The sequence below is a fragment of the Nocardioides sp. LHG3406-4 genome (genome assembly GCF_049897745.1).
Lineage (GTDB): Bacteria > Actinomycetota > Actinomycetes > Propionibacteriales > Nocardioidaceae > Nocardioides.
In genome coordinates this window covers 1-57671 of the sequence record NZ_JAFCWV010000007.1, presented here as the reverse complement: position 1 = coordinate 57671, position 57671 = coordinate 1, and the positions used below count along the sequence as shown (strand labels likewise).

At 70.6% G+C, this 57671-nt stretch carries 47 protein-coding genes and 3 tRNA genes (1 of these 50 running past the window's edge); 28 read left to right on the top strand and 22 right to left on the bottom strand.

All coding sequences use genetic code 11. The features are described from left to right. The 3 genes from ACP7BP_RS20065 to trxA form a co-directional block, all read left to right on the top strand. Window positions 1-34 carry the end of a hypothetical protein gene (locus tag ACP7BP_RS20065; RefSeq protein ID WP_426247269.1) on the top strand. It extends 647 nt beyond the left edge of the window, so only the last 34 of its 681 coding nucleotides appear in the window; the start codon falls outside the window, past its left edge; the stop codon is at window positions 32-34. A gap of 113 nt (window positions 35-147) precedes the next feature. Next, a complete protein-coding gene (gene trxB / locus ACP7BP_RS20060) occupies window positions 148-1161 on the top strand; it encodes a thioredoxin-disulfide reductase (protein WP_426247267.1) in 1014 nt (337 codons plus the stop codon). A gap of 102 nt (window positions 1162-1263) precedes the next feature. Then, a complete protein-coding gene (trxA, locus tag ACP7BP_RS20055) occupies window positions 1264-1578 on the top strand; it encodes a thioredoxin (protein WP_426247265.1) in 315 nt (104 codons plus the stop codon). A 13-nt stretch (window positions 1579-1591) separates the two neighbouring features. Here trxA and ACP7BP_RS20050 read toward each other — a convergent pair whose 3' ends face one another. Further along, entirely contained in the window at window positions 1592-2236 is a 645-nt protein-coding gene (locus tag ACP7BP_RS20050; RefSeq protein WP_426247263.1) for a GNAT family N-acetyltransferase, read from the bottom strand. A 55-nt stretch (window positions 2237-2291) separates the two neighbouring features. On the opposite strand from ACP7BP_RS20050, the gene ACP7BP_RS20045 reads away from it, so the two are divergent. Beyond that, a complete protein-coding gene (locus ACP7BP_RS20045; RefSeq protein ID WP_426247261.1) occupies window positions 2292-3506 on the top strand; it encodes a pyridoxal phosphate-dependent aminotransferase in 1215 nt (404 codons plus the stop codon). Window positions 3507-3529: 23 nt separating this feature from the next. Continuing rightward, window positions 3530-4306 carry a lysophospholipid acyltransferase family protein gene (locus tag ACP7BP_RS20040; RefSeq protein WP_426247259.1) on the top strand — a complete coding sequence of 259 codons (777 nt, stop codon included), beginning with the start codon at window positions 3530-3532 and terminating at the stop codon, window positions 4304-4306. Window positions 4307-4377: 71 nt separating this feature from the next. Here ACP7BP_RS20040 and ACP7BP_RS20035 read toward each other — a convergent pair whose 3' ends face one another. From ACP7BP_RS20035 to rpmH, 8 genes are all read right to left on the bottom strand, one after another. Further along, a complete protein-coding gene (locus ACP7BP_RS20035) occupies window positions 4378-5421 on the bottom strand; it encodes a ParB/RepB/Spo0J family partition protein (RefSeq protein ID WP_426247257.1) in 1044 nt (347 codons plus the stop codon). A 34-nt stretch (window positions 5422-5455) separates the two neighbouring features. After that, entirely contained in the window at window positions 5456-6397 is a 942-nt protein-coding gene (locus ACP7BP_RS20030) for a ParA family protein (RefSeq protein ID WP_426247255.1), read from the bottom strand. Between the two features lie 194 nt (window positions 6398-6591). Continuing rightward, window positions 6592-7299, bottom strand: a complete 708-nt coding sequence (gene rsmG / locus ACP7BP_RS20025) for a 16S rRNA (guanine(527)-N(7))-methyltransferase RsmG (RefSeq protein WP_426247253.1) — start codon at window positions 7297-7299, stop codon at window positions 6592-6594. A gap of 76 nt (window positions 7300-7375) precedes the next feature. Next, window positions 7376-7957, bottom strand: a complete 582-nt coding sequence (locus ACP7BP_RS20020; RefSeq protein WP_426247528.1) for a protein jag — start codon at window positions 7955-7957, stop codon at window positions 7376-7378. Between the two features lie 67 nt (window positions 7958-8024). Next, the gene (gene yidC, locus ACP7BP_RS20015; RefSeq protein WP_426247526.1) at window positions 8025-8960 is read right to left on the bottom strand and encodes a membrane protein insertase YidC; all 936 of its coding nucleotides are present in this window, start codon (window positions 8958-8960) and stop codon (window positions 8025-8027) included. A gap of 56 nt (window positions 8961-9016) precedes the next feature. Further along, on the bottom strand, window positions 9017-9256 hold the full coding sequence (yidD, locus tag ACP7BP_RS20010; protein WP_426247251.1) for a membrane protein insertion efficiency factor YidD: 240 nt from the start codon (window positions 9254-9256) through the stop codon (window positions 9017-9019). Next, window positions 9253-9621, bottom strand: coding sequence for a ribonuclease P protein component (gene rnpA / locus ACP7BP_RS20005; protein WP_426247249.1), 369 nt, complete (start codon window positions 9619-9621; stop codon window positions 9253-9255). Before rnpA ends, yidD begins: the two co-directional genes overlap by 4 nt. 32 nt (window positions 9622-9653) lie before the next feature. Further along, window positions 9654-9791 (bottom strand): 50S ribosomal protein L34, encoded by a 138-nt coding sequence (gene rpmH, locus ACP7BP_RS20000; RefSeq protein WP_426247247.1) that lies wholly within the window; start codon window positions 9789-9791, stop codon window positions 9654-9656. A 614-nt stretch (window positions 9792-10405) separates the two neighbouring features. On the opposite strand from rpmH, the gene dnaA reads away from it, so the two are divergent. The 12 genes from dnaA to ACP7BP_RS19940 all read left to right on the top strand — a co-directional run bounded on the left by dnaA (window position 10406) and on the right by ACP7BP_RS19940 (window position 22733). Beyond that, entirely contained in the window at window positions 10406-11824 is a 1419-nt protein-coding gene (gene dnaA / locus ACP7BP_RS19995; protein ID WP_426247524.1) for a chromosomal replication initiator protein DnaA, read from the top strand. A 393-nt stretch (window positions 11825-12217) separates the two neighbouring features. Continuing rightward, entirely contained in the window at window positions 12218-13366 is a 1149-nt protein-coding gene (gene dnaN, locus ACP7BP_RS19990; protein ID WP_426247246.1) for a DNA polymerase III subunit beta, read from the top strand. Window positions 13367-13426: 60 nt separating this feature from the next. After that, window positions 13427-14404, top strand: a complete 978-nt coding sequence (gene gnd / locus ACP7BP_RS19985; protein WP_426247244.1) for a phosphogluconate dehydrogenase (NAD(+)-dependent, decarboxylating) — start codon at window positions 13427-13429, stop codon at window positions 14402-14404. Between the two features lie 6 nt (window positions 14405-14410). Beyond that, a complete protein-coding gene (recF, locus tag ACP7BP_RS19980) occupies window positions 14411-15571 on the top strand; it encodes a DNA replication/repair protein RecF (RefSeq protein WP_426247242.1) in 1161 nt (386 codons plus the stop codon). Next, on the top strand, window positions 15564-16145 hold the full coding sequence (locus ACP7BP_RS19975; protein ID WP_426247240.1) for a DUF721 domain-containing protein: 582 nt from the start codon (window positions 15564-15566) through the stop codon (window positions 16143-16145). The genes recF and ACP7BP_RS19975 overlap by 8 nt, the downstream gene beginning before the upstream one ends. A gap of 281 nt (window positions 16146-16426) precedes the next feature. After that, complete coding sequence (gene gyrB / locus ACP7BP_RS19970) at window positions 16427-18532, top strand: DNA topoisomerase (ATP-hydrolyzing) subunit B (RefSeq protein WP_426247238.1); 2106 nt, start codon at window positions 16427-16429, stop codon at window positions 18530-18532. Window positions 18533-18608: 76 nt separating this feature from the next. Beyond that, window positions 18609-21335: a DNA gyrase subunit A gene (gyrA, locus tag ACP7BP_RS19965; protein WP_426247236.1), complete on the top strand. Its 2727-nt coding sequence runs from the start codon at window positions 18609-18611 to the stop codon at window positions 21333-21335. Further along, a complete protein-coding gene (locus ACP7BP_RS19960; RefSeq protein WP_426247234.1) occupies window positions 21335-21883 on the top strand; it encodes a DUF3566 domain-containing protein in 549 nt (182 codons plus the stop codon). Before gyrA ends, ACP7BP_RS19960 begins: the two co-directional genes overlap by 1 nt. A 109-nt stretch (window positions 21884-21992) precedes the next feature. Continuing rightward, window positions 21993-22066 (top strand) — tRNA-Ile (locus tag ACP7BP_RS19955). A gap of 34 nt (window positions 22067-22100) precedes the next feature. Continuing rightward, the gene (locus tag ACP7BP_RS19950; RefSeq protein WP_426247232.1) at window positions 22101-22226 is read left to right on the top strand and encodes a DLW-39 family protein; all 126 of its coding nucleotides are present in this window, start codon (window positions 22101-22103) and stop codon (window positions 22224-22226) included. 27 nt (window positions 22227-22253) lie between these two features. Then, window positions 22254-22329 (top strand) — tRNA-Ala (locus tag ACP7BP_RS19945). A 143-nt stretch (window positions 22330-22472) separates the two neighbouring features. After that, window positions 22473-22733 (top strand): Imm70 family immunity protein, encoded by a 261-nt coding sequence (locus ACP7BP_RS19940; protein WP_426247231.1) that lies wholly within the window; start codon window positions 22473-22475, stop codon window positions 22731-22733. A 39-nt stretch (window positions 22734-22772) separates the two neighbouring features. Here ACP7BP_RS19940 and ACP7BP_RS19935 read toward each other — a convergent pair whose 3' ends face one another. Beyond that, window positions 22773-25409: a LuxR C-terminal-related transcriptional regulator gene (locus ACP7BP_RS19935; RefSeq protein WP_426247229.1), complete on the bottom strand. Its 2637-nt coding sequence runs from the start codon at window positions 25407-25409 to the stop codon at window positions 22773-22775. 629 nt (window positions 25410-26038) lie between these two features. Between ACP7BP_RS19935 and ACP7BP_RS19930 the strand changes: the two genes are divergently transcribed. From ACP7BP_RS19930 to ACP7BP_RS19905, 6 genes are all read left to right on the top strand, one after another. Then, window positions 26039-37138, top strand: coding sequence for a GEVED domain-containing protein (locus tag ACP7BP_RS19930; protein WP_426247228.1), 11100 nt, complete (start codon window positions 26039-26041; stop codon window positions 37136-37138). 401 nt (window positions 37139-37539) lie between these two features. Continuing rightward, window positions 37540-37863 carry a hypothetical protein gene (locus ACP7BP_RS19925; protein ID WP_426247226.1) on the top strand — a complete coding sequence of 108 codons (324 nt, stop codon included), beginning with the start codon at window positions 37540-37542 and terminating at the stop codon, window positions 37861-37863. 23 nt (window positions 37864-37886) lie between these two features. Further along, entirely contained in the window at window positions 37887-38663 is a 777-nt protein-coding gene (locus tag ACP7BP_RS19920) for an SURF1 family protein (protein WP_426247225.1), read from the top strand. Between the two features lie 4 nt (window positions 38664-38667). Continuing rightward, window positions 38668-39021 (top strand): DUF3817 domain-containing protein, encoded by a 354-nt coding sequence (locus ACP7BP_RS19915; protein WP_426247223.1) that lies wholly within the window; start codon window positions 38668-38670, stop codon window positions 39019-39021. Continuing rightward, the gene (locus tag ACP7BP_RS19910) at window positions 39018-39851 is read left to right on the top strand and encodes a patatin-like phospholipase family protein (protein WP_426247222.1); all 834 of its coding nucleotides are present in this window, start codon (window positions 39018-39020) and stop codon (window positions 39849-39851) included. Before ACP7BP_RS19915 ends, ACP7BP_RS19910 begins: the two co-directional genes overlap by 4 nt. Beyond that, window positions 39848-40879: a 1-acyl-sn-glycerol-3-phosphate acyltransferase gene (locus ACP7BP_RS19905; protein ID WP_426247221.1), complete on the top strand. Its 1032-nt coding sequence runs from the start codon at window positions 39848-39850 to the stop codon at window positions 40877-40879. The genes ACP7BP_RS19910 and ACP7BP_RS19905 overlap by 4 nt, the downstream gene beginning before the upstream one ends. Window positions 40880-40891: 12 nt before the next feature. Here ACP7BP_RS19905 and ACP7BP_RS19900 read toward each other — a convergent pair whose 3' ends face one another. Further along, window positions 40892-41512 carry a hypothetical protein gene (locus tag ACP7BP_RS19900; RefSeq protein WP_426247219.1) on the bottom strand — a complete coding sequence of 207 codons (621 nt, stop codon included), beginning with the start codon at window positions 41510-41512 and terminating at the stop codon, window positions 40892-40894. Between the two features lie 174 nt (window positions 41513-41686). Between ACP7BP_RS19900 and ACP7BP_RS19895 the strand changes: the two genes are divergently transcribed. Next, window positions 41687-42202, top strand: coding sequence for a peptidylprolyl isomerase (locus tag ACP7BP_RS19895; RefSeq protein WP_426247218.1), 516 nt, complete (start codon window positions 41687-41689; stop codon window positions 42200-42202). A 13-nt stretch (window positions 42203-42215) separates the two neighbouring features. Continuing rightward, complete coding sequence (locus tag ACP7BP_RS19890; protein ID WP_426247216.1) at window positions 42216-43151, top strand: rhomboid family intramembrane serine protease; 936 nt, start codon at window positions 42216-42218, stop codon at window positions 43149-43151. 252 nt (window positions 43152-43403) lie between these two features. Here the strand turns inward: ACP7BP_RS19890 and ACP7BP_RS19885 are convergent, their stop codons facing one another. Beyond that, entirely contained in the window at window positions 43404-43901 is a 498-nt protein-coding gene (locus ACP7BP_RS19885) for a cell division protein CrgA (RefSeq protein ID WP_426247522.1), read from the bottom strand. Between the two features lie 149 nt (window positions 43902-44050). On the opposite strand from ACP7BP_RS19885, the gene ACP7BP_RS19880 reads away from it, so the two are divergent. Continuing rightward, window positions 44051-44755, top strand: a complete 705-nt coding sequence (locus tag ACP7BP_RS19880) for a DUF881 domain-containing protein (RefSeq protein WP_426247214.1) — start codon at window positions 44051-44053, stop codon at window positions 44753-44755. Here the strand turns inward: ACP7BP_RS19880 and pknB are convergent. Genes pknB through ACP7BP_RS19845 form a run of 7 tightly spaced genes read right to left on the bottom strand, consistent with a single transcriptional unit; the run spans window position 44709 to window position 53624 of the window. Then, window positions 44709-46562: a Stk1 family PASTA domain-containing Ser/Thr kinase gene (gene pknB, locus ACP7BP_RS19875; protein ID WP_426247212.1), complete on the bottom strand. Its 1854-nt coding sequence runs from the start codon at window positions 46560-46562 to the stop codon at window positions 44709-44711. The two genes, ACP7BP_RS19880 and pknB, sit on opposite strands and share 47 nt — an antisense overlap. Then, window positions 46559-48106: a serine/threonine-protein kinase gene (locus ACP7BP_RS19870; protein ID WP_426247210.1), complete on the bottom strand. Its 1548-nt coding sequence runs from the start codon at window positions 48104-48106 to the stop codon at window positions 46559-46561. The genes pknB and ACP7BP_RS19870 overlap by 4 nt, the downstream gene beginning before the upstream one ends. Next, window positions 48103-49572, bottom strand: a complete 1470-nt coding sequence (locus ACP7BP_RS19865; protein ID WP_426247209.1) for a peptidoglycan D,D-transpeptidase FtsI family protein — start codon at window positions 49570-49572, stop codon at window positions 48103-48105. The genes ACP7BP_RS19870 and ACP7BP_RS19865 overlap by 4 nt, the downstream gene beginning before the upstream one ends. Next, window positions 49569-50975, bottom strand: coding sequence for an FtsW/RodA/SpoVE family cell cycle protein (locus tag ACP7BP_RS19860; protein WP_426247207.1), 1407 nt, complete (start codon window positions 50973-50975; stop codon window positions 49569-49571). The genes ACP7BP_RS19865 and ACP7BP_RS19860 overlap by 4 nt, the downstream gene beginning before the upstream one ends. Window positions 50976-50980: 5 nt before the next feature. Next, window positions 50981-52417, bottom strand: a complete 1437-nt coding sequence (locus tag ACP7BP_RS19855) for a PP2C family protein-serine/threonine phosphatase (protein ID WP_426247205.1) — start codon at window positions 52415-52417, stop codon at window positions 50981-50983. Window positions 52418-52423: 6 nt separating this feature from the next. Then, window positions 52424-52897: an FHA domain-containing protein FhaB/FipA gene (locus ACP7BP_RS19850; protein WP_426247203.1), complete on the bottom strand. Its 474-nt coding sequence runs from the start codon at window positions 52895-52897 to the stop codon at window positions 52424-52426. Next, window positions 52890-53624: an FhaA domain-containing protein gene (locus ACP7BP_RS19845; protein WP_426247201.1), complete on the bottom strand. Its 735-nt coding sequence runs from the start codon at window positions 53622-53624 to the stop codon at window positions 52890-52892. The genes ACP7BP_RS19850 and ACP7BP_RS19845 overlap by 8 nt, the downstream gene beginning before the upstream one ends. Window positions 53625-53809: 185 nt before the next feature. Here ACP7BP_RS19845 and ACP7BP_RS19840 point away from each other — a divergent pair. After that, window positions 53810-53893: transfer RNA gene (locus ACP7BP_RS19840), tRNA-Leu, on the top strand. A 106-nt stretch (window positions 53894-53999) separates the two neighbouring features. Here ACP7BP_RS19840 and ACP7BP_RS19835 read toward each other — a convergent pair. Continuing rightward, on the bottom strand, window positions 54000-54767 hold the full coding sequence (locus tag ACP7BP_RS19835; RefSeq protein WP_426247200.1) for an SDR family NAD(P)-dependent oxidoreductase: 768 nt from the start codon (window positions 54765-54767) through the stop codon (window positions 54000-54002). 123 nt (window positions 54768-54890) lie between these two features. Here ACP7BP_RS19835 and ACP7BP_RS19830 point away from each other — a divergent pair, with 123 nt between their 5' ends. Next, window positions 54891-55325, top strand: a complete 435-nt coding sequence (locus tag ACP7BP_RS19830; protein ID WP_426247198.1) for an Rrf2 family transcriptional regulator — start codon at window positions 54891-54893, stop codon at window positions 55323-55325. A gap of 153 nt (window positions 55326-55478) precedes the next feature. On the opposite strand, the gene ACP7BP_RS19825 is transcribed toward ACP7BP_RS19830, so the two are convergent. Together ACP7BP_RS19825 and ACP7BP_RS19820 are read right to left on the bottom strand one after the other, a co-directional pair. Beyond that, the gene (locus ACP7BP_RS19825) at window positions 55479-55937 is read right to left on the bottom strand and encodes a RidA family protein (RefSeq protein WP_426247196.1); all 459 of its coding nucleotides are present in this window, start codon (window positions 55935-55937) and stop codon (window positions 55479-55481) included. Between the two features lie 52 nt (window positions 55938-55989). Next, window positions 55990-57671, bottom strand: a 1682-nt coding sequence (locus ACP7BP_RS19820; protein ID WP_426247194.1) for an acetyl/propionyl/methylcrotonyl-CoA carboxylase subunit alpha, incomplete at its 5' end; no start/stop codon positions are given.

Below are 57671 nucleotides of genomic sequence, written 5' to 3'. Positions count from 1 at the left end.
CGTCCTCCGCAGCGGGAGCGTTCCCGCTTCCTGAGGCTGGCCGACCCGAGCCGAGCCGGGCCGAGCCGGGCCGAGCCGGGCCCGCGCGGGAACAACCCACGTCTACGATCGGTTCAACCGACGTACCCACCACCACGAGTGAGAGCCATGTCTGAGCAGACCAAGCACCGCAACGTCATCATCATCGGTTCCGGTCCGTCGGGTTACACCGCCGCCGTGTACGCCGCCCGCGCGAGCCTCGAGCCCCTCGTCTTCGAGGGCTCCGTCACCGCCGGCGGCGCACTGATGAACACCACTGAGGTCGAGAACTTCCCCGGCTTCCGCGACGGCATCATGGGCCCGGCCCTGATGGACGAGATGCGCGCCCAGGCCGAGCGCTTCGGCGCCCAGCTCGTCTCCGACGACGTCGTCGAGGTCGACCTGACCGGCGACCTCAAGATCGTCAAGACGGCCACCCACACCTACACCACGCGCTCCGTCGTACTCGCGATGGGCTCGGGCTACCGCAAGCTCGGCCTGCCTCGCGAGGACGAGCTGTCCGGCCGCGGCGTCTCGTGGTGTGCGACGTGTGACGGGTTCTTCTTCCGCGAGCAGGAGATCGCGGTCATCGGCGGCGGCGACTCGGCGGTCGAGGAGGCCACCTTCCTCACCCGCTTCGCCAAGAAGGTCTACCTCGTGCACCGTCGCGGGGAGCTGCGCGCCTCCAAGATCATGCAGGAGCGGGCCTTCGCCGACCCGAAGCTCGAGATGGTGTGGAACTCCGAGGTCGCCTCGATCGAGGGCGGCGACCGACTGGAGAGCATCACCCTCCGCGACACCGTCACCGGCGCGGAGCGCCCGCTGGCGGTCACCGGCCTCTTCATCGCGATCGGCCACGACCCGCGCTCGGAGCTCCTGACCGGACAGGTCGACCTCGACGACGACGGCTACGTGCTGGTCAAGCACCCCTCGACGGCCACCAACCTCACGGGCGTCTTCGCGGCCGGCGACCTGGTCGACCACCGCTATCGGCAGGCCATCACCGCTGCCGGCACGGGCTGTGCCGCGGCGCTCGACGCCGAGCGGTACGTCGCCATGCTCGACCACGTGGCCTCCACGGCCGGATCGGTCGAGTCCACCGAGGCCGAGGTGGCCGCGGAAGCAGCCGCCGCCGCGTTCTGACCGACGGCCGCCCACCGGCGACTACTAGGGAACAAGTGTCAGTGGGCGGGTGTTGACTCATCACCAGCAGCAACCTCTTCGAAAGGGCATCCCGTGGCGAACATGGCAGCAGTGACCGACGCCGACTTCGAGGCCGAGGTCCTCAAGTCCGACAAGCCCGTCCTGGTGGACTTCTGGGCCGAGTGGTGTGGCCCGTGTCGCCAGGTGGCCCCCATCCTCGACGAGATCGCCAACGCTCACGGCGACAAGATCACCTTCGTGAAGATGAACGTCGACGAGAACCCGGTCACCCCGGCTTCCTACCGGGTCACCGGCATCCCGACGATCAACGTCTACCAGGGCGGCGAGGTCGTGAAGTCCATCGTGGGCGCGCGCCCCAAGGCCGCGATCCTCAAGGAGCTCGAAGACCTCCTCTGAGGTCTCGATCCGATCAGCCGACCCGGCCGGGCTCACGCCCGAGCCGGGTCGCCTTCTTCGGGGCCGGGCGCACCGCGCCGAGCAGCTGCGCGAGGGCCTGCTCCACCTCGGTCATCCAGGTCCGGGTGGTGCGCAGGTCCATCCGCATCCGGGGCGAGGTCGGGTGCGCGCGCTGGGTCTTGAAGCCCACCGCGTCGAGGAACGCCACCGGCAGCACGCACTCGCGTCCGCCGCTGCTGCGCGCCTCCCCGAACGCCTCGATCGCGGTGACTCGTCGTTCGACCAGGTCGCGAGCGGTGGCCTGCACGAGCATCCGGCCGAGTCCGCCACCGCGGGCCCCCTCGACGACGTAGACCGTCGCCAGGAGTACGGCGTCGGGCGAGATCGGCGCGGTCGGCAGCGTCACCGCTCCCCCGAAGAACCGCACCGGGGCGTAGAGCGCCAGTCCGACCGGGCGGTCGTCGACCAGCAGCACCTGCCCGCAGGTCCCCCACTCGCGCAGCACCTCCGAGATCCACGCCTGCACCTCGGCGGTGCGCTGGTCGTCGTCGACACGTGAGCGGGACACCGGGTCGTGCAGCCAGAAGAGGCAGGAGTGCACGTGCTCGTCGAGCTCCGCCAGATGGTCCGGCGTGAGGCGCGCGATCGTGCGGGCCATGGTCACCTCCCGATACGCCCATGCTAAGCGCGTGCCGGCCTGACAGGATGCGGGTGTGCGCCAGATCCGCCAGAGCAAGAAGCTGCAGGGTGTCCGCTACGACGTGCGCGGCCCGATCCTGGCCGAGGCGCATCGCCTGGAGGCCGAGGGACACCGCATCCTCAAGCTCAACATCGGCAACACCGCGCCCTTCGGCTTCGAGGCGCCCGAGGCGATCCTGGCCGACATGATCCACCACCTGCCGACGTCGCAGGGCTACAGCGACTCCCGGGGCATCTACTCCGCGCGCACCGCCGTCGTGCACTACTACCAGGCCCGCGGCCTGCGCGAGGTCACCGTCGAGGACGTCTTCATCGGCAACGGCGTCTCCGAGCTGATCTCGATGGTGCTCCAGGCGTTCGTCGACGACGGCAACGAGATCCTGGTGCCCGCGCCCGACTACCCGCTCTGGACCGGCGCGATCACCCTCTCCGGGGGTACGGCGGTGCACTACCGCTGCGACGAGTCCGACGCCTGGAACCCCGACCTGGCCGACATCGAGGCCAAGATCACCGAGAACACCTACGGGCTGGTGATCATCAACCCGAACAACCCGACCGGTGCCGTCTACAGCGAGGCGACGGTCAAGGGCCTGGTCGACATCGCCCGCCGCCACGACCTGGTGATCTTCGCCGACGAGATCTACGAGAAGATCATCTTCGAGGACGCGGAGCACCACCACGCGGCGACGTACGCCGGCAGCGACGTCCTGTGCCTGACCTTCTCCGGCCTCTCCAAGGCCTACCGGGTCTGCGGCTACCGGGCCGGCTGGGTGATGATCTCCGGTCCCAAGGAGCTCGCCGAGGACTTCCTCGAGGGACTGACCCTGATCGCCAACATGCGGATGTGCGCCAACGTGCCGGCCCAGCACGCCATCCAGACGGCGCTCGGCGGCTACCAGTCGGTCGACGAGCTGGTCCGTCCCGGCGGCCGCTACTACGAGCAGGCGATGCTGGCCGACCGGCTGCTCAACGAGATCCCCGGCGTCTCCAACGTGACCCCGAGAGGGGCGCTCTACTGCTTCCCGCGCCTGGACCCCGAGGTCTACGCGATCGACGACGACCAGCAGTTCGTCATCGACCTGCTGCGGGCCAAGAAGCTGCTCGTCACGCACGGCACCGGCTTCAACTGGCCCGACCCCGACCACTTCCGGCTGGTCACCTTGCCGGAGGCCGCCGTGCTCGAGGAGGCCATCGGCCGGATCGCGGACTTCCTGGCGACTCGCCGCTGAGCGGCACGCCCTAGGGTGTCGCCATGCGTGACCTCACCTACCCGGCGATCATCGCGACCGCCAAGACCGCCTTCCGCGCGCTGGGCAACAGCTTCCAGCTGACCGGCACGGAGAACGTGCCCCGCGAGGGCGGTGCCCTCCTGGTCTACAACCACATCAGCTACGTGGACTTCGTGTACGGCGGCTTCGCCGCCAACCCGTCGGGCCGGCTCGTGCGGTTCATGGCCAAGCGGGAGCTGTTCGACCACAAGATCAGCGGCCCGCTCATGCGGTCCATGCACCACATCGAGGTCGACCGGGGCGAGGGGCTGGAGTCCTACGACCGGGCCCTGGAGTATCTCCGGGCCGGCGAGCTCGTCGGCATCTTCCCTGAGGCCACCATCTCCCGGGCGCTGGAGCTCAAGGAGTTCAAGAGCGGCGCGGTGCGGATCGCCGCCGCCGTCGGGGTGCCGCTGATCCCGGTGGTCCTGTGGGGCACCCAGCGGATGCTGACGAAGGACCACCCCCGCGACCTCTCGCGCGGCCACACGATCGCCATCACCGTCGGAGAGCCCATCCAGGTCGACTCCAGCGACCCGGTGGGCGAGACGAGGCGGCTGCGCGCCACGATGACCCGGATGCTCGACGACACGATCGCCGCCTACCCCGCCGAGGAGCAGCCTCCCGGGGCCTGGTGGCTGCCTGCGCGGCACGGGGGCTCGGCGCCGACGCTCGACGAGGCCGTGCAGCTCGACGCCGAGGAGAAGCGTGCCCGGGCCCGGAAGCGGGCCGAGCGCCGGGCCGGCAAGAAGAAGACCTAGCGCCATCTCGCCTTGTCTGGAAAGCGCTCTATCTCTTTATCGCTTTGTCGACATAGCGCCTGGCGTGAGCCTCAGATCGGCCGGTCATCCCGGTTCCGCGGGTCCATCACGTCGACGATCCGCCGCAGGTCATCGAGCGAGGCGAACTCCACGGTGATCTTGCCCTTGCTGCGGCCCAGGTCCACCTTGACCCGCGTCTCGAACCGGTCCGACAGTCGCTCGGCCAGGTCGGCGAGCCCGGGGGCCACCGGCTTGCGACGGCGGGCGGCAGCGGCCTGACCGCCGTGCTCGCCCACGGAGACGATCTCCTCCAGGCCGCGCACGCTGATCCCCTCGGAGACGACCCGCTGGGCGAGGCGGTCCTGCAGGTCCCCGTCCTCGACCGACAGCAGCGCGCGCGCGTGACCGGCCGACAGCACGCCGGCCGCCACCCGGCGCTGCACCGCCGGGCTGAGCTTCAGCAACCGCAGGGTATTGCTGATCTGGGGCCGGGACCGTCCGATCCGCTGGGCCAGGTCGTCGTGGGTGCAGCCGAAGTCCTCGAGCAGCTGCCCGTACGCCGCGGCCTCCTCGAGCGGGTTGAGCTGGGCGCGGTGGAGGTTCTCCAGCAGTGCGTCGCGCAGCATGTCGGAGTCCTCGGTCTCCCGCACGATCGCGGGGATCGCGGGGAGCCCGGCCTGCTGCGAGGCACGCCAGCGGCGCTCGCCCATGACGAGCTCGTAGGACTCCGGCCCGGTCCTGCGCACCACGACCGGCTGGAGCAGCCCGACCTCGGAGATCGAGTGCACGAGCTCGGCGAGCGCCTCCTCCTCGAACACCTGGCGCGGCTGCCGATGGTTGGGCGTGACCTGGCTGATCGGCAGCTCGGCGAAGTAGGCGCCCGCCACCGTCGAGACTCGGTCATCGGGGTTCTCGCCCGCATCGGGGCCAGGAGCGGAACGGCCGTCGCTCGCCGAGGGGTCGCCAGCAGCCCCGTTGGCCGACGTCGGCCCAGATGGCGAGCCGGCCGATGACCCAGCGGCGGCGGCTCCCTCATCGGCCGCCGGGGCGGTCGGGATCAGCGAGCCCAGGCCACGGCCCAGGCCACGCCGCGCGGGCTTGGCAGGGTTGCTCATGCGCAGTTCCTCGAGGACATCTTCAGGCCGTTCGTCAGGGTGTCGGGATCGGGGCCGGGCGACTCGCGATCTCGCGGGCCGCCTCCAGGTAGGACAGCGCTCCGGGGGAGCCGGGGTCGTAGGTCATCACGGTCTGGCCGTACGACGGCGCCTCCGACACCCGCACCGACCGGGGTACGGCCGTCCTGAGCACGGTCTCACCGAAGTGGTCGCGCACCTCCTGGGCCACACCTGCGGCGAGCCGGGTGCGGGCGTCGTACATGGTGACCAGGATGGTGGAGACGACCAGGCGCGGGTTGAGGTGCTTCTTGACCATCTCGACGGTCTCCAGCAGCTGGCCGAGGCCCTCGAGGGCGTAGTACTCCGCCTGGATCGGGATCAGCATCTCGGCCCCCGCGACGAGTGCGTTCAGCGTGAGCAGGCCCAGCGACGGCGGGCAGTCGACGAGGACGTAGTCGAACCGCTCGTCGCCGGCCTCGTCCGCCGAGCCGACCAGCGGGTGGGCGGCGACGGCCCGGTGCAGCCGGTTCTCGCGGGCCACGACGCTCACCAGCTCGATCTCCGCGCCCGCGAGGTCGATGGTGGCCGGCACCACGAACAGGCCGGGCACGTCGGGGCACTCGCTGATCACATCCGCCAGGGCGGCGCCGTCGACGAGCATGTCGTACGTCGACGGCACGCCGCGCCGGTGCTCGACGCTCAGCGCCGTGGAGGCGTTGCCCTGCGGGTCGAGATCGATCACGAGCACCCGCTGACCCAGCTGGGCCAGCCCGGCCGCGACGTTCACCGTCGAGGTGGTCTTGCCGACGCCGCCCTTCTGGTTGGCCACCACAAAGACCCGCGTCGACGGGGGACGAGGCGCGGACTCGCGCCCACCACTACGCACGAGGACCGAGTGCTCGGCGGCCCGCGCCAAGGGGGTGGTGTCGTCGAAGGCGCTCGCTGGGCTGTCGGCGAGATCGCCGGCCGTACGCACCGAATACGGTCGTACTGTGCCGGTTTCACGTGAAACATCGGCGCTGGTTTCACGTGAAACCTGAGCAGCCTCGTCGACAGCCACCTGTGCATAACCCGCCTTCGTCTGTGGATACGCACGCTCAGCAGGGGGTGGGGCATCGGTGGAAAACTCTGCGGGTTCGGACTCCCCCGACCCCGAGACTGACCCGTCGGTCACCGTGGACCCTTTCGACTCGATCTGCGCGGGCGGCTCTCACGGGTCGCGCCGTGAGAGGTCGGCGACGCCGAGGCGCCCGGAGAGGCAAGGGGCAAACCTACCCGCGACGGGTCCGCCCAGGAAACCCGTACGGCGCAGGTCGTTTCCTCCAGGACATCGCCACCCAACTCAAGCACCTCGGCCTCGCCTGCGCCCCAGCGCTCCAGCTCAGCCGACGCGGCGGCTACCTCGTCACGCACGGAGGAGCCCTTCATCGCGATCAGCGCACCGGACGAGGCCACCAGCGGCATCGACCAGTCGAGCAGTCGGCCCAGGGGAGCGACCGCGCGGGAGGTCACGACGTCGAAGCGCTCGGTGCCGTGCAACGAGTCGGCCCGGCCCCGGTGCACGCGGACCCGGTCGAGACCCAGGGCCTCGACGGCCTCGGCCAAGAAGGTCGTGCGGCGCAGCAACGGCTCGACCAGGGTGACGTCCAGGTCAGGCCGAGCGATAGCCAGGACCAGGCCGGGCAGGCCGGCACCGGAGCCGACGTCGCAGACCGATGCGGCGGCCGGAATGGTGCGAGCAAGCACCCCGCAGTTGAGCAGGTGTCGATCCCACAGGCGGGGCACCTCGCGCGGCCCGATCAAGCCCCGAACCACTCCCTCGGAGGCCAGCAGCGCGCCGTACGCCTCGATCAGTGCCAGCCGCTGGGAAGGGAACACCCTCCGGGCGACCGAGGGTGTCGGCGGCAGGGAGGGTGGCACCTGTGTTTCACGTGAAACGTCGTCGGTCACGCCATCACTCGGGCAACACCACAACGTAGCGGCGCGGCTCCACGCCCTCGGACTCCGAGGTGAGTCCCGCAGCGGCCACGGCGTCGTGCACCACCTTGCGCTCGAAGGACGTCATCGGCTCCAGCTCGGCGCGCTCGCCGGACGCCTTGACCTCGGCGATCACCTTCTCCGCCTGGATCACCAGGGCCTCGCGACGCGCGGCGCGATGGCCGGAGACGTCGAGCATCAGCCGGGACCGCTCACCGGTCTCCCGGTAGACCGCCAGGCGCGTCAGCTCCTGGAGCGCGTCCAGGACCTCGCCGTTGCGACCGATCAGCTGGTTGAGGTCGGCGCCCACGATGGACACCGACGCACGGTCACCTTCGACGTCCATGTCCAGGTCACCGTCCAGATCGGCGATGTCGAGGAACTCCTCGAGGTAGTCGGCCGCGATGTCACCCTCCTGCTCGAGGCGCTCCACCTTGGAGAGCCGCGAGGACGGCTCCCCACCGGCGGGCGTCTCACTCGCGGTGTCGACAGTCTCGGTGCTCGCCGCGTCCGTCACGGTGTCGGCGTCAGTCTCTGGGTCGCTCACGGTCTCGCTCATGGGGTCGCTCATCGGGGCTCCTGCGGTTGTGCGGATTCCGTACGGCGTGCGTACGGGGTGGACAAGTTCAGGTCTTCTTGCGCTGGGAGCGCGTCTGACGCTTCGGCTGCTGTCGCTGCGCGGCCCGGCGCTCCTGCTCGGCCCGCTCGGCTTCCTCGGCGGCGGTGTCTGCCGCGGGCGCAGCGGGGTCGGGCTTGACGCCCTTGCGGGCTGCCTTGGCCTTGTCGCGCTCCTGCTTTGCCGTGAAGGCGGGCGTGCCCGGGGCGGGGTTGTTGCGGATGACGTAGAACTGCTGGCCCATCGTCCACAGGTTGGAGGTGGTCCAGTAGAAGAGCACACCGACCGGGAACGCGATGCCACCGACGGCGAAGACGACCGGGAGGACGTACAGCAGCAGCTTCTGCTGCTGGGCGTACGGGCCACTGAGGGCATCGGGGGGCATGTTCTTGCTCATCAGCTGGCGCTGGGTGAGGAAGGTGGTGGCCGTCATGGCCAGCACGAGGAACGCCGCCAGGATCCTGACACCCGTCTGGTCCGTCTTCAGGAACGTGTCAGAGATCTTCGCGCCCAGGAAGGTCGCGTCGCGGAACTGCTGGTTCAGCGTGACCGTCATCAAGCCCTTGGGATCCGCGGGGTTCTTCACGGCCTGGTCGATCAGCCGGAACAGCGCCAGGAAGATCGGCATCTGCAAGATGATCGGCAGGCACGAGGCGAACGGGTTGGTGCCCGTCTCCTTGTAGAGCGCCATCGTCTCCTGCGCGAGCTTCTCGCGGTCGTGGCCGTACTTCTTCTGCAGCTCCTTGACCTTGGGCTGGATCAGCTGCATGTTCCGGCTGGACTTGATCTGCTTGACGAACAGCGGGATCAGCAGGATCCGGATCACCAGGGTCAGGCAGATGATCGACAGCACCCAGGCCGCGCCGGCGTCGGGACCGAAGACGCCGCCCCACACCTTGTGCCAGCCGACCAGGATCGCCGAGATCGCGTAGTACAGCGGCGTCATGATGAAGCCGCCGATTTCTTGGAAGAAGTCCAACAACTTGCTCAGGCTCCTAGATGTCAGCCGGTCTTGCCCGGGCGGGCCGTGACGGGTGGAACGGGGTCGTAACCGCCGGCGGCCCACGGGTGGCAGCGCACCAGGCGGCGCACCGCCAGCCACGAGCCCTTGATGCTGCCATGGGTGGTCACGGCGTCCAGCGCGTACGCCGAGCAGGACGGGTGATATCGACAGACCTGACCGTAGAGCGGGCTGATCAGCGCGCGATAGGCGCGCAGCAGGCCGATCAGGAGGTACTTCATGCCCGGCCCGCCACTGGGTCCGTCTCTCTCGTCACCCGTTGGAGGCAACGAACGAGATCGGCACGCAGTTCCGCAGCCGACGCCGTCGCCGCCCGTGGCAGGGCCCGGACCACGAGCGTGGCCGAACCGGGAAGCTCGCTGACGTGCTCGCGGCACAGGTGCCGCAGTCGCCGCTTCACGCGGTTGCGGACGACGGCATTGCCGACGCCCTTGCTCACCACGAACCCGATCAGCGCCGGCGCAGCCTGCCCACCCTCGGGGGCGGACAGGTGCACGACCAGGGTCCCGGACCCGGCACGGCGCCCGGCCCGGACGGTGCGACGGAAGGACTCACCGTCGGTGAGCCGATGCCGGGCGGGCAGCACGACGCGGAAACCGGAGGTCGCCGTGACGACCGTCAGACCGCCAGGCTCTTGCGACCCTTGCGGCGACGGCCGGCCAGGATGGCGCGGCCGGCGCGGGTGCGCATGCGCAGGCGGAAGCCGTGGACCTTGTGACGGCGACGGTTGTTCGGCTGGTACGTACGCTTGCTCACGAGTAACTCTCCGTTGAATCGGCTCTGCTGGGACATCCACCCGGGCGGGACGCGGCTACCAGTTCGGCTGGCACCGCCCACCCACGCGCCAGTTGAGAGCGTCGTGGACATGCGGCACCGGTCGACACCGGGCGGATCCTCGAGGACGAGACCTGAGGTGACCGGCCAACGGTACGCGAGCGCGGAGATCAGGGTCAAACTGCCGGCTCGGCGACCTGTGGATGACGGGTTGCCGCGGGCCGACGCCGCTTGTTACGTTGCCCGCCACCGAGGTTTCTTCCGATGCCCGATCAGGGTGGTCACCGGGCCGCTGTGACCCCGGTCACAATAACTCGGAAACCGCCTCTGACCTGCATGAATGCAGTTGTACCCGGGTCCATCACCGCCTCGGCAGACCAAGTTCGACCAAGCACGAGCCACATGCACAACCTGTGCATAAAGTTGTGGACTCCAGACCGGTCCCCGGCCCGCCCGGACCCGGCCGCGACGTGACGAAGAGGGCAGTACCTGTGGCGAACGACTCCGGCACCCACAACGGGCCAGACAGCACCACCGGGAGCGACCACCGCAACGGGGACCGCCCCGAGCCGGCAGACGACACCCGGGGCAAGGCCCTGGATCTCGACAGCGTCTGGCGAGCCGTCGTCGACGACCTCCAGCCGCACCAGCGGGCCTGGCTGCGCGCCAGCGAGCCGGTCACGCTGCACGAGAACACCGCCATCGTCGCCGTACCCAACGACTTCACCCGCACCCAGCTCGAGGGCCGGCTGCGCGGCCAGGTCGAGGACGCGCTGAGCGAGCGCTTCGGTCGCGAGATCCGACTCGCCGTCACCGTCAACGCGGCACTCGACGACGGCACCATGGCGCCTCCGGTGAACCCGCCCATCGACGAGTCGACAGATCGAGAGATCAATATGTCGACAAACAGCTGGAACGCCCCGGTTGTCGACCTCCCCCTCCCGGGCGACGAGCCCGAGCGCGCCCGGCCGAGCGTGGCCGAGTCCCGGCTGAACCCGAAGTACACCTTCGAGACCTTCGTCATCGGCTCGTCCAACCGGTTCCCGCACGCCGCCGCCGTGGCCGTGGCCGAGGCGCCGGGGAAGGCGTACAACCCGCTCCTCGTCTACGGCGACTCGGGGCTGGGCAAGACCCACCTCCTGCACGCCATCGGCCACTACGTGCGCAGCCTCTACAGCGGTGCCAAGGTCCGGTACGTCTCCAGCGAGGAGTTCACCAACGAGTTCATCAACGCGATCCGCGACGACCGTCAGGACCGGTTCAAGCGGCGCTACCGCGACGTCGACGTGCTCCTCATCGACGACATCCAGTTCCTGGAGGGCAAGACCCAGACGCAGGAGGAGTTCTTCCACACGTTCAATACCCTCCACAACGCCAACAAGCAGATCGTGCTCACCTCCGACCGGCCGCCCAAGTCGCTCGAGGCGCTCGAGGACCGGCTCCGCAACCGCTTCGAGTGGGGCCTGATCACCGACGTCCAGGCACCCGACCTCGAGACCCGCATCGCGATCTTGCGCAAGAAGGCCGCGATGGACCGCCTCACCGCGCCCCCCGACGTGCTGGAGTTCATCGCCTCCAAGATCCAGACCAACATCCGCGAGCTCGAGGGGGCGCTCATCCGCGTCACGGCGTTCGCCAACCTCAACCGCCAGGAGGTCGACATGACCCTGGCCGAGATCGTGCTGAAGGATCTGATCCCCGACGGCGGCGAGCCCGAGATCACCGCTGCCCTCATCGTCGCCCAGACCGCCGCCTACTTCGGGGTCTCGCTCGAGGACCTCACCGGACCGAGTCGGGGCCGGCACCTGGTGCTGGCCCGGCAGATCTCCATGTACCTGTGCCGTGAGCTGACGAGCATGTCGCTGCCGCAGATCGGCAAGGAGTTCGGCCGCGACCACACGACGGTGATGTACGCCAACGGCAAGATCAAGGAGCTGCTCGCCGAGCGCCGTGCGGTCTTCAACCAGGTCAGCGAGCTCACCAACCGCATCAAGATGCAGGCCCGGCAGGCCTGACCAGCCGGGTGCTCAGCCTGTGCACGACGTGTGGTTCGTCGTGGCGCGTCGTACACATGGGCTGTGGACAAGCAGGGCCGCGCTGCCCGCCCCGGCGGCCGGCTGCACAACCCCGCGCAGGGCTGCACAACCGCTGCACAGGCTGGTGCGCAGCTCAGGTGCCCGCTGACCTGCACGGACATGAGTTATCCACAGATTCCACAGACGCTATGACTCCTACGGACCTCCACATGTCCAGATGACCAGAGAACGTCCAAACCCGGCCCGGCCTGTGAACAACCCGCTCTCGGGGCCGGTGTCGGGCAGGCTTGCAACAACCGGGACGACGGGGCCCGATGCGCTATCCGGGCCCGCATGGCAGGATTCACTCCCCATACCCAGGAGGACCACACCGTGAAGTTCCGCGTCGAACGCGACGTCTTCGCCGATGCCGTGGCATGGGCGGCGCGCAGCCTGCCTGTGCGACCCAGCGCCCCCGTCCTCGCCGGCCTGCTCATCGAGGCCTCCGACGGCGGCCTCGTGCTGTCGTCCTTCGACTACGAGACCTCAGCCCGCGCCACGGTCAAGGCCGAGGTCAGCGACGAAGGCACCTGCCTGGTGAGCGGCCGGCTCCTCGCAGACATCTGCCGCAGCCTGCCCGCGAAGCCGATCGACGTGTCGCTGACCGGCACCAAGGTCGAGCTGACCTGCGGCGCAGGGCGCTTCAGCCTGCAGACGATGCCGGTTGAGGACTACCCGACCCTGCCCGCCATGCCGTCGGCCACCGGCACCGTCAACAGCACCGACTTCGCGCACGCCGTCGCTCAGGCGGTCACCGCCGCGGGTCGCGACGACATGCTGCCGGTGCTGACCGGCGTACGCCTCGAGATCGAGGGCGAAACCATGTCGCTGCTCGCCACCGACCGCTTCCGCCTCTCCCACCGCGAGCTCGGCTGGCGGCCGAACGAGACCGACGCCTCGATGGCCGCCCTGGTGCCGGCCAAGGTGCTCGGCGACACCGCGAAGTCGCTCACCGGGGGCGAGGTCACGATCTCGCTCGCGGCCGGCGGCACCGGCGAGGGCATCATCGGCTTCGAGTACGGCGACGACAACGGCACCCGGCGCACCACGACCCGGCTGCTCGACGGCGAGTTCCCCAAGGTGCGCTCGCTGTTCCCGAGCGAGCACCTCACGGTGGCCAAGGTCAACAAGCAGGAGCTCATCGACACCGTCAAGCGCGTCGCGCTGGTGGCCGAGCGCAACTCCGCGGTGCAGCTGAAGTTCGGCGACGGCGAGGTCGTCCTCGACTCCAGCTCCGGCGACGAGGCGCAGGCCACCGAGGCCATCTCCGCCGAGATCAGCGGGGAGGACATCATGACCGGCTTCAACCCGCAGTACCTGCTCGACGGGCTGACCGCGCTCGACGGCGAGATGGTCGACCTGGCCTTCACCCAGGCCAACAAGCCGGTGGTCATCTCCGCGACCGACTCGGGCGACGCCGACTCGTTGGGGCGCGGCGCCGGGTTCCGCTACCTGCTGATGCCGCGTCGCCTGCTGTCCTGACGCCTCCCGGCGTAGCGTGACGACGGCACACCGGACGTAGTGATCACGGGAGGACACCGCATGGACATCGGTCTCGTAGGCCTGGGCAAGATGGGCGGCAACATGCGCACCCGGCTGCGCAACGCCGGCCACACGGTGGTGGGTTTCGACCGCAACGCCGACCTCGCCGACGTGGCGTCGCTGGCCGAGATGGTCGAGGCCCTCCCCACCCCCAAGGTCGTCTGGGTGATGGTGCCGGCCGGCGACCCCACGCGCGAGACCGTCGCGGCGCTCGGCGACCTGCTCAGCGAGGGCGACCTGGTGGTCGACGGCGGCAACTCCCGCTGGACCGACGACCAGGCCAACGCCGAGCGGCTCGCCGCCAAGGGCATCGGCTTCGTCGACTGCGGTGTCTCCGGCGGGGTCTGGGGCCTCGAGAACGGCTACGCCTTGATGTACGGCGGCTCCGACGAGGACGTCGCCAAGGTGCTGCCGGTCTTCGACGCGCTCAAGCCCGAGGGCGAGTTCGGCGCCGTACACGCGGGCCAGGCCCCCGGTGCCGGGCACTTCTCGAAGATGGTCCACAACGGCATCGAGTACGCCATCATGCAGAGCTACGCCGAGGGCTGGGAGCTGCTCGAGAAGGTCGACCTCGTCGACAACGTGACCGAGGTCTTCCGCTCCTGGCGTGAGGGCACGGTCATCCGTTCCTGGCTGCTCGACCTCCTGGTCGCCGCGCTCGACGACGACCCGAACCTCGCCTCGATCTCGGGCTACGCCGAGGACTCCGGCGAGGGCCGGTGGACCGTCGAGGCGGCCATCGACAACGCCGTGGCCGTGCCCGCCATCACCGCGGCGCTCTTCGCCCGCTTCGTGTCGCGGCAGGACGACAGCCCCGCGATGAAGGCGATCGCCGCGATGCGCAACCAGTTCGGCGGACACGCCGTTCGCACCGAGGCCCCCAAGGGCGGCGACGTCGAGGGCCGGACCGGCGCCGCGCAGTCGGACACGGCCCAGCAGGCCGGCGCGGGCTCGGGACACGAGCAGGGCGAGAGCTAGCCACAGGTGCACGTCGCCCGGCTGTCCCTGCACGACTTCCGCTCCTACCGGCAGCTGGACATCGCGCTGGACCCCGGAGCGACGGCGTTCATCGGCCGCAACGGGCAGGGCAAGACCAACCTGGTCGAGGCGATCGACTACCTGTCGCGGCTCGGGTCCCACCGGGTGGCCACCGACGCGCCCCTGGTGCGTGCGGGCGCTGAGCAGGGACTGGTGCGGGCCGCGGTCGTGCGCGACGGCCGCGAGGCGATCATCGAGGTCGAGCTCAACCCCGGCCGCGCCAACCGGGCCCGGATCAACCGTTCGCAGGTGCCGCGACCGCGCGAGATCCTCGGCCTGGTGCGCACGGTGGTGTTCTCCCCTGAGGACCTCACCCTGGTCAAGGGCGACCCGTCGGACCGCCGGCGCTTCCTCGACGACCTGCTCGTCCTGCGCACGCCGCGGCTGGCCGGCGTCCGCGCCGACTACGACCGGGTGCTGCGCCAGCGCAACTCGCTGCTCAAGACCGCCCGCAACGCCCGGCGCGGGTCGTCGTCGCAGGACTCGGCGCTCTCGACCCTGGGCACCTGGGACGCTCACCTGGCCGGCACGGGCGCGGAGCTGCTGGAGGAGCGGCTCGCGCTGGTCGACGCGCTGCGTCCCTACGTGGGCAAGGCCTACGAGGCGGTCGCCCGCGGCGCCTCCCGCGACGACGCGCACATCGCCTACAAGCCGTCCTTCGACCTCGAGGGGGCCACCCGGCGGGACGACCTGGCGACCCGACTGCTGGTCGAGGTCGAGCGGCGCCGCGGCGACGAGCTCGACCGTGGCATCTCGCTCGTGGGCCCGCACCGCGACGAGCTGGTGCTGACCCTCGGCCACTCCAACGCCGAGGGCCAGACGTCGCTGCCGGTGAAGGGCTACGCCTCGCACGGCGAGTCGTGGTCGTTCGCGCTGGCGCTGCGGCTGGCGTCGTACGACCTGTTGCGTGCCGACGGCGATGACCCCATCCTGATCCTGGACGACGTGTTCGCGGAGCTCGACACCGAGCGCCGGCAGCAGCTGGCCGAGCTGGTGGCTGGTGCGGAGCAGGTGCTGGTGACTGCCGCGGTGGCCGCCGACGTGCCGGAGGCGCTGGCCGGGACCCGGTTCCTGGTCGGGGGAGGGGAGGTACGCCGCGATGGGTGATGACCCGGACGAGACGACAGCGCCCCGGCCGACCCCCGACGTCCCACCGGCAGAGCACGACGACGGCGGCCTCGACTACGCGCGGGCTGCCGCGAGAGCCGCGTCCAAGGCCCCGGGGGGCACGCCGGCGAAGCGTCGCGGCGGGCCGCCGAGCGACGCCGACCGGCGCCGGCACCGACGTGCGGGCGGCCGCGGTTCCGGTGCCCACCCCGACGACCGCGACCCCCAGCTGCTGGAGGGCCTGGTGGCGCGGATGGTGGCCTCCCACGGCTGGGAGCTGGACCTGAGGGTGCAGCAGGTGTTCGGTCGCTGGGCCGAGATCGTCGGCACGGAGGTGGCCGACCACTGCCGTCCCGAGACGCTGGTCGACGGCAAGCTCGTGGTGCGCACCGACGCCACGGCCTGGGCGACACAGCTCAAGCTGATGGCCCCGACCCTCGTCCGCCGCCTCAACGAGGAGCTCGGCCACGGCACCGTCACGGTGATCGACGTGCTGGGCCCGCACCTGCCGAGCTGGAAGCGCGGGCTTCGGTCGGTGCGCGACGGCCGCGGGCCGCGGGACACCTACGGCTGAGACCGAAGGCCCGGGCCGGCCGTGAGGCGCTGGCTGCCGATCTGCGCGCCCCGTCGGCGTATGGGGAGTCACCAGACCCCCTGATCGGGCCGAGAAACAGCCTTCATGGGCCGCTGAGGGGCCGATTCGTGCACAGATCCCCCCAAACTCGGGATGGGGACGTGGATTCTGGGGGTCTGGCCGCTAATATGAGCGACAGGTCGTCGCCCGCCGGATGCCACGGAAGAGCAGCGGCCTTTGTCATGTCGAGAGGCCCTCAGGGCCCCGGAAGAAGGCCAGCCGTGACCGCTGAACACCCCGCACAGAAGTCGACGCTCAGGTCGAACGCACCAGACGAGGGGGTGGCCTACGACGCTTCGGCGATCACGGTGCTGGAAGGCCTCGAGGCGGTCCGCAAGCGTCCCGGGATGTACATCGGCTCCACCGGCGAGCGCGGTCTCCACCACCTGATCTGGGAGATCGTCGACAACGCGGTGGACGAGGCGCTGGCCGGCTTCTGCGACCGCATCGTCGTCACCCTCACCGCCGACGGCGCCGTCCGGGTCGTCGACAACGGCCGAGGCATCCCCACCGACACCGCCCCGGGCCAGGACATGCCGGCGGTCACGATGGCGCTCACGATGCTCCACGCCGGCGGCAAGTTCGGCGGCGGCGGCTACAAGGTGTCCGGTGGCCTGCACGGCGTCGGCGTCTCGGTCGTGAACGCGCTGAGCACCCGGCTGATCGTCGAGGTCAAGAACCGTGGCCACCTGTGGCGCCAGAGCTTCCAGCTCGGCGTGCCCGAGACCGAGCTCGAGCAGGTCCGGCCGCTCGAGGAGGGGGAGGAGACCGGCACCACGGTCACCTACTGGGCCTCCGAGGACATCTTCGAGACGACGACCTACTCGCTCGAGACGATCACCACGCGCATCCGGGAGATGGCGTTCCTCAACAAGGGCCTCGAGATCGTCGTACGCGACGAGCGTCCCGAGGCCGACGAGATCGCCGAGGCGGTCCAGGACGGCACCGTCGACAACACCGTCGACACCGCGGGCCGGGACGCGATCCAGAAGGCCGAGACGGGCGGGATCGAGCAGGTCTTCAAGTACGACCGTGGCCTGGTCGACTACGTCGAGCACCTCAACCGCCGCAAGACCGTGGCCAACCCGACCATCATCAACTTCGAGGCCGAGACCGCCGCCGACCCCGCCACCGGCAACCAGCACATGAGCCTCGAGCTCGCCATGCAGTGGAACACCACGTTCAGTGAGTCGGTGCACACCTTCGCCAACACCATCAACACCCACGAGGGCGGCACCCACGAGGAGGGCTTCCGGGCGGCGCTCACCTCCCTGGTCAACCACTGGGGCGAGGAGTGGGGTCTGATCAAGAAGCGCGACGACCGCGTCTCGGGTGACGACATCCGCGAGGGCCTCACCGCGATCATCTCGATCAAGCTCGGCGAGCCGCAGTTCGAGGGCCAGACCAAGACCAAGCTGGGCAACACCGAGGCCAAGGGCTTCACCCAGAAGATCGTCAACGACCAGCTCGGTGCCTGGCTCGAGCAGAACCCCGCCGAGGGTCGCGACATCGTGCGCAAGTCGCAGGCCGCGGCTCAGGCCCGCATCGCCGCCCGCAAGGCGCGCGACCTGGCCCGCTCCCGCAAGGGGCTCCTCGGCGGCGGTGGCCTGCCGGGCAAGCTCAGCGACTGCCAGTCGACCAACCCGGCCGAGTGCGAGGTCTTCATCGTCGAGGGCGACTCGGCCGGCGGCTCGGCCCGCCAGGGCCGCGACCCGCGCATCCAGGCGATCCTGCCGATCCGCGGCAAGATCCTCAACGTCGAGAAGGCGCGCCTCGACAAGGTGCTGGCCAACACCGAGGTCCAGGCGATCATCTCCGCGCTCGGCACCGGCATCCACGAGGAGTTCAACCTCGACAAGCTGCGCTACCACAAGGTCGTGCTGATGGCCGACGCCGACGTCGACGGCCACCACATCAACACGCTCCTGCTGACGCTGCTGTTCCGCTTCATGAAGCCGCTGATCGAGCACGGCTACGTCTACATGGCCCAGCCCCCGCTCTACCGGCTGCGCTGGAACAAGCCGCACGAGCACGAGTTCGTCTACTCCGACGCCGAGCGCAACGCCCTGCAGGCCGACGGTCTCGCCAGCGGCAAGAAGCTGCCCAAGGAGAACCCGGTCCAGCGCTACAAGGGCCTCGGCGAGATGAATGCCAAGGAGCTGTGGGAGACCACGATGAACCCCGACCAGCGGCTCCTGCTGCAGGTCACCCTCGAGGACGCCGCGCAGGCCGACGAGATCTTCTCGATCCTGATGGGCGAGGACGTCGAGCAGCGACGGTCCTTCATCCAGCGCAACGCCAAGGACGTCCGGTTCCTCGACATCTGAGGCGGCAAGACTGAAGAGATATCTAGGCATCTAGCGCTGAGCCTAGATTCGATGAGATCCCAGCAGAGAGACACACATGACTGAGCAGACCGGCAACGTTATCGGGGGCGGCGACGGCACCGGCCGCATCCAGGAGATCGACCTCCAGGAGTCGATGAAGCGCTCCTACATCGACTACGCGATGGCGGTCATCGTCGGCCGGGCGCTGCCCGACGTGCGCGACGGGCTCAAGCCGGTGCACCGTCGGGTGCTCTACGCCATGTGGGACGGCGGCTACCGGCCCGACCGCGGCTTCTCGAAGTGCTCCCGGGTGGTCGGCGACGTGATGGGTCAGTACCACCCGCACGGCGACACCGCGATCTACGACACCCTGGTGCGGCTCGCGCAGCCGTGGGTCATGCGCGCGCCGCTGATCAACGGGCAGGGCAACTTCGGCTCGCCGGGCAACGACGCCGCGGCGGCCATGCGGTACACCGAGTGCCGGATGGCCCCGCTGGCCATGGAGATGGTCCGGGACATCGACGAGGACACCGTCGACTTCCAGCCCAACTACGACGGCCGCTCGCAGGAGCCGATCGTCCTCCCGGCGCGCTACCCCAACCTGCTCGTCAACGGCTCGGCCGGCATCGCGGTCGGCATGGCCACCAGCATCCCGCCGCACAACCTGGTCGAGGTCGCCGCGGGCGCCACCTGGGCGCTCGAGCACCCCGACGCCACCCGCGAGGAGCTGCAGGACGCGCTGATCGAGCGGATCAAGGGTCCCGACTTCCCCAACGGCGCGCTGATCGTCGGGCACGAGGGCATCGAGCAGACCTACCGCACCGGCCGCGGGTCGGTCACCCAGCGCGCGGTGATCGAGGTCGACGAGGACAACAAGGGCCGGACCTGCCTGGTCGTCACCGAGCTGCCCTACATGGTCAACCCCGACAACCTCGCCCTGAAGATCGCCGAGCTCGCCGACTCGGGCCGGGTGCAGGGCATCGCCGACGTGCGCGACGACACCTCCGACCGCACCGGTCAGCGGCTGGTCGTGGTGCTCAAGCGCGACGCCGTCGCCCGCGTCGTACTCAACAACCTGCTCAAGCACACCGAGCTGCAGACGAACTTCAGCGCCAACATGCTGGCACTGGTCGACGGCGTGCCGCGCACGCTGACGATCGACCAGTTCATCAGCAACTGGGTGACCCACCAGGTCGACGTCATCCGACGGCGTACGGCGCACCGCCTGCGCAAGGCGGAGGAGCGCGCCCACGTGCTGCGCGGGCTGGTCAAGGCCCTCGACATGCTCGACGAGGTCATCGCGCTGATCCGACGCTCACCCGACGTCAACGAGGCCCGCACCGGCCTGATGGCGCTCCTCGACATCGACGAGCTGCAGGCCACGGCCATCCTCGACATGCAGCTGCGGCAGCTGGCCGCGCTCCAACGCCAGAAGATCATCGACGACCTGGCCGAGATCGAGCTGCGCATCGCCGACCTGCGCGACATCCTCGAGAACGTCGTCCGCCAGCGCCAGATCGTCTCCGAGGAGCTCGCCGAGATCGTCGACAAGTACGGCAACGAGCGCCGCACCCAGATCATCGCGGCCGACGGCGACCTCTCCATGGAGGACCTGATCCCCGACGAGGAGCTGGTCGTCTCCATCACCCGTGGCGGCTACGCCAAGCGCACCCGTGCCGACCAGTACCGCACCCAGAAGCGGGGCGGCAAGGGCGTGCGCGGCGCGACGCTGCGCGGCGACGACGTGGTGGAGCACTTCATCGCGACGTCCAACCACCACTGGCTGCTGTTCTTCACCACCCAGGGGCGGGTCTACCGCACCAAGGCCTACAACCTGCCCGAGGCGTCGCGCGACGCGAAGGGCGGCCACGTGGCCGGACTGCTGAGCTTCCAGCCCGACGAGAACATCGCCCAGGTGCTGGCGATCCGCGACTACGAGCAGGCGCCGTACCTCGTCCTCGCCACCCGCAACGGCCTGGTGAAGAAGACCAGGCTGGGCGACTACAACAGCCCGCGGCAGGCCGGCGTCATCGCGATCAACTTCCGCGAGGACGACGACGAGCTGATCGGCGCCGAGCTGGTCAACGCCGACGACGACATCCTGCTCGTCTCCCGCAAGGGCCAGGCGATCCGGTTCCGCGCCGACGACAGCCAGCTCCGGCCGATGGGCCGCGCGACGTCCGGCGTCGCGGGCATGAAGTTCCGCGCCGGCGACTCGCTGCTGTCGATGTCGGTCATCCGCGCCGAGCAGGTCGCGGCCGAGGAGGCTGCGGAGTCCGCGGGCGAGTCCGTCGAGGAGAGCGAGGTGAAGGAGCAGTACGTCTTCACCATGACCGACGGCGGTTTCGCCAAGCGCTCGCGCATCTCCGACTACCGCCTCCAGTCGCGCGGCGGCATCGGCATCAAGGCGATGTCGCTGGCCAACGAGGACCGAGGCGGCCTCGTCGGCGCCTTCATCGTGGTGGAGGGTGACGAGATCCTGTCGATCACCAACGCCGGACAGGTCGTGCGCAGCCCGATCAACGAGAACTTCCGGCCCACCGGGCGCTCGACGATGGGCGTGAAGTTCGTGTCGCCCAAGAACGGTGACGCCGTCGCCGTGGTCGCCCGATCGGTCGAGGCCCGCGACGAGGAGGAGCTGGACGCCGTCCTCGAAGCCGCGGCAGGCGAGGCGGCAGGCGACTCGGCGGGCGCGGACGCATCGGCTACCGTCGACGGTGCGACAATCGAGAACGACGTGCCCGAGGCGGACACCGACGACCCGGGCGAGGCTCCCGGCGACCCGGGTGAGAGTGAGTCCTGATGAGCGAGCGCACCGCCGGAGCGGCGAGCGGCCCGCGTAGCGCCGCCCCCGCGGACGCCACGGCGGTGCGGCCTGCCCTCAAGGCCCGCATCTCCAGCGTCCTCTCCGGTGCGGCGTCCGAGCACCGCAACAACGCCAACCCGGAGGGCACGCCACGCCCCACCGGACGCACCCAGCCCCGTCGGGCGCGGCTGCGGCTCAGCCGGATCGACCCCTGGTCGGTCATGAAGGCGTCGTTCCTGCTCTCGATCGCCTTCGGCGTGGTGACGTTCGTGGCCGTCTTCATGGTCTGGTCGGTGCTCGGCGCGGCCGGCGTGTGGGACTCCATCAACGCCACCGTGGCCAGCGTCATCGAGGGCGACCAGCCCAGCGACTTCGACGTCACCAACTACGTCGGCATGTCCCGCGTGCTCGGGTTCACCCTGCTGATCAGCGTCGTGGACGTCATCCTGCTCACCGCCATCGCCACCTTGGCTGCGTTCCTCTACAACATGGCCGCCGCCCTGCTCGGTGGCATCGAGGTGACCCTCTCGGAGGAGGACCGCTGAGGGTGGTCGCTCCTTCGACGGGACGCATGCACCTCGTTTTGTTCGCGCATTCCGCGGTGGGGTAACCTTCCCCAGCACTCGCCGCCAGGTCACTCGACGGTCGTGCGGCGGGCCTATAGCTCAGACGGTTAGAGCGCTTCCCTGATAAGGAAGAGGTCACAGGTTCAAGTCCTGTTAGGCCCACTCCCATCCTCGCCGGGACACACGGAGGCACACCATGAAGAAGGTCCTGCTCGTCCTGCTGGCCGCCGTCGGCGCCGCGCTCGCGAAGAAGAAGATGGAAGAGAGCCGCAACGAGCAGGCGCTGTGGGCCGAGGCCACCGACAACGTCGACAAGGCCTGACCCGCTCTCCACTCTCGGGTCGACCCCGGGGCCTTGGCGCAATTGGTAGCGCACCTGCTTTGCAAGCAGGGGGTTAGGGGTTCGAGTCCCCTAGGCTCCACCAGCTTGGAGACATGCCCGAGTTGCGGGCACGCGGATCTACCTCTGTCACAGGCATGCCGGTACCCCTGATCGCTCCTCCGGTGCCCCTCGAGGGCGGCAAGCGCGGGAGCCGCTTCGCCACGCTCTCGGCGCTCTACGAACAAGGTGAGCTCCCTCCGGAGCGCTCCGAGTCAGCGAGGAACGAGCTCGCAACCGTGCGTCAAGGGCTTCAGGCCTTCGCGCCGGATCGTTGGTGTGGGACTTGGACGACCCCGCGGTGGGGCCCCCTGGGGAGACGAGATCGCAGTGACGATCACGGATCTGGCGAACTACTTCGTCACCCCTGACGGACGCCAGCTTGTCGATGTGCTCGACACCGCACTGGACACGAGCGGCAGGATCAACCAACCGCTGCGAATACTCTGACCTCAAGCCCTTCGCCAGTGAGGCGACGAGTCTGCCGTGTCACCTGAGCAGGCCCCACTGGCGGGCCCGGGCGATGGCCTCGGCTCGGTCGCTCGTGCCGAGCTTCTTGTAGAGGTTGCGTTGCTGGAAGCGCACGGTGTTGTAGGACAGCACCGAGGCCTGGGCGATCTGCGGGATCGTCAGCGGCGTCGCCAACTGCTCCAGCACCTGCTGCTCGCGCTTGGTGAGCTCGATCAGCTGGATCGCGGACGGGAAGAGGTCCGGCTGGGTCTCGAGCGGGTCCTTGTGCAGCAGGTCGCGGGCCGCGGGCACACGCTCCGCGATCGCGGCCAGCTCGGCGCGGGGGACGTTGGCGAATGCCCGCAGGGACCCGTTGGCGCGACCCAGGTCGACGGCGCGGCTCAGCGCCGCCTCCGCGACGCCAGGGTCACCGGTCCGGCCGGCAGCGACGGACCGGAGGACCAGCATCTCGAGGCGGTCCCGTGCGGTGGCGATCCGCTCCCACCGGCTGCCCTGGCTCAGCTGCATGGCGACGTCCGGTTGGTCGGACAGCAGCGCTAGCCGAGCCCGCGCCACCCGGAGCAGCGGGTGGTCGGCGTCCGCGCCCGAGAGCACGGCGCGGGCGAGGTTGCCACGACCGAGTGACAGCAGCATGTCGGCCTCGGCGGCGGCCAGCAGCGGCCGGCCGACTGCCCCCGGTCCCATCCAGTCGCGGTAGGTGCTGCGGGCGCGGTCGATCAGGACCAGGCCCTCCGACGCGGCCCCCAGGACCAACGAGAGCTGGGCCCGGGCGTACACCAGGAACGGCCACAGCTCGTCCCGCCGGGGGTGAGCCGCCAGGAGATCGTTGGCAGCGACGGCGGGGTCGATCTCGAGGCGGTCCAGCGCCACGAGGAGCCGCGCCGCCGTGGGCGCACTGCGGATGTGGGGCTGGAGCCAGGTGTCGGCCCACCGGGGGGCCGCCTCGTGGCGCTCCGTCCAGGTGGTTGCCTGACGGAGGTCGCCGACCATGGCGTGCGCCAACGCGAGCTTGCCGGCAGCGTCGGCCTCCCCGTAGCCCAGGGGGTGGTCGGCCCCACGGTCGTAGGCGTGACGCAGGGTGTCCATCGCCGCGATTGCGTCACCGGCCAGCAGCTGGGTCATCCCGACGTGGAGGTGCAGCGAGGGGTAGAGACCGATGACGGCGCGCGGCTGGGTCGCCCTCGCCGTACGGGCGATCTCGAGGGCCCGCCGTCCGTACGTTGCGGCGAGGCCGATCGCGCCCCGCCTGCGGAGGGCCATCACGATGACGAAGCAGGTGTCGAGCAGGTCGGCGGCGTTGACGCGCCCGTCGAGGAAGTCCTGCTCCGACGGTGAGTCGGGCAGCACGGCTATGCCCAGCAGCCGGTCGTCGGGCATCCGCAGCTCGGTGTCACGCAGCGCCAACGCTCGCGGACTCGTCTCGACGATCTCCAGCGGCATCTCGACGTAGGCACGCAGCAGGTCGTCCTGGTGGACGAAGATCAGATTCCGCCAGGAGGACTCGATCACCGAGATGGCCAGGAGCCAGTCCTGGCTCTCCAGGGCGTGCCGCAGCGCGAGGTGGGGCTGATCGTGGTCGCGGTACCAGTGGCCCAGTCGTCGGTGGAGCTCGGGCAGGCGGTCGGGCCACCGGCGCCGTAGCTCGCCGAGGAGGGCTCGTCGCGCGGCCGGCGGCCACCGGTAGACGGCCTGGCCGTCGCGCACCTCGACAGAGAGCACGCTGTCGGTGCTCAGCACCTCGAGGTGCGCCTTCGTGGTCTGGTGATCGGCGAGCAGCTCGGCCACGTCCGCCGAGAAGTCCTCGGGCAGCGAGGTCAAGATCGCGACCTCGATCCGCCCCGGGGGATGGGCCTCGGAGAGCAGCCGCTGTTTCAGGTATTCCGCGGCGATGCCCTCGACCACCTCGGCGAGCCCAGCCTCGGAGAGCTTCGCGCTCTCGGGCAAGGAGCCACGCAGGCGCAGCACGATGGCTCGGGTCGGCTCCGGCCAGCCGCCTGACTCCTCGACGATGTGGCGCACCCCGGACTCCGGAAGGGCGACGCCGGCGGTGTGGAGCAGCTGTTGGGTCTCGTCCTCGGTGAACCGCAGCTCCCTGGCGGTGAGCACCGTCGTGTCGAGGTCGAGGTACAGGTGGGCCGGGAAGTGACGGTGACCGCGCAGGCAGACCACCAGCTGCAGCTGGGGTGCGTGCCGCAGCAGGTCGAGCAGCGAGCGGTCCAGGTCGGGGTCTGTGACGTGCTCGAAACCGTCGACGACGAGGACGATCGGGCCCTCTGCTGCCCGGATGGCGCGTTCGGCCCGCCCGGCGGGGTCGAAGGCGCCGCTGTGCGGTGCCACCTCCGAGGGAGGGCGCAGCCCGGCGTCGGAGACCACCTGGAGGAGCTCGGCCCAGAACGTGGCCACGTCACCGGCGCCCGGACGGACCCGCATCCAGGTCACGACCCCTGGGGCCGACCTCCCCCGCACGGACAGCCACTGGGCCACCAGGGTGGTCTTGCCGAAGCCCACCGGGGCACGGAGCAGGGTGAGCGGCGTGGCTGCGTCGAGGAGTGCGAGCAGCCGGGGTCGCGAGACCAGCAACGGTGGCAGGCGCGGCCCGCGGCCGCCTCGAGAGGAGGTCGGCTCCTCGCGCGGGTCCGAGCCCTCCGATGGCATCGGTCGATCGCCCTCAAGTTCACTCACGACCGAGAGACACCCGCTCCTTTGACGCTTTCCCGATGGTTGACACGTGCAGGACACGCGGCACCGCCTGACGCGACCAGGTCCCCGTTCAGCGTGCCGTCTCGCACACCTTTGTGGATGGTACGAGGCCGAGAACCCACCCACCTTGCAGTCTGCAATCCCTCAACCGTGCGCCACGGCCCGCGCTACGCCTTCGCCCCGGTGGGCTACCCGGTGGGATTTGAGCCGATGGGTGGAACGTACGCCGCAAGCAGCAGCGACAGGCGGCCAGGCCGGTGGGCAGCCCGGTGGATTCGGGATTTTCGGCGTCTCGGAGCCTTGAAGGCGACGAGGATCCGATCGTCGTCGAGCAGCCAGGGAGCCGCCCAACCGGGCGACTGCCCGGGCTGGCGACGTCGATCGAGCGCCGACCCGGAATCCGCGAAGAGCGGCTCCGGGCAGGTGAAACAGGGGGTGAAGTCGGCGCATTTTGTGGCTTCCGGGCGGCTGGGACCCCGATGATCCCGTCGTACGACGAAGTCCGCGTCCAGGTCGCCCTCTGCTCGGGGCCCCTTTCTCGATGCTCGTCGCACCCTCCGCTCAGATCTAGGGGTACCTGCTCCATGAAGAACTCGCCGCACCACCCAGGCAAGCGCGCCGGCCACCACCGTGGACGCGCTGCTCGCGGCCCGCACCGCCTGGCCAGCGTCGTGCTGACGCTCCTGGTGCTCGCCGCCGGTCTGGCTGTGTCGGCGCCCGCGGCGGACGCGGAGCTGAGCGCCCAGGACCCGACGCCGCCGATCGCCAGCGACGCCGGCGCCGAGGCGGGCAGCTCTGACGCGGCGGATCCGGAGACCGCGGATCCGGGGGACGAGGTGCCGCCCGAGCCCGGCGTCGAGACCACTGAACCGAGCGAGCCGTCCGCGGACTCCTCGGAGGAGCCAGCCGCCCCCACGGACGGCAAGAGCACCGAGAGCACGGAGGAGACCGAGCTCACTGGGCCCACCGGTCCCACCGGGCCTAGCGGCAAGAGCTCCCAGACCTCGCCGAGAATGGCGATCGGCCCCTTGTTCGCCGCGGGCGCACCCAACACGGTGGAGGCGGGCGGGACGACGTACTCCGCCTACGTAGGCGCGGGCGAGTCGCTGACCACCAGCTTCACCAAGTTCAAGAACGTCGTTGCGGGAGGGTCCAACACCCGCTTCCGCATCACCGACCCCTCGGGGACGGTGCGAAGCACCTGCACGGTCCTCGGAACCCAGGCCGTGGGGGCCACGTGTGTCGCGACCGATCTGACCGGCCCGGCTGGGGTGTGGAACATCGAGGTCACCGCGCTCACCAACAACCCCGCGAACTGGCCCCAGTCCGGTGCCAGTCACTTCACCTGGACGATCTCGGTCCAGAACGCTGCCGGCACCGACATCCCGGGTCGGGTCTGGACCGAGAAGTACCGCGGCTTCGACGCGAGCAGCGCCACGGCGTACCCGCTCGACTTCTGGGTGGCCACCGAGCACGGTTCGCAGTACAAGGTCGACCTGAACGGCTTCATCGGTGGCGGCTGGGCGTTCGACAGCACCGCCTACGGCCTCACCCAGGCCGGCACGTGCACGCCGCGCTACCGGTCCATGGACGCGGTCACGAACAGTCCGGAGTACCCGCCCGCACCAGCGTCGTGCGGCGATCCCTACAAGCTGTTCTTCGAGCCGCCTGCTGCGGACCTACCGGCGACCGCGGCCACTCCGACCGGACCCGACTGGATCGATCCCCCGCTCAGCACCCCGAGCGTCGACGACCTCGAGTTCGCCCAGGCGGGTGGCGCGACCCGCGCGGGAGCCTTCACCTACGACCTGGTCGACTTCACCGGCGCCTACCGCCTGCAGATCGACGCCAACAACGACGGCGACTACGCCGACGCGGTCGACCGGGACATCCCGCTCGGCGGCAGCAGTGGTCCGCAGACCTACACCTGGGACGGCCTGGACGGCGCCGGCGACCCCATCGACTCCTGCCAAGCCATCAACGCTCGGGTCCAGATCGACCAGACCGACGAGGTGCACTTCGTCCTCGGCGACACCGAGCAGCTCGGCGGCATGACCATCGAGCAGCTGGTCGGCAACGCGCCGGGTGCATCCAAGCTGTACTGGGACGACCGTGGAGTCACCGGGTCTCCCGCGACGCCCGTCATCGACGGCCGTGCCGGCGTCGAGAGCGACACTCCCACCGGCGTGCACGGGTGGGGACGCGCCACGGCCCCCGCCATCAGCTGGGGCGACCTCTCCATCATCGACAACTGGACCTACAGCCAGGTCGACATCAACGACGCGATCGCGCTGGGGGTCTGCGCCCTCGATCTCGGTGACGCTCCGCAGAGCTACGGCACCCTGCTCGCCGGCAGTGGCCCGACGGGCCCGAGCCACGCGGTCGCCGATGGCATCCACCTCGGTGCCTCGATCGACGTCGAGAGCGACGGCCGTCCCGGCCCGGCCGCCGACGGCGACGGCGCCGACGAGGACGGGGTGGTGTTCAACCCCGCGCTGGGGTATGCCTCCCCGACCATCCGGACGGGCGTGGACCCGAACTCCCAACAGCCGCTCTCCAACACTCTCGAGGTCGAGGCGTCTGCGGAGGGGTTCGTGTCGGTGTGGGTCGACTTCAACACTGACGGCGACTTCACCGACGCCGGTGAGCGAGTCGCGCATGCCACCCCTGTGAACGCAGGCACCAACGACATCACCTTCAGCCACGCCGCAAACCCGCCGGGCATCCAGACCTATGTGCGCGTGCGCTACAGCACCGACGCCGTGTGGGTCGAGGACCCGACCGGGGTGGCGCTGGACGGCGAGGTGGAGGACTACCGGGTGCTGGTAGAGCGCCTGGTGCAGCCCGACGCCTGTACGCCGAGCAATGTCGACCACTACGCCTTCACCTTCGGCGCCCCGGTCTCCGAGGTGTCCAACGGCGGTGCGGTCGGCACCCGCGTCCGCTACGAGGACGTCTCCGTCATCGGCGGTGTCCCGGTGGATGTCGTGGGTCAGGTGGTGACCGGCTCGCTCAACCCCACTGTCCGCCCGCCCGATGGCTTCGGTGACTTCGCCGGCGCGCACGACGACGTGGCGTGGACCACGGGCAACGCGACGATCCGCTACTCCTTCTACGAGGCTGGGACTACTACGCCGGTGGACATCAACGGGGTCTTCACCGTCAACGACCTGGACGGGACACCGACGTTCACCGAGGTCGCCACCTTCACCGCGTCGGACCTCAGTGCCTACGCGGTCACGCAGGGCAGCGCGGTCGTGGTCACGGAGTCAGGCGGGAACGTGGTGTTCCGCGGCACGGTCAACTCGAACGGGGAGCCCAACAGCCGCTTCCAGATCGTCCTCGAAGGGCTCAGCTCGTTCGAGTCGAAGTGGTCGGGTGGCAGCTCCTCGGGCTTCAACTTCGACGGGGACGGAGACATCGGCGTACAGCCGTCCTGCGACGACTTCGGGGACGCGCCGAACAGCTACGGCACGAGCCTGGCGACCAACGGCCCGCGACACCGGATCACACCGGGCCTGTTCCTGGGCTCGGAGATCGACTTCGACCCGAACGGCCAGCCGGGCCCCGGCGCCGACGGCGACGACATCGACCGGATCGCGGACGAGGACGGCGTCGAGTTCAACCCGGGACTCGGGGTCGCGGGCGGCATCAACCTCATCCAGGACGGTGTGCAGAACGACATCGCGGTGGAGTCGAGCAGTGCCGGCTTCCTGAACGCCTGGGTCGACTTCAACCAGGACGGCGACTTCGCGGATGCGGGCGAGCGGATCGCCAGCGATCGGGCCGTCACCGCGGGCCCCAACGCCATCACCATGACGGTTCCCGCAACCGCGTCCCAGGGAGCGACCTTCGCCCGGTTCCGTCTGACGACGCAGGCCGGCACGGCGACCACGCCGCTGGGTGCCGCCCCGGACGGCGAGGTGGAGGACTACCAGGTCTACATCGCCACCCCGGTGCCGGAGACCTGTGGGGCAGGGCTCATCGACCCGGGCTTCGAGGTCCCCGACATCTACGGCCCGACCCCGTTCATCACGCAGTTCGGTCCGAACATCAAGCTCTACACCGACGAGAACGTTCCCGGCTGGAACGACGTCAGCGGTGTGGTGGAGCTGTGGCGCGACGGCACGCAGATCGACGGCCTCCCGGCGGTGCCGGCCTACGAAGGCAAGCAGTTCGCCGAGTTCGGTGGCGGCTACTACCAGGACATCGCGACGATCCCGGGGACCACCCTGACGTGGCGGTTCGCTCACCGAGGCCGGCGAGGCACCGACACGGTGCGGCTGATGCTCGGCGCATCCCCGGTTCCCGGTCAGACGTTCACGTCGAACTCCAGCCGCGACGTGACCACCGGCAACACGGGCTGGCGGGTCTACAGCGGCTCCTACACGATCCCGGCCGGCCAGAACGTGACGCGCCTGCAGTTCCAGGCCATCGCCGCCGCGGGCGGTCAGGGACTCGCCGTCGGCAACTTCCTCGACGCCATCGAGCTCGGTGTGACGTGCACCGACTTCGGCGACGCCCCGGCGTCGTACGGAACCACCGCGACCGGCAACGGCCCAAGGCACTCCATCGCCGGGTACGACGCGACGAACCACACGGCCGGCCTGATGATCGGCTCGACGGTCGACATCGAGAACGACGGCGTGCCGAGCCCCGGCGCGGACGGCGACGACACCGCCGACGTGGCCGACGAGGACGCGTTCCCGGGCGGGCTGGTCCTGAACCCGGGCGTCACCAACCCGACGCTGACCGTGCCGTTGACCAACAGGCTGGGTGTTGCGGCCACGCTCTCCGGCTGGATCGACTCCAACAACAACGGACGGTTCGAGTCGTCTGAGCATGCCTCGGTGGCGGTGCCGGTCGGCGCCACCAGTGCCGCCCTGGCCTTCTCCGGCCTCCCGGCGCTGCAGGACGGCACCAGTCCGATGGTGCGGCTGCGGCTGACCACGGGCACGCTGACCGACGACGCGGGCACACCGAACGTGGACGAGCGCGCCCTGGGGGCGGCCCCCGACGGCGAGGTCGAGGACCACCTCGCCCAGGTCGCCACCCTGGTGCCGATCTCGTGCGCCGACCCATTCGTCGAGACGTTCGGGACCGGCGCGGGCTACGGGCCGGCGCTGCCCACAGGCCAGACGACCTACACCTACGTCGGTGCTCCGGAGCCCGACAACATGATCGACGACGGCGACTACGCGATCGTGACGAGCCCTCGGGCAGCCCACACCGGCTGGGTCGTCGGTGCCGACCACACAGTCGGCGACACCAACGGTCGGATGATGCTGGTCAACGCCAGCTTCGACGAGGGCACCTTCTTCCAGCGCACGTTCACAGGCCTGGCGGTCGGCGTGGAGTACGACTTCTCGGCCTACCTCACCAGTGTCCTGAGCGGGTCCGGCATCAGCCCGAACGTCACCTTCCAGATCGTCGACCCGACGACTGGGACCGTGTTGTCCTCGGTCGACTCCGGCGCGATCCCGAACACCGGTGCCGTCCAGTGGGCCCGGTACAACATGTCGTTCACCGCACCGCAGTCGACGGTCCGGCTCGAGCTGCTGAACAACGCACCCGGCGGCGGCGGCAACGACCTGGCGATCGACGACATCAGCTTCTCGCCGGTGTGCGAGTTCGGCGACGCGCCGCAGAGCTACGGCACCCTGATCGGTGACGACGGTCCCGGTCACATCGCCACCGGACCGACGCTCGGCACGGTGCGCGACACCGAGTCCGACGGCCGGCCGAGCCCGGGCGCCGACGGCGACGACACCACCGGCACGGACGACGAGGACGGCATCGCCGGCCCGATCGAGATGTCGGTGGGCGCGGAGGCCAGCGTGACGGTCTCGGCGACCAACGACTCCGACAAGGACGTCACCCTGGCCGGTTGGATCGACCTCGACGGCGACGGCACCTTCCAGGACTCCGAGCGGGTCACGGTGACAGTGCCGGCCAACTCGGGCACGGCGGCCTACCAGCTGGACTTCCCGGCCGGTACGACGACGACCGACACCTATGCCCGGTTCCGGATCTACGGCGTGCTGATGACCGACCCGCAGCCGACCGGCACCGTGGCCGCGGGCGAGGTCGAGGACTACCGGGTGACCGTGCTGGAGCCGCGGCTGGTGATCGACAAGTCCTCCGACGCGACGGCTGATGCGCGCCCTGGCGACGAGATCACCTACACGGTGACCGCGACCAACCCCGGTCCCGGCGACTACACGGCAACCCATCCGGCCCGGGTGTGGGACGACCTGTCCGGCGTGCTGGACGACGCGACGTACAACGACGACGCGACCTCGGACCGCACCCCGCCCGACCCCGTGTACGCCAACCCGATCCTCTCCTGGACCGGCGAGCTGCCGGCCGGCGAGACGGTGACGATCACCTACACCGTCACCCTCAAGGGTGGCGGCGACGGCACGGTGCGCAACGTGGCCTTCGGGCAGTGCGACGCGGCCGATCCCGGCTGCGACACCACGACGCCTGAGTGCGACGCGCCGGTCGGCGGGATCGACCCGGACACCGGCAAGGTGTGCGACGAGGAGGAGTTCGAGCTCCCGAAGCTGACCATCGCCAAGGCATCCAACCGCACCGACCTGCCCGCAGTGGGTCAGCGGGTGATCTACACGGTCACCGTCACCAACGAGGGGCCGGGCGACTACACGGCGACCGAGCCGGGGACCGCGTCCGACGACCTCACGAAGGTGCTGGACGACGCGTCGATCGACACGGGCACGATCGACGCCGATGTAGGCACCGCGACGTTCGACTCCCCCAACCTGGAGTGGACCGGCGTGCTGGCCGACGGTGAGTCGGCGACGATCACGTACGAGGTCGTCTACAACGCCGGCGGTGACCACTCGCTGGTCAACAACGCCTGTGTGCCGGTCGCCCAGGCCCAGGACCCGCAGGACGCCTGTGCCACGGTGACCGTCCCGGGCTCCGGCCTGGATCAGGACAAGGTCGCCGACCCCGCGTCCGGCTCCGCGGTCGAGGTGGGCCAGGAGATCACCTACACCCTGCGGTTCGCCAACACCGGTCAGACGCCGGCGACGGTGGACACCTTCGACGACCTGACCGCAGTGCTGGACGACGCCGACCTCGTGGCCGGCAGCATCGACGCCGAGACCGGGTTGACTGCGACGTACGACGCCGCCGCCGGCGAGCGGATCGACATCACCGGCACGGTGCCGGTGGGCGACACCCTCGAGGTGACCTACCGGGTCCGGGTCAGGCCGTGGGCCGCGCAGGCCGACCACGTCCTGGAGAACGCCCTGCAGTGCGAGGCCGGCGACGCTCCGGACTGCGAGCCGGACGTCACCGAGCACCGGGTGCGGGCGCTGGACATCGAGAAGACCTCCGACCGCACCGCGGACACCGAGATCGGTGACACCGTGACCTACACGGTGACGGGGACCAACGTCGGCGAGGCCGACTACACCCCGGCCGACCCGGCGCGGGTGTGGGACGACCTCACCGGCGTGCTGGACGACGCGACGTACAACGGGAACGCGGCGACGGTGCCGGCCGGGGTCGGCACGATCACCTACGGCCAGCCGGTCATCAGCTGGGTCGGGGAGCTGGCCAAGGGTGACACGGTCACGTTGACCTACACCGTGACCCTGACCGGAGCCGGGGACCTGAACGTACGCAATGTGGCGTTCGGCGCCTGTGACCCGACCGACCCGGACTGCGACGACACGACACCGGTGTGCGACCCGCCGACCGCCGCGGGGATCGACCCGGTCTCCGGCAAGCCGTGTGCCGAGGAGGAGTTCGGGCTGCCCGACATCCGCGACGCCAAGACGGTGGACCCGGCCGACCGGACCGCGGTGGCTGCTGGTGCCGAGCTGACCTACGAGCTGACCTTCGTCAACGACGGCACGGCTGCCGGCGCAGTCTTCAAGGACGACTCGCTGGCGATGCTGCTCGACGACGCGGAGATCATCACCGGTCCGACGGTGACCGGACAGGGCAACCTGACCGCCACTAGCAACGGTGGGCTGATCGAGGTGCGCGGCACCCTGGGAGCCGGGGAGACCGCGACCGTGACCTACGCGGTCAGGGTGAAGCCGGACGGGCAGCGGGTCGCCGACGGTGGCGACGACATGCTCGGCAACTTCCTCATGATGCCCGGCACCACGCCGCCCACCGCGTGTGAGCCGGTGGCCGAGGAGGACTCGACCTGCAACCCGGTGTCGCGGATCGTGGACTCCAAGTCGGTGAGCCCGGCCGACCGGACCGCCGTGCGGGCCGGTGACGAGCTGACCTACACGCTCGCCTTCGAGAACCTCGGCCAGGGAGCCGGCCCGGTGTCGAAGGACGACCACCTCGGGATGCTTCTGGACGACGCCGACCTGATGACGCCTCCGGGGATCACCGTGGCCGGCTCGGGTGCTGTGGGCGTCACAGCCACGCGGAACGGTCAGCGGATCGAGATCCGCGGCACCCTGGGTGCCGGCGAGGCGGTGACGGTGACCTACACGGTCAAGGTCAAGCCGGATGCGCAGCGGGTCGCGGACGGTGGCGACGACATGCTCGGCAACTTCCTGATCGACCCGACGGAGCCCCCGCCGACGGCGTGTGCGCCCGAGGCGGACGAGGACTCGACCTGCAACCCGGTGGCGCGGATCGTGGACTCGAAGTCGGTGAGCCCGGCCGACCGGACCGCCGTGCGGGCCGGTGACGAGCTGACCTACACGCTCACCTTCGAGAACCTCGGCCAGGGCGCCGGCCCGGTGTCGAAGGACGACTACGTCGGGATGTGGCAGGACGACGCCGAGCTGGTGACGCCTCCGGGCATCCAGGTCACCGGCGCTCCCGGCGTGGCCGCGACGCTGAGCGGTCAGCGGATCGAGATCCGCGGCACCCTGGGTGCCCAGGAGACCGCGACGGTGACCTACACCGTCAAGGTCAAGCCGGATGCGCAACGGGTCGCGGACGGTGGCGACGACATGCTCGGCAACTTCCTGATCGACCCGACAGAGCCCCCGCCGACGGCGTGTGCGCCCGAGGCGGACGAGGACTCGACCTGCAACCCGGTGGCGCGGATCGTGGACTCCAAGTCGGTGACGCCGGCGGACCGGACGGCGGTGAAGGCGGGCGAGGAGCTGACCTACACGCTCACGTTCGAGAACGCGGGTCAGGGTGCGGGCGCGGTCTTCAAGGACGACTCGCTGACGATGCTGCTCGACGACGCCGAGCTGGTGACACCGCCGGGCATCCAGGTCTCGGGTGCCGCGGGTGTCACCGCGACGCTGAACGGCGAGCTCGTCGAGATCCGGGGCACGCTGCAGCCGACCCAGGTGGCGACGGTGACCTACAGGGTCACGGTGAAGCCGGATGCGCAGCGGGTCGCGGACGGTGGTGACGACATGCTCGGCAACTTCCTCATCACACCGGGTACGACGCCACCGACGGCGTGCGAGCTGCAGGCCGAGGAGGACTCGACCTGCAACCCGGTCTCGCGGATCGTCGACTCGAAGTCGGTGACCCCGGCGGATCGGGCCACGGTGTCGGCCGGAGACGAGCTGACCTACACGCTCACCTTCCAGAACCTCGGCCAGGGTGCGGGTGCGGTCGACAAGGACGACTACCTCGGGATGCTGCTCGACGACGCGACGATCGTGTCGGGCCCGATGGTGGCCGGCCAGGGCAACCTGACCGCGACCCGCAACGGTGACCGGTTCGAGATCCGGGGCACCCTGGCTGCCGGCGACGTCGCGACCGTGACCTACACGGTCAAGGTCAAGCCGGACGTGGAACGTCAGGCCGATGGTGGCGACGACCTGCTGGGCAACTTCCTGGTCGACCCGACCGACCCGCCACCGCCGACCCAGTGTGAGCCGGAGGCCGCCGAGGACTCGACCTGCAACCCGGTCTCGCGGATCGCGGACGCCAAGTCGGTGACCCCGGCTGATCGCACCTCGGTCGAGGCGGGCGAGGAGCTGACCTACACGCTGCGGTTCGAGAACCTCGGCCAAGGTGCGGGCCAGGTCTCGAAGGACGACTCGTTGGGCATGCTGCTCGACGACGCGACGATCGTGTCGGGCCCGACGGTGGCCGGCCAGGGCAACCTCACCGCGACACTGAGCGGCCGGCTGATCGAGGTCCGCGGCACCCTGGGTGCCGGCGACCTCGCGACCGTGACCTACACGGTGCGGGTCAAGTCCGACGCCCAGCGCTCGGCCGATGGCGGCGACGACCTGCTGGGCAACTTCCTGGTCCCGCCCGGTGCGGAGCCGCCGACGGAGTGCGAGCCCGAGGCCGACGAGGACTCGACCTGCAACGCCGTGCGCGCGCTGGACATCGAGAAGACCAGCGACCGCACCGTGGGCACCAGGATCGGTGACACGGTGACCTACACGGTGACCGCGAAGAACACCGGCAACGGCGACTACACCTCCGCCGACCCGGCCGTCGTACGCGACGACCTGGCCGGAGTGCTCGACGACGCGACCTACGACGGCAACGCAGCCGCCGACAAGCCGGGCGACGTGTCCTACACGGCTCCGGTCATCGAGTGGTCCGGTGCGCTGGCGGTCGACGAGGTCGTGACGCTCACCTACACGGTCAAGCTGAAGGCCGGTGGTGACCTGAAGGTGCGCAACGTCGCCTGGGGCGGCGGCGGTCCCGACCCGAGGTGCGACCCGCCGACCGCGCCAGGCTTCGACCCGGTCACCGGCAAGCCGTGCGACAGGGAGGAGTTCGGGCTTCCGGACATCGTGGACGACAAGCAGGTGGACCCGAAGAAGGGCTCGCCCGTGAGCTCGGGACAGCTGCTGACCTACACGCTGACCTTCAGCAACCTGGGCACGGCTCCGGGCCGGGTGGCCAAGGTCGACAACCTGTCGCAGGTGCTCGACGACGCCACCGTCGTCGCCCAGCCGGTCTCCTCGGACCCGGCCCTGACGCTGTCGCCGATCGCTGACGGCAAGCTCTCCGTCACCGGCGACCTGGCCCCCGGCCAGAGGGTGACGGTCACCTACCGGGTGCAGGTCAAGGAGCCGGACAGCCTGGGTGACAAGGTCCTCGGCAACCACCTGCTCGAGCCCGGGCAGGTCCCGCCGACCCCGGGGGAGTGCCTGGCCCAGATGGGCGAGGACTCCACCTGCAACCCGGTCAGCGACATCGTGGCGAGGAAGTCGGTCGACCCCGACGACGGGTCGAAGGTGGAGGGCGGCGACGTGCTGACCTACACCTTGTCCTTCACCAACACCGGCAAGGGTGCCGGGCAGGTGGACTACGTCGACAAGATGGCCGGGATCCTGGACGACACCACCCTGATCAAGAGCCCGAAGTCGTCGGAGGCCGCGATCACCGCGTCCCTGAAGGACGGGAAGGTCCGGATCGAGGGGCACCTGGCCGGCGGGCAGAGCGTCACGGTGGCCTACACGGTGCGCGTCAACGCCTACGACGACCAGGGTGACCACGTGCTGGCGAACTTCCTGGCTGCCCCGGGCGCCGGTCCGGGCACGTGCGCCGCGGGTGACCCGATGTGCACGAAGAACGCCTCGGGCGGCACCGGTGGCGAGGGCAGAGGCGACGGTGACAAGGACGGGGACGGGGATCTTCCGGACACCGGTGGCCCCGCACTCGCGGCGCTTCTGGCCGGGCTGGCTCTCCTCCTCGGCGGGGGTCTGCTCCTGACCGTCGCTCGCCGACGTCGCGAGGAGTCCTGACATGACGCCCTGAGCACCGTCCAGACACCGTCCAGACACCGTCCAGACACCGTCCGACGCCGCCGGACCCGACAACACGTGGCCGGGCGCCCGCCCGGCCCGGCGAGGTCGACCACCCCCCGGTCGACCGGCACCAGGCGGCGTCCCGCGGGCCTCCCCCCAAGTCCCAGGGCCCGCGGGGCGCCGTACCCCGCTCCAGGGGATGCGGACCCGAGAACCGACAGTCACGACCCGAGGCCAAGATGAACGCAGTGGAGAACGTCGCGGACGCGACGGTGCCCGGTCCGAGGAGACCGCTGCCGACACGGCAGCTACATCCCAGGCTGGAGGCCCTGCTGCGGCGCGTGCAGGATGCCGAACGAGCGGCGGTCGGCGCGGATCGCCGTCCCATGTTCCGGCTGATGCGCGAGATCCTCGGTGCCTGCCTCAGCCTCGGTGTTCCGGGTCAGCTCCTCGCTGACTGCCTGGGCACCAGCCGGGACTCCGTCCGCAACCGCGCCGCCAGCCCGGACGGCGTCATCGCCGCAGACCTGATCCAGTGGCTCACCGACCTCAGCCCGGCCCAGCTCGACCGGCTCGCGGGCGCCCAGCTCCACCACCACCTCGACCCCCAGAGCGGCGCGGTGACCTACTCCACCGCCGACGTCATCCGGGCGCTGCTCAACACCCCTCGACGGGACGGATCCGTCGCGCAGGACGCGGCCGACGCCCGCGAAGGGCGTTGACCACCCCTCGTTAGGCTTCCCGCGTGACCCCGCCGCGCCTGCTCCGCCCGAGCGCGCTCGGTGTCCACCTCCTCGCCCTGCTGCTGACCGGCATCGCAGTGTGGCTGGGGTTCTGGCAGCTCGATGCCTGGCAGGCGCACCGGCAGGCCGAGGCCACCGACCTGACCCGCACGGAGCCGATGCCGCTCGTGGACGCGATGGGGCCCGACGACCCGTTCCCGGGCAACCTGGTCGGCCAGCCGGTGACGGTGGCCGGCAGCTGGGTTCCTGACGGCACCGTCTACGTCGAGGGTCGCGAGCACGACGGCCGCGACGGCGTCTGGGTGGTCACCCCGCTCGCCGTCACCGGACAGGCGGACGCGGCCCTGCTCGTGGTCCGTGGCTGGGCGGCCACGGCGGCCGACGCCGGTGAGCCGCCCACCGGTGCTGCGCAGCTGACCGGGTGGCTCCAGCCCCCCGAGGGCACCGGCCAGCGCGACGAGGATCCCGACGACGACCTGCTGCCCCAGCTGCGCATCGCCGACGCCATCCAGCACGTCGACCAGGACCTGTACGGCGCCTACGCCGTCGTCGACCCCGACGCGACCCAGACCAACCCGGGCACCGAGGCGCTCGCGCCCGCCGACCTCGAGCAGCTGCCCGAGGCCGGCCGGCTCACCGCGCTGCGCAACCTGCTCTATGCGATCGAGTGGTGGTTCTTCGGAGGCTTCGCCGTCTTCATCTGGTGGCGCTGGATGCGCGACGACGCTGCCCCAGATGAAGGCCGGGCCGACCAGGATGCGGACGACTCGGTAGTTTGACCGGGTGCGCAAGCTCTTCACGACCTACCGCGTCCTGGCCCTCGTCGTCGGCCTCCTGCTCGTCGCCCTGGCCGCCGGGATGGTGCTCAAGTACGGCCTGAGCGAGGGCGGGAGCCTCCAGACGTTCGGCGACAGCCTCACCAGCGTGGTGGCGGTCATCCACGGCTGGGTCTACATCGTCTACGTCGTCGTCGCCTTCCTGCTCTCGCGGCGAGCCCGGTGGTCGCTCGGGTTCCTGGTCGTGATGCTGCTCGCGGGCCTGATCCCGCTGCTGATCTTCTGGGTCGAGCACCGCGTCGCCAGCCGGCTCCGCACCGAGCACCCCGAGCTGCGGCAGCCGGCGCGAGCGACCGGGTGACCACCGCGTTCGTGCTGGGCGGAGGCGGCGTGCTCGGCGCCGTCGAGGTCGGCATGCTGCGCGCCCTGCTCGAACGCGACATCCACCCTGACCTCGTCCTCGGCACCAGCGTCGGCGCCCTCAACGGCGCCCTGGTCGCCCGCGACCCGACGCTCGCGGTGATCGACCGGCTGACGGAGCTGTGGCACGACACCGCCCGATCCCGCGACGTGTACGGCGACCGGCCGCTGCGCACGGTCAGGCGCGTGATCTCCACCGGCACGCACGCCTTCTCGGCGCTGCCCCTGAGCCGCCGGCTGCGCGAGGAGTTCGGCGAGCTCACCCTCGAGGAGCTGCCGGTGCGCTTCCAGGTGTGCGCGGCGAGCATCGAGCGCGCGGCCGAGCACTGGTTCAGCACCGGGCCGGTGGTCGACGCCGTGGTCGCGAGCGCCGCCGTACCCGGGCTGCTGCCGCCGGCCAGGGTCACCACCGAGCACGGGGTCGAGCACTTCCTCGACGGCGGCATCGTCAACTCCATCCCGGTCGGCCGCGCCGCCCAGCTCGGCGCGACGCGGATCTTCGTCCTGCAGGTGGGCCGCATCGACCGCCCGCTGACCCCGCCGAGCCGGCCGTGGGAGGTGGCGCGGGTCAGCTTCGAGATAGCCCGCCGGCACCGGTTCTCCCGCGAGATGGCCGAGCTGCCGGATGGGGTCGTCGCGCACGTGCTGCCGGCGGCCGGCACCTCCGCGCGCGACGACACGCTCCGGGCGCACCGCGACTTCGACGGCATCCTGCGACGGATCGACGCGACGTACGACGCCAGCGCCGACTACCTGGCCCGGCTCGGATGATCTGGGCGGTCCGGCGGCTGCTCGTCGCACCCGCCCTGATCGGCCTCACCGTGCTGATCTGGGTGACGCTGCCACTGTGGCTGATCGTGGCGGCCGCGCTGTCACCCCTGGTCGCGAAGGTGCTGCCGGGCAAGTGGCGGGTGCTGCGGGTGGGCTGGGTGGCGATCCTCTACCTGACCTGCGAGTCGGTGCTGCTGGTCGTGCTGTTCGGGCTGTGGCTGGCCAGCGGGTTCGGCTGGCGGATCCGGTCGCCGTACTTCGCCGGGATCCACTACGACCTGGTCGAGGGCGTGCTGGTGGTCTTCTTCCGGGAGGCCCGCCGGGTGCTGCGGCTCTCGATCCACACCGACGGCCCGGCGCCCGACCAGCACCCCGACAAGCCGATCCTGGTGTGCTGCCGGCATGCGGGACCGGGCGACTCGTTCACGCTGATGTACGCGCTGCTGCACTGGTACGGCCGCGAGCCGCGCGTCGTACTCAAGGACACGCTGGCGTGGGACCCCGCCATCGGCGTGCTCCTGCGACGCATCCCGGCGCGCTTCATCTCGCCCAACCCCGGACAGGGTGAGGACCTCGAGTCGCAGATCGCGGCCCTGGCCGGGCAGCTCGACAGCAACGACGCGTTCGTGATCTTCCCCGAGGGCGGCAACTTCACCCCGCAGCGGCGCGAGCGGGCGATCGCGCGGCTGCGCAGGCTCGGCCTGGAGCGGATGGCCCAGCGCGCCGAGGAGATGATCCACGTGCTCGCGCCGCGACCGGGCGGCTTCCTGGCCGCTCTCGACGCGGCGCCGGACGCCGACGTGGTGATGGTCGCGCACACCGGTCTCGACCACCTGCTGACGGTGGCCGACGTGTGGCGCGAGGTGCCGCTCGACAAGCGGATCATCATGCGGTGGTGGGAGGTGCCGCGCGACGAGATCCCGGCGGGCCGGGACGAGCGCATCGAGTGGCTCTACGAGTGGTGGGCCAGGATCGACGACTGGATAGCAGAGAACCGGCCGGAGGATCTCTCCACCGGCCGGTCCTGAGCGCTGAACCTGCTACGACTTGTCGTTGCGGGCGTCGTCGACGTCGATGACCGTGGCGGGGTCGTCGGGCGTGGTCGAGGGGTGCGGCTCCTCGACGGCGTCGGCGACGGCCTCGCCCGGGGTGCCACCGGCGCTGTCGTCGCTGGTGCCGGGTGCGGCGTGCGTCCCGGGGGTCGAGGTGGACGGGCTGGTGGGGGCCGGCGTCGGGGTGTACGACGACTCCCAGCTGTCCTCGGTCTGGCCGCGCAGCTTGTTGAAGAGGAAGCCGCCCAGGGCCAGCAGGCCGCCGAACAGCAGGAACTTCTTGAGCTTGCCGCCCTTGGGCTCGGGCTCCTGACCGCGCAGCGTGGCCACCCGCGCAGCGGCCAGGTCACGGCCGATCGACGCCTTCTCGGCGGCGATGGAGGCTCCGGTGGACGCCTTGTCGGCGGCCACCGCCGCGGCCTCGGCGGCCTTCTCAGTGGCGATCTGGCGACCCTGGGCGATGAGTGGGGCGGCCTTGGCCTGCGCGTCGCGGGCCGACTCCTTGCCGCTCTCCAGCGCCGACTCGAGGGCGGACTCGATCTGGGGCAGGACCGACTCGGCGAACTCCGAGGCCCGATCCATCAGTGTCTGCTTGCGGCGCAGTCGCATGTGGCCAACCTTTCTTCGGTGGGACTCCATCTCACCATGCCGCGCCAACCGGGGCTACAGCCAGTCCGATGAACGGCTCGACCGGGCGTCTGCCGCCTTGCGGCTCGTGGCAGGATCGCCCGTGCACTTCCCGCACCGAGCACCACCACACCACCGTCGAATCGAGAGGCAGCCATGGCTGACCAGCAGGCCACCCTGAAGACCAACAAGGGTGACATCGTCATCAACCTGTTCCCCAACCACGCCCCCGAGACCGTGGCCAACTTCGTGGGCCTGGCCGAGGGCACCAAGGACTACAAGGACGACGCCGGCCGCAGCGGCGAGCGCTACTACGACGGCCTCGGCTTCCACCGCGTCATCGACGGCTTCATGATCCAGGGCGGCTGCCCGCTCGGCACCGGCACCGGCGGCCCGGGCTACACGTTCAAGGACGAGCCGCACCCCGAGCTGGTCTTCGACAAGCCCTACCTGCTCGCGATGGCCAACGCCGGCCCGTCGACCAACGGCTCGCAGTTCTTCATCACCCTCGGCCCCACGCCGCACCTGAACCGCAAGCACACCATCTTCGGTGAGGTGGCCGACCAGGCCTCGCGCGACGTCGTCGACGCGATCGGCAAGGTGCCGACCGGCGCGATGGACCGCCCGACCGAGCCCGTGGTCATCGAGACCGTCGAGATCACCGGCGCCTGAGTCACCCGCCGACGTGACCGAGCCGACCGCCCCGGCCGGGGTGCCGACCTGCTACCGGCACCCCGATCGGGAGACCTACATCTCCTGCCAGCGCTGCGGCAAGTCGATCTGCCCTGACTGCATGCGCGACGCGGCGGTCGGCTTCCAGTGCCCTGACTGCGTGGCGGAGGGTGCGAAGTCGACACGGTCCGGCCGCGCGGCGTACGGCGGCCGGCGGTCCGGCGACCCCACGCTGACGTCCAAGGTGCTGATCGGCATCAATGCGGCGGTGTGGCTCCTGGTCGTGGCGACCGGGGGTGCGGGCAGCCGGCTCTACGACGTGCTGGCGCTGCTGCCCGCCGGGCGGTGCGTGCCCTCGGGCTCGTCGGGCCAGTACTTCCCCGGGGTCTCCGAGGCCGCGTGCGTGAACTCGGCCACGGCCCAGTGGATCCCCGGCGTGGCCGACGGTGCGGTCTGGCAGCTGCTCACCAGCGCGTTCCTGCACGTCGAGATCTGGCACATCGGCTTCAACATGCTGGCCCTATGGGTGCTCGGCCCGCAGCTCGAGGCCGCCCTGGGCCGGGCCCGCTTCCTGGCGCTCTACCTGCTCTCGGCGCTGGCCGGGTCGACGCTGGTCTACCTGCTGGCGGCCCCGCAGGGCTCGACCCTCGGCGCGTCGGGCGCGGTCTTCGGGCTGATGGGCGGGCTGCTCGTGCTGGCGTTCAAGGTGCGCGGCAACGTCTCCCAGCTCCTGATGTGGATCGGCATCAACGTCGCCATCACCGTGGTCGGACGCGGCTTCATCTCGTGGCAGGGCCACCTCGGCGGGCTCGTCGGCGGTGTGCTGATCGCCGCGATCATCGTCTACGCCCCCCGGCCCCGCCGTGGCGCCGTACAGGCCGTCGGTCTCGGCGCCCTCACCGCCGTGCTCGCGGGGCTCGTCGTGGCCCGCACCCTCGCGCTCACCTGAGCGGGCTTCTCTGGCGCCGTGATCCCGGGGTAGTGATCCCGGGCGTCGTGATACCCGGATATCCGGGTATCACCGCGCTTCGCGGGCGTTGCAACCCCCTCGAAGCGCAAGGAAGCCCCGCGAAGGTTCTCCACAGCTGTGCACAGACCTGTGCAGAACTACAGGCTTGTAGTTCGAGGGAACGACGCCCCGAAATGCCGACGACCCGCCCCGAGGTCCTCGGGGCGGGTCGACGCACAGCGTGCGGCTCGGCTACTCCCAGCGCGTCGCGAACGTGAAGCCCACGCCCATGAAGGCGATGCCGACGAGCAGGTTGTACTGGCCGAGATCGTTCATCACAGGGATCTTGGGCAGCGAGTCGGGGTCGCTGACGACGTAGAACGTGCAGATCCAGATCAGCCCGATGACGAAGCAGCCGAGCATGCCGACGACCACGCCACGGCCGCGGCCGAGCGGGGTGGCGGGATGCGCGGAGGCGGCCAGGCCGAGCATCAGGAGCCCGAAGCCGATCGCGTAGTTCCACTTGCCCAGGTCGGCCATGAAACCGGGTCCACCCGGCTTCGGCGCGGGCAGGACGTCGGGGTCGACGCGCACCCCGAGGTAGTAGTAGACGATCCAGGCGATGCCCACCACCACCAGCAGCAGCGCGATGACGGCCCGCGGTGTGATGATGGGGCCCGAGGTTGGGTCGCGGTACTTGCTGGGCGTGGACTGCTTGGCCACCGGTGGATCCTCACTGCTCTGCGTCAGTTGCGACGAGGTCGGATACGACAGGCACGCGCGTACGGCGCGCCCACCGGGGGGTTAGCGTAGTCGCCATGCCGCACGGCTCCCACGCAAGCCCCGACACGCGCCCTTCGCGCGCGCCTCGGTCACGGCTGTGGCAGATCGGTACGCCGGTGGCCTTCCTCCTCAGCGGGGCCCTGTTCGTGGTCAGCGCGGACAACAGCGACGGCACCGATCTGCGGCCGGGTCGCTACACCGACCTGGCGTCGGTGGTGCGGGCCGAGCGCAGCGAGGCGAACCGGCTCACCGAGCGGGTGGCCACCTTGACCCAGCAGGTCGAGGGGCTGAGCTCAGGTCTCGGGGACCGCGCGGTCAACCGCCACCAGCGGCGCATCGAGGAGCTGCAGGACCCCGCCGGCCTCACCCCGAGGACCGGCCCGGGAGTGACGGTCACGCTGACCGACGCGCCCCAGGAGCTCATCGAGACCTCCGCCGAGAACCCCAACTTCCTGGTCGTCCACCAGCAGGACATCCAGGCCGTGGTCAACGCGCTGTGGCGGGGCGGGGCGACGGCGGTGACCGTCCAGGGCCAGCGCATCATCTCCACCACCGGCATCAAGTGCACCGGCAACACGGTCACCCTTCAGGGCGTGCCCTACTCGCCGCCGTACGTCATCACCGGCGTGGGCAACCAGGCTGGGATGCTGGGCTCCATCGACGTCGACGAGTACGTCCAGCGCTACCGGCGCGACGCCTCCAACCCCGACATCGCGGTCGGCTGGGGGCTCGAGCTCACGCCGCTCGTCACGGCCCCGGCGTACGACGGCCTGCTCAGCCTGACCTTCGCTCAGGCGTTGCCGGCGGACGCACCCGGCTAGCCGGCGTCAGCGCCGGGGGCGGCTCGGTCGTCGGTGGCCCGGTCGGCGGTCCCGTCGGGGGTGCCGTGGGCGGCCCGGTGGGGGGCGCTGTGGGGGGCGCTGTGGGCGGCTCGGTCGGCGGGACGTAGGTCGACACGAAGATGGTCACGGTCGTGCCCTCCGGCTGCTCGCTGGCCGGCGGGATCTGCCGGACCACCGTGCCGGCCGGCTCCGTGGTGTCGCTGTCCGGCACCGCCTCGGGCTTGAACCCGGCCTCGGTGATCGCCTGCTCGGCGGCCTTCTGCCGCATGCCGACGACGTCGGGCACCGTCTCGGGGCCGTCGGACCACGAGAGGGTCACGGTCGAGCCCTCGGCCACGCTCTCGCCGGCGGGGGGGCTCACCTCGATGACCTGGTCCTGGGGCTCGTCGGACTCCGCCTCCACCAGCTTGACCTTGAGGTTGCGGGCGCGCAGGTCGTCGCGGGCCTGGCCCTTGGGGAGACCGACGACGAACGGCACCTCCACCTCTGGCTTGCCGGTCGACACGACGAATCCGATGGTGGTCCCGGGCTCGGCGTAGACGTCGCGGTTGGGGTCCTGCCGGATCACCGTGTCGGCGGGGTCGTCTGCCGATGGCTCGTGGTCGACGCGTCCGACGGTGAACCCGGCCGAGCCGATCTCCGAGCGCGCCGCCGACTCGGTGAGGCCGAGGAGGTTGGGCACCGGCGTCTTCGTGCTCTGCTCGTCGAACATGCGGGGCAGCAGGAACGCCGCCCCCGCGATCAGGGCGATGACGAGCAGGCCGAGCACCACCATGAGGGTGGTCCGCGGGCCACGGTCGTCGCGCCCGTCGACCGGCCGCTGTCCGGTCGGCGGACCGAGGGGCGGCTGGTGGCCGGTGGCCTGCGGCACGACCGTCGTGGGCGGTGCGACGACCGGCGGCGGCACGACCTTGGGCGCCTGCACCGGGCTCCCGGCGAGGTAGCGCTCGATGTCGGCGCGCATCGCGGCCGCGCTCTGGTAGCGGTCCTCGACGCGCTTGGCCAGGGACTTCATGACGATCGCGTCGATCTCGGGCGTCAGCTCGGAGTCGAGGTCGCTCGGGGGTACGGCGGGCTCCCGAACGTGCTGGATCGCGACCGCCACGGGCGAGTCGCCCACGAAGGGCGGCCGACCGGTCAGCAGCTCGTAGAGCAGGCAGCCGGTGGAGTAGACGTCGGAGCGGGAGTCGACGGTCTCGCCGCGGGCCTGCTCGGGGGAGAGGTACTGCGCCGTACCCACCACCGCCGCGGTCTGGGTCATGGTGTTGGCGGCGTCGGAGATCGCGCGGGCGATGCCGAAGTCCATCACCTTCACGTCGCCGCTCGGCGTGAGCATCACGTTGCCGGGCTTGATGTCGCGGTGGATGATGCCCGCGCGGTGGCTGTAGTCCAGGGCGGACAGCACGCCGCTGGTGATCTCGAGAGCGCGCTCGGGAAGGATCTTGCGCCCCTCGCGCAGGATGTCGCGCAGCGTGCGCCCCGCGACGTACTCCATCACGATGTACGGCTGGGCGACCCCGTCGTGACCGTCGTCGGCCTGCTCCTCGCCGGTGTCGTAGACCGACACGATTGCCGGGTGGTTGAGCGAGGCCGACGACTGCGCCTCGCGCCGGAAGCGAGCCTGGAAGGTGGCGTCGCTGGCCAGGTCGGTGCGCAGCCGCTTGACCGCGACGGTCCGTCCCAGCCGCGAGTCGGTGCCCTTGCGCACCTCGGCCATGCCGCCACGACCCAGCAGCTCGCCGAGCTCGTAACGACCGCCGACCACGACCGGCTCGGGCTTGCTCATCGATCACCTTCCACGTGTTGCTGGGCGGGGGACGGCGTCTGGGTGGGTACGACGGGTGTCGGCGTCCCGCCAGGCGTCGGGGTCGGGGTGGGGAGCGGCGTCGGCGTCGGGCTCGGCGTCGGAGTCGGGGTCGGCGTCGGGGTCGGGGTCGGCGTCGGCTCCTCGGTCGGAGTCGGCTCGTCGGTGGGGGTCGGCTCCTCCGTCGGCTCCTCGGGCGGGGCGCCCCAGAAGCTGACCGTCACCCGGTCGCCGTCGGTGAGGTCGCCCGACGGCTCGACCGCGGTGACCAGGCCCTGCTGCTCGTCGCCGGGGTTGTCGATCTCGTTGCGGGAGACTCGCAGGCCGGCGCGGGTGAGCTCGCGGGCCACGTCGCGGATGTCGCGGCCGATGTAGTCGTCGGCGTCGACGGTGATCGTCTCGGGCGCCTCCTCGCTGGGTGGCGGCGAGCTCGACCGGGTCTCCGAGGGCGACGTCGGCGCGGGGTCGGGGTCGTCGCCGCCACCCGCCATCAGCTGCCAGACGACGACGGCCGCGATGCAGACGGCGGCGAGGAGCAGCAGCCACGGCCACACCGGCGCCTTGCGACCAGCCGGGGCGGCGGTCTGGGTCTGCGCCGTGACCGGGGCGGCGGGGGCCGCCGCCATGACCTGGGTCATGCCCTCCGCCGGAGTGCGCGTCGGCACGGGAGCGGCCACGATGGCCGTCGCCGCGGTGGCCGGGTCGCGCAAGGCGTCGGCGAAGGCCGCACCGTCGGGGTACCGGTCGGCGGGGTCCTTGGCCAGCCCGCGGCGTACGACGGCGGCGAGGTCGGCCGGCACGTTGCCCGGCAGCTCGGGCACCGGCTCGCGGACGTGTGCGAGGGCGGTGGCGACCGCGGTCTCGGCGTCGAAGGGCCGTCGGCCGGCCAGGCACTCGAAGGCCACCACGGCCAGGGAGTAGACGTCGGAGGCAGGACTGGCGATGCCGCCCTCGGCCTGCTCGGGGGAGAGGTACTGCGGGGTGCCCATCACCTGACCGGTCTGGGTCAGGGCCATCCCCTCGGCGGCGCGGGCGATGCCGAAGTCGGTGACCTTGACCTGGCGGTCGGGGGTGACGAGCAGGTTGGCCGGCTTGATGTCGCGGTGCACGATGCCGGCGGCATGGGCCGCGCCGAGGGCGTCGCCCACCTGGGCCAGCAGGTCCCGGGTTGCCGCGGCGTCGAGGGGCTGTCCCGGCCGCAGCAGCGCCGACAGCGGCTGGCCGTCGACCAGCTCCATGACGAGGTAGGGCCGGTGGGTGCCGGACCCGGGAGCCGGCGTCGCCTCGCCGAAGTCGTAGACGGCCGCGATGCCCGGGTGGTGCAGCGCGGCGGCGTGCCGGGCCTCCACCTCGAAGCGGGTGCGGAAGGTCGCGTCGTCGGCGTACTCCGCCTTGAGCAGCTTGATCGCGACGCTGCGGTCCAGCACCGAGTCGATGCCCTTCCAGACCTCGCCCATGCCACCCGTGGCGATCCGGGAGTCGAGGGTGTAGCGGCCGGCGTCGTCGACCGACGGGAGCTGGCTCACTGGTTGATCACCGCCTCCATCACCGAGCGGGCGATGGGCCCGGCGAGCCGGCCGCCGGCGATCTCGCCGCGCTCGATGCCGGCCTTCTCGATCATCACGGCCACAGCGACCTGCGGGTCGTCGGCGGGGGCGAAGGACACGAACCAGGCGTACGGCGGCACCTCGGGGTTGCCGCTCTGCGCGGTGCCGGTCTTGCCGGCCACCTTGATGCCCGGGATGGCGGCCGGGGAGGCGGTGCCGGTGTCGACCGTGGCCACGAGCAGGTCGGTCAGCTCGCTCGCGGTGGTGGACGAGACGGCCTGGGAGAGCTCGCGGTCGCCGGTCTTGTCGAGCACCTGGAGGTTGGGGGAGCGCACCTCGTCGACGATGTAGGGCTTCATCACCGAGCCGCCGTTGCCGATGGCCGCGGCCACCATGGCCATCTGGAGCGGGGTCGCCGACACGTCGAACTGGCCGATGCCGGTCTGGCCGACCTGCGCCTGGTCGGCCTCCTCCGGGAACACCGAGGTGGCCTGCCCGCCCAGGTCGTCGAGGTACTGCGAGTTGAAGCCGAACTTCTCGGCCTGCTCGAGCATCGCGTCGGGCCCCAGCTCCACGGCGAGCGCGGCGAAGGTGGTGTTGCAGGAGTTCTCCATTGCCTGCACGAAGGGGATCCGGTTGGTGCCGCAGGAGCGGCCCTCGTTGTCGATGAGCCCGGTCGGACCGCTGGTCAGCGGCAGCTGGTAGGTCGGGCCTCCGGGCACCTTGGAGTCGGCGTCGTAGTTGCCGCTCTCGATCGCGGCGGCCGCGGTGACGAGCTTGAACGTCGAGCCTGGAGGAAGGCGCTTGGAGATGGCCCGGTTGATCAGCGGCTCGGCCTCGTCGTCCTCGAGGTCGTTGGAGGCGTCCGCGACCTCGCCGAAGCGGTGGCTGGCCAGCCGGTTGGGGTCGTAGGAGGGCACTGAGACCATCGCCAGGATCTTGCCCGAGGACGGGGCGATCGCCACGACCGCTCCCTCCACCGGGCCCGGCAGCCCCATCAGGCCGTCGTACGCCGCCTGCTGCGCCGCGGGGTCCAAGGTGAGCGTGACGTTGCCGCCCTTGGGCTCGGAGTTGGTGAACATGTCGACCAGCCGGGTGACGAAGAGCCGGGAGTCCTCACCGGACAGCACGTCGTTCTGGCTGCGCTCGATCCCGCTCTGGGTGAAGTAGGAGAACGCGCCGGTGACGGGGGCGTAGAGCAGCGGCTTGGGGTACTGCCGCTGGAACTTGTACTCGTCGTCGGATGGCACGCTCTCGGCGATCGCGTCGCGGCCCACCAGGATGGCACCGCGCTCCCGGGAGAACGCCGCTGCGATGACCCGCCGGTTGTTGGGGTCGCTGGCGAGGTCTCCCGCGTCGACGTACTGGACGTAGGTCGCGTTGACCATGAGCGCGAGGAAGAGCGCCATGCAGAAGATCGAGACCGCGCGGATGGGCTTGTTCATGACGGGAGCTTCACAACCTGGGTGGTGTCGGAGTCGCTGTCGTCGGGCACCGAGAGATCGGGCACCGGTCGCCTGGCCTGGTCGGAGATGCGCGACAGCAGCGCGATGATCACCCAGTTGGCGACCAGGGAGGATCCGCCGTACGACAGGAACGGCGTGGTGAGGCCGGTGAGCGGGATGAGCTTGGTGACGCCGCCGATGACGACGAAGACCTGGAGGGCGAACACGCTGCCGAGACCGAGCGCCACCAGCTTGCCGAAGCCGTCGCGGCAGATCAGGGCGGTGCGCAGGGCGCGCTCGACGATCAGCCCGTAGAGCAGGATCACCGCGATGACGCCGGTGAGGCCGAGCTCCTCGCCGATGGCCGCGACGATGAAGTCGGACTCGGCGAAGGGGACGCGGTCGGGGCTGCCGCCGCCGAAGCCGCGGCCGATCAGGCCGCCCCAGCCCATGCCGAAGAGCGCCTCGACGATCTGGAAGCTCTTCGCCCCGTCAGCGTCGGAGTAGAAGTCCATGGGGCGCAGCCACACGTCGACCCGCGTCTGCACGTGGGCGAAGGCGGTGTAGCCCGCGAAGGCGCCGAGCGCGAAGAGCCCGGTGCCGAGCACCAGCCAGCCGGGGCGCTCGGTGGCGACGTACAGCATGACCAGGAAGAGGCCGAAGAACAGCAGCGAGGAGCCGAGGTCGCGCTGGAAGACCAGCACGCCGAGGCTGACCAGCCACATCGCCAGGATCGGCCCGAGGTCGCGCCCGCGGGGCAGGTCGAGGAAGAGCAGCCGGCGGCCGGCGAGTGCGAGGGCGTCGCGGTGCGGTACGAGGTAGCCCGCGAACGCCACGACCAGCAGCACCTTGGCGACCTCGCCGGGCTGGAAGCTGAACGGGCCCACGAGGATCCAGATGCGGGCGCCGTTCTTCTCGGTGCCCAAGCCGGGCACCAGGGGGAGGAGCAGCAGCACGATCGCGGCCAGGCCGAAGGTGTAGGTGAACCGCTGCAGGACCCGGTGGTCGCGCAGCACCACCAGCGCGGCGATGAAGAGCACCACGCCGAGCGTCATCCAGGTCAGCTGCTGCTGGGCGAAGTCGTGCGGCCGGCCGGCGGCCTCCTTCGCGAGGTCGAGTCGGTGGATCACCGCCAGGCCCAGGCCGTTGATGGCGGCGACGACCGGCAGCAGCACCGGGTCGGCGTACGGCGCGGTGAGCCGCATCGTCACGTGCGCGGCCAGGATCAGCGCGGTCAGCCAGCCGCCGTACCCGACCAGGTCGGTGGGTACGACGCCCTCGACACCCAGGCCGACGGCGGCGTAGGCGCCGATGCCGACGGCGAGCGCGAGGACGAGCAGCAGCAGCTCCGCACCGCGGCGGCGCCGGTGCACGAAGCCCATCAGGCTGGCTGACTGCGACATCGCCGTCAGCCGGTGACCTGTTGGGCGGCCAGGTTGTCGACGGTCAGGTGCGCGTCCTCGAGGCTGTCGGCCTCCATGCCCTCACGGACCTGCTTGGCGTCGTAGTCGGAGAGCTCGGCGGTCGCGACGTCGGACGTCTCGTAGGGGCTGGACAGGTCGAGGCCGGGCACGTCGGTGTTGAGGCCGCGGTAGATCGTCACGACCCCGTCGTACTCGCCGACGTAGAACTGCTGCTGGGTCCAGTGCCAGGCGGCGGCACCGGCCATCCAGGCGATCCCGACGACGGTGGCCAGGAGCAGCACCCGCCGCACCCAGGCGTGGCTGCCCGGTGGCCGGGGGGCGTAGCGGGCGTCCTCCGGGTCGATCGGGTCCGCCGCGACGGCGTACGGCACCTCCGGCGGGAGGTCGACCTGCGCGCCGCCCACCGGCGGGATCTCTCCGGTGTCGCCGGACCGGTGGCCGCGGAAGAGGCCGCCCCGCTCGGCGGCCTGTGCCTTGCGGGGCAGCTCGGCCGCGGCGCCGACCAGCAGCGGCTGGTCGGCGCTGATCGCCTGCCCGGCTGCCACGACCTCGGCCACGACACAGGTGACGTTGTCGGTGGTGCCGGCCTCGAGGCTGGCGCGCACCAGCTCGACGGCGGCGAAGTCGGGGTTGCCGGAGCCGAGGATGTCGGCCATCCGCTCGTCGGGCAGGACGCCGCACGCCCCGTCGGAGCACACCAGGATCCGGTCGCCGACCTCGAGGGCGACGACGAAGAGGTCGGGCTCGACCTCGCGGATGCCGTCGATCGCCTTGAGGATGAGGTTGCGGTGCGGGTGGGTGCGCGACTCGTCCTCGGTGATGCGGCCCTCGTCGATGAGGCTCTGCACGAAGGTGTGGTCGTGGGTCAGCTGCGAGAGCTCTCCGCGGCGCAGGAGGTAGGCACGGGAGTCGCCGACGTGGCCCATGCCCAGCCGGTGGCCGTCGAAGAGCGCCACGGTCGCGGTGGTGCTGGTGCCGTTGAGGCCGGGATCCTCGTCGACCAGCTCGCCGATCCGGTCGTGCGCGCGGTGCAGCGAGCCGGCCACCTGGCCGAGCAGATCCTCCGCCGGGGCGACGTCGAGGCGGCGGATGACGCCGATGGCGGTGCTGGAGGCCAGGTCGCCGCGCACGGCGCCGCCCACCCCGTCACAGACGGCGAGCAGCCACGGTCCGGCGTACCCGGAGTCCTGGTTGTCGCGTCGTACCCGACCCACGTCGGAGATCGCGGAGTAGTCGAGGCGCATCGCGCTCTCGGCGTCCGGGGGTACGGCGTCCTCCCGCTCTGCGGTGTGCAGGTGCTCGTCGTCAGGGTGGATGTCCTCGCGGGCGCCGTCGTCGCCGTTGAGGCGGTCGAGGTCGAGAGCCATCCGGGTGTCGCGGATGACGGTGTCGTTCTCGGGATCGGGCGTGCGCTGGGTCATCGGCGCCTACTTCCGAAGCTCGAGGATCGTCTTGCCGATGCGGATCTGGGTGCCCAGGGTCAGCGTCGTGGGCTGCGTGATCCGCACCGAGCCGAGGTAGGTGCCGTTCGTGGAGCCGAGGTCCTCGACGAACCACTGGTCACCGGACGTGGCGACCCGGGCGTGCCGGGTGGAGACGTAGTCGTCGTCGAGCCGGATGGCGGCGTCGGTGCCGCGGCCGATGATCAGGGGTGCGTCGGCCAGCTCGGCCCGCGCGCCGGTGTTCTCGCCCTCGACGACGATCAGGTGGGTGGGCGCGCCGCGGCGCCGGCCGCCCTTGGCGGGCTTGGGGCTCTTGCCGGGCGACGCGTTGCCGCGGGCCGCCTCGGGCACCCGGGCACCGAACATGTCGGAGCGGATCACCGAGACGGCCGAGAGCACGAAGATCCACAGGATCGCCAGGTAGGCGAGCCGGATCAGGAACAAGGTGAGCTCAGACATCGCCGCCCTCGCCGGTCGAGCCCAGCCGCACCAGCATGGTGGTGTTGCCGATGCGGACCGTGCTGCCGTCGCGCAGCGAGGCGCGGGCCATCTTGTGGCCGTCCACGAGCATGCCGTTGGTGGAGCCGAGGTCGCGCACCGACAGGTCGAGTCCGGTTTCGCCGGACGCCGCGACCTGGAACTCCACGTGCCGCCGGCTCACCCCGGGGTCGTTGATGCGTACGTCGGCCTCGCTGCCGCGCCCGATCACCAGGCCGGGAGGGTTGAGCGGATGCCGGGTGCCGTTGATCTCGAGCACGGCGCGCACTCGCCGCGACGTGGTACGGGTGGCCTCGTCGGCACCGGCTCCGGTGACGGAAGCCTGTGCGCGGCTGCGGATCCGGAAGCGGCCGGTGGTCAGGTCCTCGGCCGGCTCGAACGAGATGGTCACCGGACCGGGGAACACGTAGCCCTGCTGGTCGGCGTGGTCCTCGAGCTGCTCGGTGAGCTCGCGGGCCATCGCGTTGTCGTACGGCGCGAGGCGGTCGAGGTCGGTGCCCGACAGCTCGACGTGGAAGTCGTTGGGCACCAGCCGGCGGTCGCGGCTTAGGATCTGGGCGTTGTTGTCCACCTCGCGCTGGAGCGCCGCGGAGATCTCCACGGGCTGCACCGCACTGCGGAAGGCGCGTGCGAAGGCGCCGGAGATCAGCTGTTCCAGCCGCTGCTCGAAGCGCTGCAGGCCTCCCACCACATCTCCTCCCCTCCGCTGTGAGTCCGCCGAGTAGGCGCACGAGTGCACCACTACCGGCCCGGCAGGGTCCGGGCTGCGACCGATGGTATCCGGGCGAGTGCCCACTCCCCGGCAGCCAGCCCGGGTGGTCCGCCCCCGTTTGGGACAACTCAGCGGCCTGGGATAGCCTTGGCCCGCTTCACGCGCGAGTGGCGGAATAGGCAGACGCGCACGGTTCAGGTCCGTGTGTCCGAAAGGACGTGGGGGTTCAACTCCCCCCTCGCGCACGTGTAGCGCCCGGCTCCGGCTGGGACGCGTCAAGTATCGAAGAAGGGCCCTCGGACCGGTGGAAACCGGTCGGAGGGCCCTTCGTCATGACGAGGCCGATCGTGCTCAGGCGTTGTAGCCGCCGTGTGCGTCCAGCTTGGCGCCCGTCACGTACGACGCTGCGGGGCTTGCGAGGAAGCCGATCGCCGCAGCGATCTCGTCGGGGTGACCCATGCGCTGCAGGGACAGGGAGCTCAGCAGGGACTCGAGCACCTGGGGGTCCGGCGGCTCCATACCGCTCTCCATCAGGCCAGCCTCCACGACGTTGGCGGTGATCCCACGGTGACCGAGGTCCCGCGCCACGCCCATGGTGTACCTCTCGATGCCCGCCTTGGTCGCCGAGTAGTCGGCAAGGCCCGGCACGCCGACCCGAGTCCCCAGACCTGAGCTCACCGTGATGATGCGGCCTCCCGTGCGCAGCACGCGTGCGGCTGCCCGGATGACGGCGATCACGCCCAGATAGTTCGTGGCGTGCATCTGGTCCAACGCCGCGATGTCCGCGTCCGGGTCGTCCACCGTGCGGCCCTGCTCCACTGAGATCGCCGCATTGTTGACGAGGATGTCCAGGCCTCCGAAGCGGCCGACCACGTCGTCGATGAGCGCAGCCGCGCGGCTCGTGTCGGCCTGGTCGGCCTTGAACGCCTCCGCATCCACTCCCTTGCCACGCAGGTCATCGACGACCGCTCGGGCGCGCGTGTCGGAACTGACGTAGGTGAACGCGACGCTGGCGCCGTGCTCTGCCAGCAGCCGCGCGGTCGCGGCTCCCAGTCCACGGGACCCCCCGGTCACCAGTGCGACCCTGCCGTCGAGGGGGCGGGTGAGGGGCTCGTTCATTCCTTGACTCCTTGCGATCGACTTCGTGCCTGAATGTCGCAACCATACTTGTTACGACAGGTTCGACGAAATCGTTACGGTTACGACAGTGTGATGCCTGCGGTACGTCGCGAGGAGGAGTCCATGAGTGCCAACAGCCGATTGACCATCGCCGCCCACGCGCTGGTCTGGATAGGGCTCTACCAGCGCAGAGGCCACGAGGTGGCCACCTCTGAGCAGATCGCGGGCAGTGCGAACACCAATCCCGTGGTGATCAGGCGGTTGCTCGGTGAGCTGCGGAGGGCGGGGCTGGTGGACTCGCGGCGAGGCCTCGGTGCGGGCTGGTCCCTGCGGCGCGATCTGGAGGCCGTCACCCTGCTCGAGGTGTACGAGGCGATCGACCCCGGTCCGCTGTTCGCGATGCACCGCGCCCAACCCGACCAGGGTTGCATCGTCGGTCACGCCATCCAGCCGGTGATGGAGCGGGTCTACGGCCGACTCGAGGAGACCCTGAGGCGCGAGCTGGCCCAGGTCAGTCTCGAGGACCTGCTCCAGGAAGTCCTGGCAAGTCCTCGCTAGCCCCGTACCCGGACCGAGGCCGGCCCGGTCCCCGAAACGCCGACCTCCCCGGTGCCGCGGAGCTGGTGTGGGGCAAGCTGCACCTGAGCGGAAGTCGCGAGCGCCGGCGGCGCGAAGCGCGACCAGGTCGGGCAGCGGTGTCGCTTCCTCGGGTCAGACCTCGACCAGGAGCTCGACCTCGACCGGCGCATCCAGTGGCAGCACGGGTACGCCGACCGCCGAGCGGGCGTGGATGCCGGCATCGCCGAACACCTTGCCGAGCAGCTCCGACACGCCGTTGGCCACGACCGGCTGCCCGGTGAAGTCCGGGGTGGAGGCGACGAAGCAGACGACCTTGACCACCCGCTTGACCAGCGCCAGGTCACCGACCTCGGCCTTGACCGCGGCGATGGCGTTGAGGGCGCACTGCTGTGCGCACTCGACCGCCTCCTCCTGGGAGACCTCGCCGCCGACCTTGCCGGTGAGCATCAGCTCGCCGGAGCGCATCGGCAGCTGGCCGGAGGTGAAGACGTGGTTGCCGGAGCGGACCGCGGGGACGTAGGCGGCGACCGGCTTGGCGACGGCGGGTACGGCGAGGCCGAGCTCGGCGAGGTGTACCTCGGGGTGCAACATGAGTTCTCCAGTGCTTGTCGGTTGGATTTGTTGGTTGGGCTTGTTCGGTTCTTCAGACCGCTGGGGACTGCTTGAGCTCGCAGATGACGGCGCCCTGGGTGAGGGTGGCGCCGACCTCGGCGTGGAGGCCGGTGACGGTGCCGGTCTTGGGGGCTTTGATGGGTTGTTCCATCTTCATGGCCTCGATGACGACCACCACGTCACCTTCGGTGACCTGGTCGCCCTCGCTGACGGCGACCTTGACGATGGTGCCTTGCATGGGGCTGGTCACGGCGTCGCCGGACGCGGCGGCGGCGGCCTTCGTGCGGGCGGTGCGCTTGGGTTTCTTCGCTGCCCCGTGGCCGGTGTTGAGGCCACCGAGGCCCCCGGGCAGGACGACCTCGAGGCGGCGGCCGTCGACCTCGACGGTGACCTTGTGCCGTTCAGCGGGCTCGTCGGCGTCGGCGCTGTGCCCGGCGTAGGGGGTGATCTGGTTGTCGAAGTCGGTCTCGATCCAGGTGGTGTAGACCGAGAAGGTGTGCCCGTCGCCGATGAAGGCGGGGTCCTCGACCACGGCACGGTGGAAGGGGATGACGGTGGGCATGCCGTCCACGACGAACTCGGCGAGGGCGCGGCGGGAGCGTTCGAGGGCCTGGGTACGGTCCGCGCCGGTGACGATGAGCTTGGCGATCAGGGAGTCGAAGGCGCCCGGGACGGTCTCGCCGTTCTGGTAGCCGCCGTCGAGGCGGATCCCGGGGCCGGTGGGTGGGGTCCAGGCGGTCAGGGTGCCGGGGGCGGGCATGAAGTTGGCGCCGCCGTCCTCGGCGTTGATGCGGTACTCGATGGAGTGGCCGCGGATGGCGGGGTCGGGGTAGCCGAGCTCCTCGCCGGCGGCGATGCGGAACATCTCGCGGACCAGGTCGATGCCGGTGACTTCTTCGGAGACGCAGTGCTCGACCTGGAGGCGGGTGTTGACCTCGAGGAAGGAGATGGTGCCGTCCTTCGCGACGAGGAACTCACACGTCCCGGCGCCGACGTAGCCGGCCTCGCGCAGGATGGCCTTGGAGGATTCGTAGAGCCTGGTGACCTGGTCGTCGGTGAGGAACGGTGCGGGGGCCTCCTCGACGAGTTTTTGGTGGCGTCGTTGCAGGGAGCAGTCGCGGGTGGAGACGACCACGACGTTGCCGTGGGAGTCGGCCAGGCACTGGGTCTCCACGTGCCGGGGCTGGTCGAGGAACTTCTCCACCAGGCACTCGCCCCGGCCGAACGCCGAGACCGCCTCGCGGGCCGCGGACTCGTACAGGTCGGGGATCTCCTCCAGGGTGTGGGCGACCTTCAGGCCGCGGCCCCCGCCCCCGAACACGGCCTTGATCGCGACCGGCAGCCCGTGGGCCTGGGCGAACTCCACGATCTCGTCGGCGTCGGTGACCGGGTCCGGCAGGCCCGGGGCGAGCGGGGCGTTCGCCCGTTGGGCGATCTGCTTGGCCTTGGCCTTGTCACCCAGTGCCTCGATCGCGGCGGGCGGGGGACCGATCCACACCAGCCCGGCATCGAGCACGGCCTGGGCGAACCCGGCGTTCTCGGCCAGGAACCCGTACCCGGGGTGCACCGAGTCGGCACCGGTCTTCTGCGCGATCGCGATGATCTTGGCGATGTCGAGGTACGTATCCGCCGGGGTCGAGCCGCCCAGCGCGTGGGCCTCGTCGGCCAACCGCACGAACAACGCATCCCGGTCCGGGTCGGCATAGACCGCCA

Excerpts from the sequence above, each read along its gene's own strand:
- trxB (WP_426247267.1), top strand. The coding sequence starts at position 148 with ATGTCTGAGCAGACCAAGCACCGCAACGTCATCATCATCGGTTCCGGT.
- trxA (WP_426247265.1), top strand. The coding sequence starts at position 1,264 with ATGGCAGCAGTGACCGACGCCGACTTCGAGGCCGAGGTCCTCAAGTCC.
- ACP7BP_RS20050 (WP_426247263.1), bottom strand. The coding sequence starts at position 2,236 with ATGGCCCGCACGATCGCGCGCCTCACGCCGGACCATCTGGCGGAGCTC.
- ACP7BP_RS20040 (WP_426247259.1), top strand. The coding sequence starts at position 3,530 with ATGCGTGACCTCACCTACCCGGCGATCATCGCGACCGCCAAGACCGCC.
- ACP7BP_RS20035 (WP_426247257.1), bottom strand. The coding sequence starts at position 5,421 with ATGAGCAACCCTGCCAAGCCCGCGCGGCGTGGCCTGGGCCGTGGCCTG.
- ACP7BP_RS20020 (WP_426247528.1), bottom strand. The coding sequence starts at position 7,957 with ATGAGCGAGACCGTGAGCGACCCAGAGACTGACGCCGACACCGTGACG.
- yidC (WP_426247526.1), bottom strand. The coding sequence starts at position 8,960 with ATGACGCCGCTGTACTACGCGATCTCGGCGATCCTGGTCGGCTGGCAC.
- yidD (WP_426247251.1), bottom strand. The coding sequence starts at position 9,256 with ATGAAGTACCTCCTGATCGGCCTGCTGCGCGCCTATCGCGCGCTGATC.
- gnd (WP_426247244.1), top strand. The coding sequence starts at position 13,427 with ATGGACATCGGTCTCGTAGGCCTGGGCAAGATGGGCGGCAACATGCGC.
- ACP7BP_RS19975 (WP_426247240.1), top strand. The coding sequence starts at position 15,564 with ATGGGTGATGACCCGGACGAGACGACAGCGCCCCGGCCGACCCCCGAC.
- gyrA (WP_426247236.1), top strand. The coding sequence starts at position 18,609 with ATGACTGAGCAGACCGGCAACGTTATCGGGGGCGGCGACGGCACCGGC.
- ACP7BP_RS19960 (WP_426247234.1), top strand. The coding sequence starts at position 21,335 with ATGAGCGAGCGCACCGCCGGAGCGGCGAGCGGCCCGCGTAGCGCCGCC.
- ACP7BP_RS19950 (WP_426247232.1), top strand. The coding sequence starts at position 22,101 with ATGAAGAAGGTCCTGCTCGTCCTGCTGGCCGCCGTCGGCGCCGCGCTC.
- ACP7BP_RS19935 (WP_426247229.1), bottom strand. The coding sequence starts at position 25,409 with ATGCCATCGGAGGGCTCGGACCCGCGCGAGGAGCCGACCTCCTCTCGA.
- ACP7BP_RS19930 (WP_426247228.1), top strand. The coding sequence starts at position 26,039 with ATGAAGAACTCGCCGCACCACCCAGGCAAGCGCGCCGGCCACCACCGT.
- ACP7BP_RS19925 (WP_426247226.1), top strand. The coding sequence starts at position 37,540 with ATGCGCGAGATCCTCGGTGCCTGCCTCAGCCTCGGTGTTCCGGGTCAG.
- ACP7BP_RS19905 (WP_426247221.1), top strand. The coding sequence starts at position 39,848 with ATGATCTGGGCGGTCCGGCGGCTGCTCGTCGCACCCGCCCTGATCGGC.
- ACP7BP_RS19900 (WP_426247219.1), bottom strand. The coding sequence starts at position 41,512 with ATGCGACTGCGCCGCAAGCAGACACTGATGGATCGGGCCTCGGAGTTC.
- ACP7BP_RS19895 (WP_426247218.1), top strand. The coding sequence starts at position 41,687 with ATGGCTGACCAGCAGGCCACCCTGAAGACCAACAAGGGTGACATCGTC.
- pknB (WP_426247212.1), bottom strand. The coding sequence starts at position 46,562 with ATGAGCAAGCCCGAGCCGGTCGTGGTCGGCGGTCGTTACGAGCTCGGC.
- ACP7BP_RS19865 (WP_426247209.1), bottom strand. The coding sequence starts at position 49,572 with ATGAACAAGCCCATCCGCGCGGTCTCGATCTTCTGCATGGCGCTCTTC.
- ACP7BP_RS19860 (WP_426247207.1), bottom strand. The coding sequence starts at position 50,975 with ATGTCGCAGTCAGCCAGCCTGATGGGCTTCGTGCACCGGCGCCGCCGC.
- ACP7BP_RS19855 (WP_426247205.1), bottom strand. The coding sequence starts at position 52,417 with ATGACCCAGCGCACGCCCGATCCCGAGAACGACACCGTCATCCGCGAC.
- ACP7BP_RS19850 (WP_426247203.1), bottom strand. The coding sequence starts at position 52,897 with ATGTCTGAGCTCACCTTGTTCCTGATCCGGCTCGCCTACCTGGCGATC.
- ACP7BP_RS19835 (WP_426247200.1), bottom strand. The coding sequence starts at position 54,767 with ATGAACGAGCCCCTCACCCGCCCCCTCGACGGCAGGGTCGCACTGGTG.
- ACP7BP_RS19830 (WP_426247198.1), top strand. The coding sequence starts at position 54,891 with ATGAGTGCCAACAGCCGATTGACCATCGCCGCCCACGCGCTGGTCTGG.
- ACP7BP_RS19825 (WP_426247196.1), bottom strand. The coding sequence starts at position 55,937 with ATGTTGCACCCCGAGGTACACCTCGCCGAGCTCGGCCTCGCCGTACCC.